This window comes from Bradyrhizobium sp. UFLA05-125, from assembly GCF_059803515.1.
Genome location: NZ_JBANBJ010000021.1, coordinates 57,672 through 113,748, shown reverse-complemented (window position 1 = coordinate 113,748; position 56,077 = coordinate 57,672). Strand labels below are relative to the sequence as shown.

General features: G+C 62.8%; 54 protein-coding genes (2 of these 54 only partly in view). 23 read left to right on the top strand and 31 right to left on the bottom strand.

Going from position 1 to position 56,077, the window contains the following annotated elements; all coding sequences use genetic code 11:
• Positions 1-825, bottom strand: the 5' portion of a protein-coding gene (gene oxlT / locus SO156_RS20260; protein WP_498536015.1) for an oxalate/formate MFS antiporter. The gene continues 462 nt to the left of window position 1, outside the view; only the first 825 of its 1,287 coding nucleotides appear in the window; its start codon is at positions 823-825; its stop codon lies off the left edge, out of view.
• 243 nt (positions 826-1,068) lie between these two features.
• Positions 1,069-1,206 carry a hypothetical protein gene (locus tag SO156_RS20255; RefSeq protein WP_498536014.1) on the bottom strand — a complete coding sequence of 46 codons (138 nt, stop codon included), beginning with the start codon at positions 1,204-1,206 and terminating at the stop codon, positions 1,069-1,071.
• A 202-nt stretch (positions 1,207-1,408) separates the two neighbouring features.
• Between SO156_RS20255 and SO156_RS20250 the strand changes: the two genes are divergently transcribed.
• Positions 1,409-2,740 carry an Hsp70 family protein gene (locus SO156_RS20250; protein WP_458146358.1) on the top strand — a complete coding sequence of 444 codons (1,332 nt, stop codon included), beginning with the start codon at positions 1,409-1,411 and terminating at the stop codon, positions 2,738-2,740.
• A 38-nt stretch (positions 2,741-2,778) separates the two neighbouring features.
• Here SO156_RS20250 and SO156_RS20245 read toward each other — a convergent pair whose 3' ends face one another.
• The 4 genes from SO156_RS20245 to SO156_RS20230 all read right to left on the bottom strand — a co-directional run bounded on the left by SO156_RS20245 (position 2,779) and on the right by SO156_RS20230 (position 6,926).
• The gene (locus tag SO156_RS20245; protein WP_498536013.1) at positions 2,779-4,719 is read right to left on the bottom strand and encodes an AI-2E family transporter; all 1,941 of its coding nucleotides are present in this window, start codon (positions 4,717-4,719) and stop codon (positions 2,779-2,781) included.
• 599 nt (positions 4,720-5,318) lie between these two features.
• On the bottom strand, positions 5,319-5,771 hold the full coding sequence (locus SO156_RS20240) for a universal stress protein (protein WP_458146359.1): 453 nt from the start codon (positions 5,769-5,771) through the stop codon (positions 5,319-5,321).
• 465 nt (positions 5,772-6,236) lie between these two features.
• Complete coding sequence (locus SO156_RS20235; protein WP_498536012.1) at positions 6,237-6,680, bottom strand: SRPBCC family protein; 444 nt, start codon at positions 6,678-6,680, stop codon at positions 6,237-6,239.
• A 99-nt stretch (positions 6,681-6,779) separates the two neighbouring features.
• A complete protein-coding gene (locus tag SO156_RS20230; protein ID WP_498536011.1) occupies positions 6,780-6,926 on the bottom strand; it encodes an exonuclease domain-containing protein in 147 nt (48 codons plus the stop codon).
• Between the two features lie 537 nt (positions 6,927-7,463).
• Here SO156_RS20230 and SO156_RS20225 point away from each other — a divergent pair.
• The 3 genes from SO156_RS20225 to SO156_RS20215 all read left to right on the top strand — a co-directional run bounded on the left by SO156_RS20225 (position 7,464) and on the right by SO156_RS20215 (position 10,512).
• Positions 7,464-8,411 (top strand): LysR family transcriptional regulator, encoded by a 948-nt coding sequence (locus SO156_RS20225; protein ID WP_498536010.1) that lies wholly within the window; start codon positions 7,464-7,466, stop codon positions 8,409-8,411.
• A gap of 10 nt (positions 8,412-8,421) precedes the next feature.
• Complete coding sequence (locus SO156_RS20220; protein WP_498536009.1) at positions 8,422-8,931, top strand: DUF305 domain-containing protein; 510 nt, start codon at positions 8,422-8,424, stop codon at positions 8,929-8,931.
• Positions 8,932-9,003: 72 nt separating this feature from the next.
• Positions 9,004-10,512, top strand: a complete 1,509-nt coding sequence (locus SO156_RS20215) for a YncE family protein (RefSeq protein ID WP_498536008.1) — start codon at positions 9,004-9,006, stop codon at positions 10,510-10,512.
• Positions 10,513-10,691: 179 nt separating this feature from the next.
• On the opposite strand, the gene SO156_RS20210 is transcribed toward SO156_RS20215, so the two are convergent.
• Both SO156_RS20210 and SO156_RS20205 read right to left on the bottom strand, forming a co-directional pair.
• Positions 10,692-11,117 (bottom strand): tetratricopeptide repeat protein, encoded by a 426-nt coding sequence (locus SO156_RS20210; protein ID WP_498536007.1) that lies wholly within the window; start codon positions 11,115-11,117, stop codon positions 10,692-10,694.
• Positions 11,118-11,148: 31 nt separating this feature from the next.
• Positions 11,149-11,631 carry a hypothetical protein gene (locus SO156_RS20205; RefSeq protein WP_498536006.1) on the bottom strand — a complete coding sequence of 161 codons (483 nt, stop codon included), beginning with the start codon at positions 11,629-11,631 and terminating at the stop codon, positions 11,149-11,151.
• 875 nt (positions 11,632-12,506) lie between these two features.
• Here SO156_RS20205 and SO156_RS20200 point away from each other — a divergent pair.
• Positions 12,507-13,094 carry an RlpA-like double-psi beta-barrel domain-containing protein gene (locus tag SO156_RS20200; RefSeq protein ID WP_458146364.1) on the top strand — a complete coding sequence of 196 codons (588 nt, stop codon included), beginning with the start codon at positions 12,507-12,509 and terminating at the stop codon, positions 13,092-13,094.
• Between the two features lie 106 nt (positions 13,095-13,200).
• Here SO156_RS20200 and SO156_RS20195 read toward each other — a convergent pair whose 3' ends face one another.
• On the bottom strand, positions 13,201-13,644 hold the full coding sequence (locus SO156_RS20195; RefSeq protein ID WP_458146365.1) for an SRPBCC family protein: 444 nt from the start codon (positions 13,642-13,644) through the stop codon (positions 13,201-13,203).
• 242 nt (positions 13,645-13,886) lie between these two features.
• On the opposite strand from SO156_RS20195, the gene SO156_RS20190 reads away from it, so the two are divergent.
• Entirely contained in the window at positions 13,887-14,597 is a 711-nt protein-coding gene (locus SO156_RS20190; RefSeq protein ID WP_498536005.1) for an alpha/beta fold hydrolase, read from the top strand.
• 289 nt (positions 14,598-14,886) lie between these two features.
• On the opposite strand, the gene frc is transcribed toward SO156_RS20190, so the two are convergent.
• From frc to SO156_RS20175, 3 genes are all read right to left on the bottom strand, one after another.
• The gene (gene frc / locus SO156_RS20185) at positions 14,887-16,164 is read right to left on the bottom strand and encodes a formyl-CoA transferase (RefSeq protein WP_498536004.1); all 1,278 of its coding nucleotides are present in this window, start codon (positions 16,162-16,164) and stop codon (positions 14,887-14,889) included.
• A gap of 153 nt (positions 16,165-16,317) precedes the next feature.
• Positions 16,318-18,051, bottom strand: coding sequence for an oxalyl-CoA decarboxylase (gene oxc / locus SO156_RS20180; protein ID WP_498536003.1), 1,734 nt, complete (start codon positions 18,049-18,051; stop codon positions 16,318-16,320).
• Positions 18,052-18,137: 86 nt separating this feature from the next.
• The gene (locus SO156_RS20175; RefSeq protein WP_458146466.1) at positions 18,138-18,833 is read right to left on the bottom strand and encodes a GntR family transcriptional regulator; all 696 of its coding nucleotides are present in this window, start codon (positions 18,831-18,833) and stop codon (positions 18,138-18,140) included.
• A 341-nt stretch (positions 18,834-19,174) separates the two neighbouring features.
• Between SO156_RS20175 and SO156_RS20170 the strand changes: the two genes are divergently transcribed.
• From SO156_RS20170 to SO156_RS20140, 7 genes are all read left to right on the top strand, one after another.
• On the top strand, positions 19,175-21,304 hold the full coding sequence (locus SO156_RS20170; RefSeq protein ID WP_498536002.1) for an acetate--CoA ligase family protein: 2,130 nt from the start codon (positions 19,175-19,177) through the stop codon (positions 21,302-21,304).
• 135 nt (positions 21,305-21,439) lie between these two features.
• On the top strand, positions 21,440-22,291 hold the full coding sequence (locus tag SO156_RS20165; protein ID WP_498536001.1) for an IclR family transcriptional regulator: 852 nt from the start codon (positions 21,440-21,442) through the stop codon (positions 22,289-22,291).
• A gap of 115 nt (positions 22,292-22,406) precedes the next feature.
• Positions 22,407-24,209 carry an adenine deaminase gene (locus SO156_RS20160; RefSeq protein WP_498536000.1) on the top strand — a complete coding sequence of 601 codons (1,803 nt, stop codon included), beginning with the start codon at positions 22,407-22,409 and terminating at the stop codon, positions 24,207-24,209.
• A 152-nt stretch (positions 24,210-24,361) separates the two neighbouring features.
• A complete protein-coding gene (gene gcl, locus SO156_RS20155) occupies positions 24,362-26,152 on the top strand; it encodes a glyoxylate carboligase (protein ID WP_458146372.1) in 1,791 nt (596 codons plus the stop codon).
• Positions 26,153-26,165: 13 nt separating this feature from the next.
• Positions 26,166-26,951 carry a hydroxypyruvate isomerase gene (hyi, locus tag SO156_RS20150; protein ID WP_498535999.1) on the top strand — a complete coding sequence of 262 codons (786 nt, stop codon included), beginning with the start codon at positions 26,166-26,168 and terminating at the stop codon, positions 26,949-26,951.
• Between the two features lie 214 nt (positions 26,952-27,165).
• On the top strand, positions 27,166-28,053 hold the full coding sequence (locus SO156_RS20145) for a 2-hydroxy-3-oxopropionate reductase (RefSeq protein WP_498535998.1): 888 nt from the start codon (positions 27,166-27,168) through the stop codon (positions 28,051-28,053).
• Positions 28,054-28,168: 115 nt separating this feature from the next.
• Positions 28,169-28,552, top strand: a complete 384-nt coding sequence (locus tag SO156_RS20140) for a DUF1236 domain-containing protein (RefSeq protein WP_458146375.1) — start codon at positions 28,169-28,171, stop codon at positions 28,550-28,552.
• 33 nt (positions 28,553-28,585) lie between these two features.
• On the opposite strand, the gene SO156_RS20135 is transcribed toward SO156_RS20140, so the two are convergent.
• The 3 genes from SO156_RS20135 to SO156_RS20125 form a co-directional block, all read right to left on the bottom strand.
• Complete coding sequence (locus SO156_RS20135; protein WP_498535997.1) at positions 28,586-28,963, bottom strand: VanZ family protein; 378 nt, start codon at positions 28,961-28,963, stop codon at positions 28,586-28,588.
• Between the two features lie 77 nt (positions 28,964-29,040).
• The gene (locus SO156_RS20130; protein WP_498535996.1) at positions 29,041-29,643 is read right to left on the bottom strand and encodes a thiamine pyrophosphate-dependent enzyme; all 603 of its coding nucleotides are present in this window, start codon (positions 29,641-29,643) and stop codon (positions 29,041-29,043) included.
• An 8-nt stretch (positions 29,644-29,651) separates the two neighbouring features.
• Positions 29,652-30,212: a thiamine pyrophosphate-binding protein gene (locus SO156_RS20125; RefSeq protein ID WP_458146378.1), complete on the bottom strand. Its 561-nt coding sequence runs from the start codon at positions 30,210-30,212 to the stop codon at positions 29,652-29,654.
• Between the two features lie 256 nt (positions 30,213-30,468).
• On the opposite strand from SO156_RS20125, the gene SO156_RS20120 reads away from it, so the two are divergent.
• Both SO156_RS20120 and SO156_RS20115 read left to right on the top strand, forming a co-directional pair.
• A complete protein-coding gene (locus SO156_RS20120) occupies positions 30,469-31,518 on the top strand; it encodes a hydroxyacid dehydrogenase (RefSeq protein WP_498535995.1) in 1,050 nt (349 codons plus the stop codon).
• A gap of 123 nt (positions 31,519-31,641) precedes the next feature.
• Entirely contained in the window at positions 31,642-31,854 is a 213-nt protein-coding gene (locus tag SO156_RS20115) for a hypothetical protein (protein WP_458146380.1), read from the top strand.
• Positions 31,855-31,872: 18 nt separating this feature from the next.
• Here SO156_RS20115 and SO156_RS20110 read toward each other — a convergent pair whose 3' ends face one another.
• From SO156_RS20110 to SO156_RS20095, 4 genes are all read right to left on the bottom strand, one after another.
• Positions 31,873-32,451, bottom strand: coding sequence for a GNAT family N-acetyltransferase (locus tag SO156_RS20110; RefSeq protein ID WP_458146381.1), 579 nt, complete (start codon positions 32,449-32,451; stop codon positions 31,873-31,875).
• 6 nt (positions 32,452-32,457) lie between these two features.
• On the bottom strand, positions 32,458-34,815 hold the full coding sequence (locus tag SO156_RS20105) for an Orn/Lys/Arg family decarboxylase (RefSeq protein ID WP_498535994.1): 2,358 nt from the start codon (positions 34,813-34,815) through the stop codon (positions 32,458-32,460).
• Positions 34,816-35,029: 214 nt separating this feature from the next.
• Entirely contained in the window at positions 35,030-35,365 is a 336-nt protein-coding gene (locus SO156_RS20100; RefSeq protein ID WP_498535993.1) for a GYD domain-containing protein, read from the bottom strand.
• A 359-nt stretch (positions 35,366-35,724) separates the two neighbouring features.
• Complete coding sequence (locus tag SO156_RS20095; protein ID WP_458146384.1) at positions 35,725-36,204, bottom strand: Lrp/AsnC family transcriptional regulator; 480 nt, start codon at positions 36,202-36,204, stop codon at positions 35,725-35,727.
• A gap of 144 nt (positions 36,205-36,348) precedes the next feature.
• Between SO156_RS20095 and ald the strand changes: the two genes are divergently transcribed.
• Both ald and SO156_RS20085 read left to right on the top strand, forming a co-directional pair.
• On the top strand, positions 36,349-37,464 hold the full coding sequence (ald, locus tag SO156_RS20090; protein ID WP_458146385.1) for an alanine dehydrogenase: 1,116 nt from the start codon (positions 36,349-36,351) through the stop codon (positions 37,462-37,464).
• Positions 37,465-37,709: 245 nt separating this feature from the next.
• The gene (locus tag SO156_RS20085; protein ID WP_458146386.1) at positions 37,710-38,024 is read left to right on the top strand and encodes a hypothetical protein; all 315 of its coding nucleotides are present in this window, start codon (positions 37,710-37,712) and stop codon (positions 38,022-38,024) included.
• Here SO156_RS20085 and SO156_RS20080 read toward each other — a convergent pair.
• On the bottom strand, positions 38,003-39,913 hold the full coding sequence (locus tag SO156_RS20080) for a flavin-containing monooxygenase (protein WP_498535992.1): 1,911 nt from the start codon (positions 39,911-39,913) through the stop codon (positions 38,003-38,005). The genes SO156_RS20085 and SO156_RS20080 overlap by 22 nt on opposite strands.
• Between SO156_RS20080 and SO156_RS20075 the strand changes: the two genes are divergently transcribed.
• Together SO156_RS20075 and SO156_RS20070 are read left to right on the top strand one after the other, a co-directional pair.
• On the top strand, positions 39,906-40,358 hold the full coding sequence (locus SO156_RS20075) for a hypothetical protein (protein WP_498535991.1): 453 nt from the start codon (positions 39,906-39,908) through the stop codon (positions 40,356-40,358). The genes SO156_RS20080 and SO156_RS20075 overlap by 8 nt on opposite strands.
• Before the next feature lie 175 nt (positions 40,359-40,533).
• Complete coding sequence (locus tag SO156_RS20070; protein ID WP_458146389.1) at positions 40,534-41,592, top strand: YeiH family protein; 1,059 nt, start codon at positions 40,534-40,536, stop codon at positions 41,590-41,592.
• 48 nt (positions 41,593-41,640) lie between these two features.
• On the opposite strand, the gene SO156_RS20065 is transcribed toward SO156_RS20070, so the two are convergent.
• The 5 genes from SO156_RS20065 to SO156_RS20045 all read right to left on the bottom strand — a co-directional run bounded on the left by SO156_RS20065 (position 41,641) and on the right by SO156_RS20045 (position 46,274).
• Positions 41,641-42,513, bottom strand: coding sequence for an ABC transporter ATP-binding protein (locus SO156_RS20065; RefSeq protein ID WP_498535990.1), 873 nt, complete (start codon positions 42,511-42,513; stop codon positions 41,641-41,643).
• Positions 42,510-43,385 carry an ABC transporter permease gene (locus SO156_RS20060; protein ID WP_498535989.1) on the bottom strand — a complete coding sequence of 292 codons (876 nt, stop codon included), beginning with the start codon at positions 43,383-43,385 and terminating at the stop codon, positions 42,510-42,512. The genes SO156_RS20065 and SO156_RS20060 overlap by 4 nt, the downstream gene beginning before the upstream one ends.
• Before the next feature lie 38 nt (positions 43,386-43,423).
• Positions 43,424-44,845: an ABC transporter substrate-binding protein gene (locus tag SO156_RS20055; RefSeq protein ID WP_498535988.1), complete on the bottom strand. Its 1,422-nt coding sequence runs from the start codon at positions 44,843-44,845 to the stop codon at positions 43,424-43,426.
• Between the two features lie 165 nt (positions 44,846-45,010).
• Positions 45,011-45,784 carry a Crp/Fnr family transcriptional regulator gene (locus tag SO156_RS20050; protein ID WP_458146393.1) on the bottom strand — a complete coding sequence of 258 codons (774 nt, stop codon included), beginning with the start codon at positions 45,782-45,784 and terminating at the stop codon, positions 45,011-45,013.
• Positions 45,785-45,965: 181 nt separating this feature from the next.
• Entirely contained in the window at positions 45,966-46,274 is a 309-nt protein-coding gene (locus SO156_RS20045; protein WP_458146394.1) for a gamma-butyrobetaine hydroxylase-like domain-containing protein, read from the bottom strand.
• A 231-nt stretch (positions 46,275-46,505) separates the two neighbouring features.
• Between SO156_RS20045 and SO156_RS20040 the strand changes: the two genes are divergently transcribed.
• The 4 genes from SO156_RS20040 (at position 46,506) to SO156_RS20025 (ending at position 50,375) form a co-directional block, all read left to right on the top strand.
• Positions 46,506-47,279 (top strand): ferredoxin--NADP reductase, encoded by a 774-nt coding sequence (locus SO156_RS20040; protein WP_498535987.1) that lies wholly within the window; start codon positions 46,506-46,508, stop codon positions 47,277-47,279.
• 105 nt (positions 47,280-47,384) lie between these two features.
• On the top strand, positions 47,385-49,127 hold the full coding sequence (locus SO156_RS20035; protein ID WP_498535986.1) for a fumarate reductase/succinate dehydrogenase flavoprotein subunit: 1,743 nt from the start codon (positions 47,385-47,387) through the stop codon (positions 49,125-49,127).
• 34 nt (positions 49,128-49,161) lie between these two features.
• Positions 49,162-49,395 carry a 4Fe-4S dicluster domain-containing protein gene (locus SO156_RS20030; protein ID WP_008141081.1) on the top strand — a complete coding sequence of 78 codons (234 nt, stop codon included), beginning with the start codon at positions 49,162-49,164 and terminating at the stop codon, positions 49,393-49,395.
• Positions 49,396-49,397: 2 nt separating this feature from the next.
• On the top strand, positions 49,398-50,375 hold the full coding sequence (locus SO156_RS20025; RefSeq protein ID WP_498535985.1) for a HEAT repeat domain-containing protein: 978 nt from the start codon (positions 49,398-49,400) through the stop codon (positions 50,373-50,375).
• Positions 50,376-50,377: 2 nt separating this feature from the next.
• Here the strand turns inward: SO156_RS20025 and SO156_RS20020 are convergent, their stop codons facing one another.
• The 6 genes in view from SO156_RS20020 to SO156_RS19995 are tightly spaced (at most 35 nt apart) and all read right to left on the bottom strand, a layout consistent with a single transcriptional unit that may run on beyond the window.
• Positions 50,378-51,004, bottom strand: a complete 627-nt coding sequence (locus SO156_RS20020) for an FMN-dependent NADH-azoreductase (protein WP_458146398.1) — start codon at positions 51,002-51,004, stop codon at positions 50,378-50,380.
• A 3-nt stretch (positions 51,005-51,007) separates the two neighbouring features.
• A complete protein-coding gene (locus SO156_RS20015) occupies positions 51,008-52,576 on the bottom strand; it encodes an isochorismatase family protein (RefSeq protein ID WP_498535984.1) in 1,569 nt (522 codons plus the stop codon).
• An 18-nt stretch (positions 52,577-52,594) separates the two neighbouring features.
• Positions 52,595-53,443 (bottom strand): MBL fold metallo-hydrolase, encoded by an 849-nt coding sequence (locus SO156_RS20010; protein WP_498535983.1) that lies wholly within the window; start codon positions 53,441-53,443, stop codon positions 52,595-52,597.
• A 35-nt stretch (positions 53,444-53,478) separates the two neighbouring features.
• Positions 53,479-54,369, bottom strand: coding sequence for an amidohydrolase family protein (locus tag SO156_RS20005; protein ID WP_498535982.1), 891 nt, complete (start codon positions 54,367-54,369; stop codon positions 53,479-53,481).
• Positions 54,366-55,487: a vWA domain-containing protein gene (locus SO156_RS20000; protein WP_498535981.1), complete on the bottom strand. Its 1,122-nt coding sequence runs from the start codon at positions 55,485-55,487 to the stop codon at positions 54,366-54,368. The genes SO156_RS20005 and SO156_RS20000 overlap by 4 nt, the downstream gene beginning before the upstream one ends.
• Positions 55,484-56,077: the 3' portion of an AAA family ATPase gene (locus tag SO156_RS19995; protein WP_498535980.1), read on the bottom strand. It continues 288 nt past the right edge of the window; the window shows 594 of its 882 coding nt (coding positions 289-882); the start codon falls outside the window, past its right edge; it ends in the stop codon at positions 55,484-55,486. Before SO156_RS19995 ends, SO156_RS20000 begins: the two co-directional genes overlap by 4 nt.

The following is a 56,077-nucleotide window of genomic DNA, read 5'->3' as shown; positions in this document are numbered from 1 at the left end:
CGTCATGGTCATGCCGACGAGCGTGACCGGAATGGCGTCGACCTTCCAGTCGACCGCGATCGGCTTGAGGTTCGCCGTCACCATCAAGCCGCCGGCGCCGACGATCATGAACATGAAGTACATCAGCCAGAAGATCGGCTGCCGCAGCACTTCGGTAGGCTGATAGTTGCGGCGGCTCTGCACCAGCGCGGCATTCTGCACCACATTCGGCACCTGGCCCGGCTTCGGCGCGAGCAGGAAGAAGGCGAGAATGCAGATGATGATGCCTTGGCCGAGGCCGAAATAGAGGAAGGTGGACTGGAATCCTGAGTCCTTGATCATCGCCTGGATCGGCGCAACCGTGAGCGCGGAGCCGGCGCCGAAACCTGCCGCCGTGAGGCCGGCGGCGAGTCCCCGCTTGTCCGGAAACCATTTCAGCGCGTTGCCGACGCAGGTGCCGTAGACGGCGCCGGCGCCGATGCCCGCGATGATCATGCCGAGATAGTAACCGTTGAGAGTCGTGGCGTGAGCATTGATGATCCAGCCGATGGCGCAAAGCACGCCGCCGACGAGCACGACGATACGCGGACCGTACTTGTCGACGAACCATCCCTCGACCGGCACGAGCCAGGTCTCGAACAGCACGAACAACGTGAAGGCCCACTGGATCGAGGCGCGATCCCAGCCGAATGTTTTCTGGATGTCGGGGACGAAGAACGTCCAGCCGTATTGGTAATTCGCGATCATCACCATCGCGGCGACGCCGATCGCCAGTTGAGCCCAGCGAAAGGTGTCGCTGACGCGAGCGGCCGTTGGGGCCGTTGTTGCGTGCACCATGTCCGTCATGAATCCTCCAGAGGCGCTTCTCTTTTTTTGCGAGCGCTGTGGCGGCATTCTTGTATTCGTTATGCCAAGCATCAAGCGCCCGACGGCTCGCCGTGCGCTTATGCCGCAACCGTCTTGAATCGAGGTCGCGCAACGAGCCGGTGCGCGCAAATAGAAATGGCCCCGCGAAGAGGGGCCATTCACCGAAAGTAGCAATTCGGGAAATTTAAACTCGGGCGCGACAATTCGACGCTGCTGTTGGTCTCAAAGGCCGAAGCGCGGCTGATCGCCATTGCGGATCGAAATCTCGGCGCTCGCCATCAACAGGCGGTCGATCGCGGCGACGAGGCGGCCGATCAGAGAGCTGGAGGGCTGGAGCGTGACAGCGGCGGACTTGGACATCGGAAGTTCCCTTGCTTGAGACAGGCCAACATTGCCGTCTCATCTTCGAAAGGCAATCTAGGTATACCAGATGCCAGGATCAATTGACTTGTTTGCATAGCAGCATTTTGTATCCCGCATCGCAGCAATCTGGATCTTGGCAGGGCAATTCAAAGCCGCTAATGGTCTGCCCCCTTTTCCCGAGCATCTGTCAGAGTGGTTCATGTCGAGCGCCTCGCCCGCCGTCTCGATCGGCATCGATTTTGGAACCAGCAATACGGTCGTCGCGCTCGCGACGGACGACCGTAGGGTCGAGGCCATCCGCTTCGATCATGGCGGGCAACGGCACAGCGTCTACGTGTCGGCCCTGTGCTTCTGGGAGGACCGGCCGGGAAGCGGAGCCCAGGCTGAAGGCGGCCCGTGGGCGATCGAACAGTTTCTCGAAGGGCGCCACATCTACCGTTTTCTCCAGTCGTTCAAGACCTTCGCGGCCAGCAGCAGCTTCAATTCCACCCAGGTGTTCCGGCAGCGCTACAAGTTCGAGGATATTCTCGCGGCGTTCCTGCGGACGCTATCGCGCCATGGCGGCGACAGGTTCGGCTTCGAGGCGGCGAATATCGTGGTCGGCCGTCCGGTGCGCTTTGCCGGTGGCAATCCCGACGAAGCGTTGGCGATGGAGCGCTATCGGGCCGCCTTCGAACGGCTGGGCGCCGGCCACGCACGCTATGTCTACGAGCCCGTGGGAGCAGCGTTCTCCTTCGCCCGCCGCCTGGAGCGCGATGCCACCGTATTGGTTGCTGATTTCGGCGGCGGCACCAGCGATTTCTCCGTGATGCGTTTTTCGCGCACAGCAGGCAACTTGCGCGCCGAGCCGCTCGGCCACGCCGGCATCGGGATTGCCGGCGACACGTTCGATTACCGCATCGTCGACCACGTCGTCTCGCCGCGGCTGGGAAAAGGCTCCAGCTTTCGTTCGTTCGACAAGGTGCTGCCGATCCCCAACAGCCACTACACCAACCTCGCGCGCTGGCATCAACTCGCGATGATGAAGAGCAACGGCGATCTGCGCGAGCTCCGGGAGCTTTCGCGTACCGCGCTGAAGCCGGCTCTGCTCGAGGATTTCATCACCATCGTCGACCTCGACCTCGGCTTTTCGCTGTACCGGGCTGTGTCCGACGCCAAGGTCGCGCTGTCGGCCAACGATCAGGTCGACTTCCGCTTCAATCGCGGCGGAGTCGACATTGGCTCAACCGTCACACGGAAAAACTTCGAAGCCTGGATTGCCGACGACATCGCGCGGTTGGGCGCCACCGTCGACAAGGTGCTGGGCGAGGCCGGCATCACCTCGCGCGAGGTGGAGAAGGTGTTCCTGACCGGCGGGACCTCTTTCGTGCCCGCCGTGCGGCGGCTGTTTGCCGAGCGGTTCGGCAACGAACGGCTGATGTCGGGAGACCAGTTCGAGTCGATCGCCTACGGCCTCGCCCTGATCGGACACAGTCCCGACCCGGACCGCTGGGCCGCGGGTGGTGGGCTCAGGCCGGGGGCTGGTGCGTAGAGCATGATCCGCGTGCTTTCCACAAGACGCGCCGCTGTCTAGCCACGCTGGGGCGGACTTGTGTTAGATCGCGCGATATCCCTGGTGTCATTGGCCGTAAGTTCGCGCTGCTTGGCGGCCGTTTGAATGATTGCTTCCAACGTGGCACCGAATGACCCAACACAAACCGTTGCGCCGACCGTATCCATCGTCGGCGGCGTGGCACCGGTCCCGAAAAGCGCGAGAACAATCCGGGCGTCGGCGTTCTTCCTGTTGAGCCTGCGAACGACATCTTGAACCTTGGCGCTGGACGGTTGGCCGACGTAGCAGAGGCACGCGAGCGAGGTATCCGTCATGTCGAGCGAAAAGAATTTCGCCGTTGATAGCGCATCCGCCTCTTCCGCCATCGCCTCGATACCACGGTGCCTCAGCAAATAGGACAACACCAGCGCCGTCGCTTCGTCGAGCTTGCCGGATCCTGGAATGCAGAGCGCCGAACGCGGCGAACGGCTTTCTCCCTCGATCAACCTGCGTTGCGCCCTTGCTTCCTCAATTGCGATCGCCGCACCGGGGCTCGAGCTCATGTCCAGGGCCGGCGCGTCCAAATCGTAGTGCGCTTCCAGGTCGGCCACCAGCTCGTCGACGGTTGAAGCAATGCGATTTAATCGCTCTTCGTCGAGATGGCCCAATCGGCGGTCGGCTTCCGCGAGCCTCAATCCCTCAAGCAGGATTGTGTCGCAGTATTCCTCAAGCGACGCCCCTTTGAGGAACTCATGCGCTTGCTCGGCGGCTTCAAGAGGATCTCCCGCCAGCATTCGTTGATAAGCCAGCTGAGGTGGGCTCAAAGGAGGCCGGTCGCCCAGCATGATTTCGAGGAACTTGAGCCGCTCGACATGCCGTCCCGCGACAACGAGACATATCGTCAGAGGCGTCGCCATCACCAGGCCGACCGGGCCCCACAGCCACGTCCAGAATGACGCAGACAGGATGATCGCGACGGGAGACAGGCCAGAACTATGGCCATAGATCAATGGTTCAAGAACCTGCCCGGCGAGCAGTTCCAGAACCACGAACAAGAGAGCCGTCAGCACCAACATTTGCCAGCCCGAACCAACGGCAGCGGCGAGAATGAGTGGAAATATGGCCGAGATCAGCGCACCAATATACGGAACGAACCGCAGGATCATCGCCAACAGCCCCCACAACGGAGCGGAGGGCACGCCAATCAATTCGAGACCTAAGCCGATTGCCAGACCGAACGCTGCGTTGAAGATCATCTGGGTCAGGAAGAGTTTGCTCAGGCGCTTGCCCGCATCATCAAGGGCTGCCGTCGTGCGCTGAATGTCGCTCGATCCGGCAAGACGGACGAGACGATTCCTCAGATCCTCCCTTTGCAACAGGATGAAAGTTACGAAAATGACGACGATCCCGGTCGTCGTGAGCGGCGAAAGCAAAGGCTCGATGATTTTGGCGAGCGTCGTCAAGGCACCCGGGTCGGGCTGCTTGACTTCAACGGGTATCGGAAGCGCTCTCTCTGATGATTGTCGCGCGAGCGCATTGTCCGGCCGACCAGTCGTCGCGTCACCGTGTTGCAGCTCTGTCCCCAGTTCCTTGAGAACGGTAGAGGCCTGTTCCAGCGTTCCAGAACCGCCCATCAACCCGCGAAGGCTCTCAATCTTGTCACTCAGCGTTTGCTGATATCCGGGCAGCCTGGCGGCTAGGTACGTTGCCTGCGATACCATAAGCCCGCCCAGACTGAATATGATCGCAAATCCGAAGAAGACGACTATGAGCACAGAAGCCGTGCGCGGAACTCGCCATGAGTAGAGACGTATGACGAAGGGCGCGAGAACGAAGCTCAAGAGAACGGCCAGTGCGACCGGAACGAAAACTTCCCGGCCAAAATAGAGCGCAGCAATAATCAGTGCTGCGACAGCCATATTCGTCAGCGCGCTGCCTCGCCGCTGCGTTAGCCTTATTTGCTCGGGTTTCTCCTGCAACTGCGTGGCCCTCGCCCTTGGCCGAACCGATAGTCGCTGTGCCTTCGATGAAACCCTTCGGTTTCACGGCGCCAAACATCATCCAAGAGCCGATCATAAGACCTGGCGCCAAGCCTGGTGAGCTCAGTTGGACTTGGGTTCTGCAACGCGAACGAACGAATGCCGTCGCGCGCTCCTCTTTCGGCGCGGAGCGACTCTACGCCTCTTTTCCACCTCAGGTAAGAACAAAGTAGGGGATGACGTGCGCGCTTGTTCCGGCGCGCCTGCCGTGTCGGTGAGGTGATCGAATTGGGCTGACTACGCTGCGGCACATGTGAAAACGGCCCGGAGGGTCGGGGAGACTTCCGGGCCGAGCGTTCCCTCCACTTAAGACCCCCTCGTGCGGCGAGGGGGCTACGCTTCCATGGAAACACTACGATGCAACAACCGCAGAACGCGCGCGCCTGCAAATATCTTCTTGGTAAGGCAGATTAACTCGCCGCAAGCTTCATCCGTTTCGGGTTCGAAAGCCGTCGCGCGCTACCGATGACGAGCGCTGCCCGTCCACGCCTAAATCCGAACCTGCGCTCACGCTGTGCGAGCCCAGCGCACCATGCCCGCTAGTGCACGACCAACACCGGCACGCTTCCGTCGGCCAGGACCTCCGATGTTTGGCTCCCCAGGAACAGCTTCCTGAGACCGCGATGCCCGCGAGAGCCCATGACGATCAAGTCGTAGCCTCCAGACTTTGCCGTTTCGATAATTGTAGTGGCCGGGTGCGCATTCGGAACATGCAAGAGTTGCGCGGATAATCCGGCGCGCTCCGCCATGGCGCGAGCTTCGCCGAGCACTTTGCCCGCCCGTTCCTTGCAGGCTGCGTCGAAGCGATCAAACTCTTCCTGCGAGGGAATCCAACCCCCGGCGTATCCACCCCCATAGTCGACCGGCAGAGGTTCCGTTACGGTGATCACCGTCACTTTAGCGTTCAAGGCCTTTGCCAAGGCAATTCCGTGCTCGACGCCTTTTTTCGCGACATCCGATCCATCCGTGCTCAAGAGAAGATTGGCGTACATTTGGGGCTCCCTTGCTCGTCGAACGTTTCCCGAAGAGAAGTGATGCTCGCTTATATGGCCCGATCGTCGCCGTGCGTCCACGCGCGAACATCATCGGCCCGCGCTGTCTCGCTATTCTAGAGCGCGAACCCCATCAGGGCCGCGATCCTCAATGAGTAATGGATCACGATCAGCGCGCCGATGATGAACACGGCGACGCCGATCACGGCCCACCATTTGATCCTTGTGGTCATCTGGCCTTCCTTCTTGCCGATGCTACTGCGCGTTGTGGCCATCGCAAAGGGCCGGTCGCTCTTGCCTCCACATAGGACGGGTTGAGCGAGCGCACGTCCCGATGGTCCCCCACATGAAAATGGGCCGCCTCAACCGGGCGGCCCATTCGTCTGACGTCAAGCGGTTCGACCCACTCCGCGGCCTGCTTCTGCGGTGCGGTTTGCCGCCCGCAGCAAAACCCTCCGCGAGGCGCTACTGATTGATCTCGGGCTCGACGAGCCTTTCCAGGTTCCGCAGCGACTCCTGCCAGCCGAGATAGCAGGCCTCAGGCGGAATGGCGTCCGGTATGCCTGCCTGCGTGATATCCAGCTCGGCGCCGACGGATACTTTCTTCAAGATCACGGTCACCTGGATCTCGCCTGGCAAATTGGGATCGTCGAATTTGTCGGTGTAGCGCAGGCGTTCGCCCTGGATGAGCTCGACATATTCGCCGCCAAACGCGTGGCCATTGCCGGTCGTGAAGTTCCGGAAGGACATTCTGAATGTGCCGCCGACCTTGGGCTCCAGGTGGTGCACGGTGCAGGTAAAGCCATTGGGCGGAAGCCATTTCGCGAGCGCGTCCGCTTCGAGGAAGGCGCGATAGATTTTCTCCGGGGTGGTCGCCAAGACGCGATGCAGGCGTACAGTGCTGGGCATGCTGGTTGATCCTCCTTGAAGTAATGGGTCCGAAATTGACGTCCGTTGCCCATTCATATCCCGAGGACGAACCAGACGTGGTCGGCCCGACACGACATCTCAGATTTTTTGCCGGGTATGGGCCAGGATCCGATTGCCGCGGATCCTGATTGCCGCAATGGTGACAATGTCGGCTGTCCGCACGTTGAGACCCGTGGTCTCGCAATCTGTGACGACAAAGTCGTCGTCCGGAGCTCGATCGAACATGTATCGATACGACTGGACGGACCAGCGTGAACCATCGTCATCCCAACCATAGGTCCGCCCATGGATCATCGATATGATGTTGAGGCTGCAGCCTGAGGGCGCGCGGCGCGGACATGCGGTTCATTCCGTAAGCCTGCACGTGCGAGCGTGCCAGGGGCTGGGCCGCGGCGTGCGTTGGGTGAGCTGCAAGAGCAGGGGAAGAGGCAAGCGCAAAGCCGAGCGCCATCGTTGCAAAGAAGAGAACAGAGTGTCGTGATTTTTCTACGGTCATTTCGATTCTCCATTTGTTGGGTCTGCACCATTGAATGATCAGGCCCCGCGCATCGCGCTATTCGATGTGAGGGAAGATGGCGCATGACCAATCATCGATCCAACGAATAATTTAAGATGTTTCAATCGATAAAATCGATTAATCTGCCGACGCAGCGAGGCCACCGGGCGAGAGTGCCATCGCCGAAAGAGACAGATTGTTCTCGATAGCGAGATCGCGCTTGTTCGAATGAACGGTGGTTTGGGTGACGGAACAGGATTGCCGGCATGACCCTTGAACAGCTTCGCATTTTTGTTGCCGTGGCTGAATGCGAGCACGTCACCCGAGGCGCGCAACAGCTTAATCTGACCCAATCGGCGACGAGCGCCGCGATCGCCGCGCTCGAAGAGCGTTACGCGACCAAGCTGTTCGATCGGATAGGTCGTAGGATTGCGCTGACCGAGGCGGGGCGGCTATTCCTGAAGGAAGCAAAGGCGGTGCTTGCCCGTGCGTCCGACGCCGCGAAGGTGTTGACCGACCTTGCCGACCTCACGCAAGGCTCATTGGCGCTGGCGGCGAGTCAGACCGTAGCGAACTATTGGCTGCCCGTGGCGATCCAGAGCTATCGGTTGCGATATCCTGGCGTCGTCGTCAGCACGACGATTGGCAACTCGGAAAATGTCGCAGTCATGGTTCGCGAAGGCAGCGCCGATCTCGGCTTGGTCGAAGCGGCGATTGATGATCCAACCCTCGTCATGGCTCCCGTTGCGGAAGACGAACTCATTCTTGTTGCGCCGCCAACCCATCCCTGGGCAGCAAGAACGCCGCGATCGGCGCAGGAATATAAGCGCGGACCTTGGGTGTTGCGCGAGCCAGGCTCAGGTACGCGATCGGTCTTCGAGGGTGCGCTGCCCGGCCTTGGTTTAACGAGCAAGGATCTCAACGTCGCGCTCGTGCTCCCATCGAATGAAGCCGTTCGCGCCGCAGCCGAGGCTGGCGCCGGGGTCACCGTGATATCCAGGCTGGTGGTTGCGAATTCGGTCAAGGCAGGCAACCTCGTTCCCGTCAAATTTCCTCTTCTGCATCGCCGCTTCGTCGCCCTTCGACACAAGGAGCGATACGTCAGCCGCGCGGAGCAGGCATTTCTAGACGTGATTTCGAACAACGCTGCTTCGAATCGTCAAAAAAGCAAGGGCAGCACGCGAAGCTTCGGTCTCCCAACCATCGAGAGATAGATTTCATCGATTGCTCATCGGGAGAGGTGGCGACCTATCGGATATTCTTCAGATCGACGACGTGTTACGATTTGGAAATGAACATGATCGGGAGGTCGGGATGAATTCGCTCACTCGCGGTTCGGCCATGCTAGCGGTGGCCACGCTGGCAGTCGTGTGCACCGTTGGAGCCATCTTCTTTGCGTCCGCCCAACCGCTTCCGGCGTCACAACCGGAGATTTGCGCGAGGCCCAGCTCCGATGTTGGTGCAGAAGCTCCCTTCCTGGCCGAGAACGTCACCGCCATGAAAAGAATGATGGGCGACATGGCGGCGGAGCCGACCGGCGACGTTGATGCCGATTTTGTGGCGATGATGGTGCCTCATCATCAGGGTGCGATCGACATGGCGCTTGCCGTGCTTCGCCACGGCCGCAATCCGCAGATCAGGCGGTTGGCCCAGGAGATCATCGTGACCCAGCAACAGGAGATCGCGGTGATGCGCCTCGCTGTCGGTCAGCCCCTGCCGCCGTCTACACCTTAGCGACTGGAAGGGCCGTCAAGGGCGGATCGAGTCGAAATCCAGCCAACAGAGATCGAACGATGGAGCCGTGACATGAAACACGCCGCTTATCTGGGAGGCCTTCTGGTATCGATCGTTCTCGTGAGTGTGCGATATGCCGGTGCCGGACAAGTCCCGGGTGCTGCCTCCAATCCCGACATCCCGATCAGCCACCGCGATCGCGTCTACGCCGCCGAGCAGTTTTCGAACACAGTCTCCGTCACTGATCCCGTCGACAACAAGCTGCTCGGCGTTATTCGGCTCGGAGATCCGCTGCCGGCGAGCTTCAGCCCGCTCTACCGCGGCCAGTTGCTGGTGCACGGCTTGGGTTTTTCGCCCGATCATCGCACCCTTGCCGTGGTTGCGATCGGCTCGAACGCCGTGAATTTCATCGATACCGCGACCAACACCGTCAAGCACGTCACCTATGTCGGGCGCTCGCCGCACGAGGCGTTCTTCACGCCGGACGGCAATGAAGTCTGGGTGGTGGTGCGGGGCGAGAACTATGTCGCCGTGCTCGACGGCACGACCTACCGGGAAAAGACGCGGATCGTTGTGGCTAACGGACCGGGCATGACGATCTTTTCGCCGGACGGGAAGTACGGCTATGTCTGCTCGTCGTTCACGCCCGAGACCGCGATTATCACCGTCGCCGACCACAGGATCGTCGGCAGGGTCCCGCAGGCGAGCCCGTTCTGTCCGAACATTGCTGCCACGCCGGACGGTGCCCAGGTTTGGTTCACGTTGAAAGACACCGGCAAGGTTCAGGTGTTCGATGCCCAGCCGCCATTCGCGCTCCTGAAGACGATCGACACCGGGCCGATCACGAACCATGTCAACATCGTGCGCAACGCCAACGGCATGTTCGCCTATGTCACGATCGGCGGCCTCAACGAGGTCCAGGTTTATCGCACCGACGATTTCTCGAAGGTGGCAACCATTCCGGTCGGCAAGCTGCCCCATGGCATCTGGCCGTCCGGTGACGGCACGCGGGTCTATGTCGGCCTCGAGAACGAAGACCGCATCGCCGCGATCGATACGCTGACGAACAAGGTGATCGCGACGAGCCCGATCGGACAGGCTGCGCAGGCGGTGGTCTACGTGCCGAATGCCAGCTCGGTGATGAGCGTGAACGGCAACGCCGCGATGACGATGATGCCTGCGATCCCCGATCGCGCGGGAACGGAGCACCTGCAGCCACTCGGCGTAGCCGGGATGTCGACGCAGTTGTGGCTCGCGCCGCCCGGGCAGAAAGCGGACAAGGCGCCCACCAGCGTCTCGCTTTCCGACCAAGGCCTGGTGCAAGTGCTCGAGGCTTCGGTCACCGGGCTCGAGCCAGGCAAGCCCTACGTGCTGGCGCTGGCGACCGAGGCGTCGGGCGGCGGCGCGCTGCAGCCCCTGCAGGGCTTCATGACCAATCCGGCGGGCGCGGCGGTAGTCACTGCGATTGGACCAATCCGGCAGCTCGTGCGCGGTGATGACAAGGTCCAGCGCCGCTATCTGGTGATTGCGCCCGGTATGGTCGACGGCCCGGGCACGCCGGTACAGGTGCAGGCGGAATGATCGCGGTTGTGTCCGAGATTGAACGGGCACATTTCGCGTTGCGCAGATTGGCGCGCATTCCACAAGACGCGCCGCTGTCCAGTCACGCCTCAAGCCCATCATTTTGCGTCGGCTTTTCGGATATTGGCAGACATGCGACAGCATGTTGGTCGGCGTCTACTAGCGCACCCGTCTGGACATCACCCTTCGGGTACTCCGGCGATGTACAATCCCTTAATCATGCGCTTGGCTCCTGCAACGAACTTCGCGCCGCCGCGCACTGGAGCCTCTCTGACGCGACGGATAGTAAATGTTGGGTCAAGTGCAAGTCCCGCATTTGCGGCCACTTGCGCCTCGCCCAGTCTCCCAAGAAGCGCGAGCGATGCAGCGTACCCAAAATGCACGAGCGGATAGTTTCGGTTGGCCTCGATTCCTCGAGCAAACCAGGCGGCTGCTTCTGCGTCTGCTGCGATCTGCAGCTTGGCAAAACCCGCCGTATTCGTCCAATGGAAGGTGGAGATATCGCGAGGGGACAGGCGCAGTGCTTCGTTGACGTGGCACTCAGTATCTGCACCGCAACCCATATAAAATTTGGCGATGCCCATCATCACGTGAGCGTCAGCCAAATTGCGATCCAGGGCCAGGGCTCGCTCGCACTCAGCCATGCCTTGGGCCAGCCGATTCGTATTGATGAGTAGGAAGGCTAAGGTGAAATGAGCCCAGGGGGTGGTCCGGTGAAAGGCATAGCGCCTTCAGCACCATTGTCTCTGCTGCTGTCAGATGCTCGTGGGGATGGTCAGTTAAGAACAACACTCCAAGTGCAGTCTCAACCGTTGCCGTCCAGCTCATGGCGTCGACATTTTTGGGATCAATTGCTAGAGCCAGTTCAAAAGAACTGCGAGCTTCTGTCAAATGTTCGGGTGTCAGTCCCTTGCTCAAGGAATGGCGGCCTTGGAAATAGAGATCCATGGCGTCGGGATTCAGCGCTCTTGCCGCACGACGCGCCTCGGCCACGATGAGTTGGTTGTCTAACGTCCGGGCAATCCTGGTTACAATTTCGTCCTGCATATCCAGCAGATCGGCGATGGGCTTGTCGAAGCGGTCGGCCCACAGGTGATTGCCTGTCGTCGCGTCGATCAATTGAACGTTCACCCGGAGACGGTTGTCGCAACGCTGCACCGAGCCTTCAAGCGCGTAGCGAACGTTTAACTCACGACTAATCTGTCTGACATCGACAAATTTGCCTCTTAGGCGCGATCTGCTGTTGGTTGCTAGGTCTTTTCATAGCTGCACTTGCAACTAACTCCGCATACCATGCACAAAGAGAATACACGAAAGCATACCGCCTTCGGCGAAACGGGGAGGAGTTACGGCGAATTTATGAGAGCGGCATAAAGCCGAGGCATCTTGGTATTGAGATCTGCTCAGCGGACGACGCGGAGCAAAAAGCAGACGAAGCGCGAAAGCTTGCCAGCGCTTGGTCGAATGGCGTCCCCAAACTTCGTCTCGTGGCTGTACTTCTTTTCGTCGCAGGCGGTTTTTTAGCTCTGATTGCGCTCCAGCCTTCGTTCGCATCTGCACTTTCTAAATGAGTGTGGCGGCAAACGCGCGACACGCAAAGGCCATACGGCTTTGAATACGTCAGACAAGAGAGATTTCAGCTAATGGCATCAAGCCGAACCGGCCGAGGCGCATTGTCAGGTCTGCTTTCAACGGTCCATCGGACATGGGTCCACGCTCGCGTTCGCAGCGGCTTTTGACCGCAACGCTTGCTCCTACTCACGCACTGTCAAAGAAGCTCTCTTCAGTCATGCTGCTGACGCAATCTCTGTCTTAGTCGGAGAGATCTAAAACACTGCGTGAGGACCACCCCGGTTCCCACAACGGTTCCGTCGCCAAGGTTGGCACGAACCCGCAAACAATTGGCACGAGCTCGCTAACGCCCTCGCGTTTCGCTTGACCATGCTTTGCGGCATCGGGAACCGAACAATCGAAAAAAACTCAATCAAGGAGTTATGATGGTGTTCCACTCGAGCGCCGCAATTTGCGGCGCCGTAGTTGCGCTTGCCATGTCTGTTACCGTTGCTCGAAGTGAAATCGGTGCAGTTCATTCAAGTGCCGTCGTCGATGCCGCTTCTGGGGATGCGATCATCGGCGCAGCATCCATGTATAATCCGTTCCGCCCCGGATGGCGGGAGGGCGGCCCGAACACAGCCTCCGGCGAGCGCTATGATCCCTCTGTCTGGGCGGCTGCCATCAAGACGAGTTTGCGTCAGAAATTCGGTGGGGTCCTATTTGGCGCGAGGCCGAAATATGCCCTCGTCGAGGCCGTGGGCAAGAAGGTCATCGTCAAGATAAATGACGTGGGGCCACTAACGCCTGGCCGCATCATTGACCTGAACGAGCGGACGATGCGCTATTTCGATCCAGGCCTGCAGCTCGGAGTAATTACTGGCGTGAGTGTCAGGCCGCTTGCGGGGGACTATTGGATCCCCGGACCAGTCCTCGACGGTCTCCTGGCCGCTGATCTTTGCGGCGATGCCACCTCTGGCGGCAAGACGACGGCCGACGCAACTTGCGTTGCCAACAGTTCTGCAATGTAGAGAAGAGCCTGACCCTTGAGTCGACATGGCTGGATGGCGCCGGTCTACGTCCGTATTTGGCGAGGATCACTCCGGCGCTCGTCCCGCGAAATCTGCCGCGATGCCGCTACTGATTGATCTCGGGCTCGACGAGCCTTGCGAGGTTTCGCAGCGACTCCTGCCAGCCGAGATAGCAGGCTTCGGGCGGAATGACGTCCGGGATTCCTGCCTGTGTAATTTCCAGCTCGGTGCCGACAGATACTTTCTTCAAGATCACGGTCACCTGGATCTCGCCCGGCAAAATGGGATCGTCGAACCTGTCGGTGTAGCGCAGGCGTTCGTCCGGGACGAGTTCGACATATTCGCCGCCAAACGCGTGGCTGTTGCCGGTCGTGAAGTTCCGGAAGGACATTCTGAATGTGCCGCCGACCTTCGGCTCCAAATGATGCACGGTGCAGGTAAAGCCGTTGGGCGGAAGCCATTTCGCCAGCGCGTCCGCCTCGAGGAAGGCGCGATAGATTTTCTCGGGGCTGGTCGTCAGGACGCGGTGGAGGCGTACAGTGCTAGGCATGATTGTCATCCTCGCAAATTGATGGGTACGACACGGACGTCCGTTGCCCGTTCATGCCCCGAGGACGAACGAGACGTCACGGATCCGACACGTCATCCCAAATCTTGTTCCTGCGTTAGGTCGAGAACGCTTGCTGCGGATCGTCTGGCGGGAACTGCTAAACTGCGCCTCTCGTTGTAGACTCGATAGCAATATTGGTTTGCGCCCGCTATAGATCTGCACGTTTAGCCGCGGGGGAAGCCTTGAATACAGATGTCGTCCTCATCGCAGGCCCCTTGGTTCGGGCCTCGAGCTGGGAGCCTACGGCCGAAAAGCTGCGTGACTCAGGATGGCGCGTACAAGTCCCGGACATTCTGGCGCATCATGCCTCTCCCCCGGCATGGAGCGCGTGGAGCCGCAGTCTTGTCAATCAAATTGCTTCCGCAAATGGGCTGGTGTTGATTGGCCACAGCTCTGCCAGCGCTCTAGCCGCCGATCTGGCGACCAAGTTGCCCACGAAGGCCGTTGTCATCCTCGATGGTGACATCCCGCCGATAGAAGGCGCGGCATACCCTGTTAGGCCAGCTTTGCGCGCTTTCATTCAAAATCTTGCGGAAGCGGATGGATCCCTCCCGGTGTGGTCAAAATGGTTCGACGGTGACGCACACCGCGCATCGCTGGTTGGCATCGACATCCTGAAAAGCGATCACAACGCGTTCGTTCGGTTCGAAAGCGGCCTGCCGAAGATGAATATCAGTTGGTTTGACGAGACTGTCGACCTTGCCAGGTGGGATCACATTCCCGCCGGGTTCATCCAGGCGTCAAAGCTCTACGATCACGCAACAGTGGAGGCGCGCCGTCGCGGATGGCCAGTCATCAACTCGGAAGGGACCCACCTCGATCCAACTCTACGTCCTGCCGAAACCGCGAGTGCCATTGCTGCTATCGCGCGCACCCTTGGAGCGATCCGTTAATCGGCCTCCGGCACAACCCGCACCAGAGCGATGTCCGTGCTTGCGCGGATGTCGGGGCGATAGCGGACATCAGGCGGGGTACTCTGCGATGATCGACTTTTACCCCTGATTTGCCCGATGTGTCAAATCATTTCGTAAAAGCCGCAAGCCACGTGCGAACGATCCTCGGCTACTTTGCATGGGGTTGTTTTTCAGATTTTGGTGGAAGCCGGCGATCGGGAGAGTTAGCGCTCGCAAAAAGGGCCACCTGAACAGGCGGCCCTTTCGTCTTGGGTCGAAGTCGGTCCGCTTACTCCGCGGCCTGCTTCTGCGGCGGATCGAGCGCGCCGGACTTGTGGATGTCGGCGACCTGGTGATCCGAGAAGCCGAGCACCTGGCGCAGGATCTCGTCGGTGTGCTCGCCGAGCAGGGGCGAGCGCTGCACGTCGCTTGGTGAGTCCGACAGCTTGATCGGGTTGCCGACCGAGATGTACTTGCCGCGGGTCGGATGATCGACCTCGACCACGGTGCCGGTCGCGCGCAGCGACTGGTCTTCGGCGATCTCCTTCATCGACAGGATCGGACCGCAGGGGATGTCGTCCTTGTTGAGGATCTCCATCGCCTCGAACTTCGTCTTCGTCATCGTCCACTGCTCGATGCGGGCGAAGATCTCGTTCAGCCGCGGCAGGCGGGCCTGGGGCTTGGCGTAGTTCGGATCGGTCTTCCAGGTCGGCTCGCCGATCACGTCGCAGATCTTCTCCCAGACCGGCGCCTGGGTGATGAAGTAGATGTAGGCGTTGGGATCGGTCTCCCAGCCCTTGCACTTCAGGATGCGGCCGGGCTGGCCGCCACCGGAATCGTTGCCGGCGCGCGGCACGGCATCGCCGAACGGAATGCCTTCGCCGAACTGGCTGTATTCCTTGAGCGGACCGTGGGCGAGGCGCTGCTGGTCGCGCAGCTTGACGCGCGCGAGGTTGAGCACGCCGTCCTGCATCGCAGCGGTGACGCGCTGGCCCTTGCCCGAATGCGTGCGCTGATAGAGCGCGGTGACGATGCCGAGCGCCAGGTGCAGGCCGGTGCCGCTATCGCCGATCTGCGCGCCGGTGACGAGCGGCAGGCCGTCGCGGAAGCCGGTGGTCGAGGCGGCGCCGCCGGTGCACTGCGCGACATTCTCATAGACCTTGCAATCCTCGTACGGTCCGGGACCAAAGCCCTTGATCGATGCGACGATCATCTTCGGGTTGATCGCCTGGATCTTCTCCCAGGGGAAGCCCATGCGGTCGAGCACGCCGGGGCCGAAGTTCTCGACCAGCACGTCGCACTTCTTGATCAGCTCGGTGAGAACCTCCTTGCCCTTGGGGTTCTTGGTGTCGAGCGTGATCGAGCGCTTGTTGTGGTTCAGCATGGTGAAATACAGGCTGTCCACGTTCGGGATGTCCTGGAGCTGGCCGCGGGTGATGTCACCGACACCGGGACGCTCCACCTTGATCACGTCGGCGCCGAACCATGCCAGCAACTGCGTGCAGGTCGGCCCCGACTGGACGTGGGTGAAGTCGAGAATGCGAACGCCCGTGAGCGCCTTGGTCATCGTGTTTGCTCCTTTTACTATCTGTTGCCGTCATGCCCGCGAAGGCGGGCATCCAGTATTCGCCGGAGATTCAGTCGGGCTCAGTGTTCGCCATCAAGGATGGTCCGGCGATTACTGGATTCCCCGCCTGCGCGGGGAATGACCCGGTGCGTGTTACTTCTTCTTCTGCAGAACGCTCTGCGGATTGAGGTTGCCGATGCGGCCGCTTTCCGAGCCCGCGGCCGGATCGATCACCGCGTTGATCAGCGTCGGCTTGCCGCTACTGATCGCCTCGTTGACGGCGCGCTTCAACTCGTCCGGCGAGGTGGCGTTCACGCCGATGCCGCCGAAGGCTTCCATCATCTTGTCGTAGCGCGCACCCTTGACGAACACGGTGGTCGCGGGATCGGAGTTGGCGCTGTTGACGTCGGTGCCGCGATAGATGCCGTCATTGTTGAAGATGACGACGCAGATCGGAAGGTTGTAGCGGCAGATGGTCTCGACCTCCATGCCAGAGAAGCCGAAGGCCGAGTCGCCTTCCACCGCGAGCACGGGGTTGCCGGTCTCGAGCGCGGCGGCGATCGCCTGGCCCATGCCGATGCCCATCACGCCCCAGGTGCCGACGTCGAGACGCTTGCGTGGGCGGTACATGTCGATGACGCCGCGGGCGAGGTCGAGCGTGTTGGCGCCTTCGTTGACGAGGATCGCCTCGGGATGCTCCTTGATGACGTTCTTCAGCACGCCGAGCGCGCCGTGATAGTCCATCGGCGACTTGTTGTTCATGAGCTTCGGCGCCATCTTCGCGACGTTCTCTTCACGCTTGGTCACGACAGACTTGGTCCATTCGGCCGGCGGCATGGTCCAGCCCGCACCCATCGCCTGGTTGAAGGCGGACACGACGGAGCCGATGTCGCCGACGACGGGCGCGACGATCTCGACGTTGGAGTCCATCTCCCTCGGCTCGATGTCGACCTGGATGAACTTCTTCGGCGCTTCACCCCAGCTCTTGCCCTTGCCATGCGAAAGCAGCCAGTTGAGCCGGGCGCCGATCAGCAGGACGACGTCGGACTCCTTCAGCACCGTCGAGCGGGCTGCGCCGGCGCACTGCGGATGCGTGTCGGGGAGGAGGCCCTTGGCCATGCTCATCGGCAGGAAGGGGACACCGCTCTTCTCGACGAAGGTCTTGATCTCCTCGTCGGCCTGCGCATAGGCCGCGCCTTTGCCGAGGATGATGAGGGGACGCTTTGCGCTCTTCAAAACGTCGAGCGCGCGCTTCACCGAAGCAGGCGAGGGGATCTGCGCGGGGGCGGCATCGATCACCTTGACCAGCGACTTCTGGCCGGCATCGGCGTTCATCACCTGGCCGAACAGCTTTGCCGGCAGATCGAGATAGACGCCGCCGGGACGGCCGGAGACCGCGGCGCGGATCGCGCGGGCAAGACCAATGCCGATGTCCTGGGCGTGCAGCACGCGATAGGCGGCCTTGCACAGCGGCTTTGCGATCGCGAGCTGGTCCATCTCCTCGTAGTCGCCCTGCTGGAGGTCGACGATCTCCCGCTCGGAGGAGCCCGAGATCAGGATCATCGGGTAGCAGTTGGTGGTGGCATGGGCCAGCGCAGTGAGGCCGTTGAGGAAGCCGGGCGCGGAAACCGTGAGACAGACGCCAGGCTTCTTGGTGAGGAACCCCGCGATGCCTGCGGCGTAGCCGGCGTTCTGCTCGTGACGGAAGGAGATCACGCGAATGCCGGCAGCCTGCGCCATGCGGCCCAAATCCGTGATCGGGATGCCCGGCACATTATAGATCGTGTTGATGCCGTTCAGCTTGAGCGCGTCGATGACGAGATGAAAACCATCCGTCAATTCCTGCTCGGTGCCCGGTGCTTCGGACTTGGTCGCGGTATTCAGCATGGGCCTTGTCTCCCTGGTCTCAAGGTGCCGTTTTAGGCTTTGCGGGCGAATTACTCGCCCTTCTGGTGAAGTTGCTGGCTAAACAGCTACGTGAATAGTTCCTGGCCATGCGCTTCGACGTAAGCCGCAAGGCCAAGGGTGTGATCGCGGGCGCGCTTCTCGGCGAGTTCGGTGTCGCGCGCTTCCAGCGCTTCGATGATGCCAAGATGCTCGGGCAGCGAGGTCGCGGTGCGATCCTTCCGTCCGATCGTCAGTTGCCGGTAGCCGCGCACATGCAGCAGAAGATCGTTGGTGAGGTCGACGAGGATCGGCGATTCCGACAGCGAGATCAGCGCCTGGTGAAAGGCGATGTTGGCGCGCGAATACTCCTCGATGTGATCCTCGGGCAGGCGATCCTTGCTGAAATCCTTGAAGTAGTCGCGCAGCGCCGAAATGTCCTTCTTGCGCGCCGTGGTGGTGATCAGGCGTGCCGCCATGCTCTCGAGCGCCGCCCAGGCGCGGATCATGTCGACGATCTCGCTCTTGGTCCTGCGCACGACCATGATGCCCCGGCGCGGCACGGTCTTCACGAAACCGTCCTGCTCGAGCATCGCGATCGCTTCGCGGATCGGTGTGCGGCTGACACCCAGGCGCTCGGACAGCGCGCGCTCGTCCAGCATCACCGGCTCGGGCGTCGAATAGATGTCCATCTTGAGGATCGCTTCCTTCAAGGCGTCATACGCCTTGTTCTTGAAGCTGCTCTCCGGGGCAATACGGACGATTGCGAGATCTGCCTCGGCCATGTTGGGCGATGCCTTGATTTGCTTCACGACGATTCTCCTCCTCAGGGGGAGTCGTCTTTTACAGGAATATTTACCGAAATGTTTTTGGCATACCACATGCCAGAATGTCAAGCTGCCTATTTTTTTGCGGCCTTCGGACCCATCACCCGCCTTGACAAGTTGGCTTCTGGCATACCAAATGCCATCGTCAGCCATTTCTGATCCAAGCTGGCGGAGTAAACTCGGGCTTTCTGCCCCTCCGTTCCGCCGCATGGAACAAAAGGCGCGGCGAATGGCAAGCATCACGGGCAGCCGCAATACGCGCCTTGCAAAGCAAGATCTGAGGTCAAGGGAGAAACCACATGTCGAATTCAAAAGATGCCGTCCGCGGGGTGCTTGACCAGGTCAAGGCGGACAACCGCACCAGCTTGACGGCCCCCGAAGGAAAGCTCGTCTGCGATGCCTACGGCATTGCGGTGCCGAAGGAGGGGGTCGCGAAGTCGGCGGGCGAGGCCGGCAAAATGGCCTCCTCCATGGGGTTCCCGGTGGTGATGAAGATCGTCTCGCCCGACATTCTCCACAAGACCGAGGCCGGCGGCGTCATCGTTGGTCTCAAGACGGCTGAGGATGCCGAAAAGGCCTATGAGACCATTCTCTCCAACGCCAAGAAGTACAAGGCCGATGCCAAGATCGAGGGCGTCCAGGTGCAGCAGATGCTGGCTGGCGGCACCGAGGTCATTGTGGGCTCGATCACCGATGGTTCCTTCGGCAAGCTGGTCGCCTTCGGCCTCGGCGGTGTGCTGGTCGAAGTCCTGAAGGACATCACCTTCCGCCTCGCGCCCGCGACCAAGGAGGATGCGCTGTCGATGCTCGACGGTATCCAGGCGCATGAGATCCTGAAAGGCGTTCGCGGCGGCGAGCCGGTGAACCGGAACGCCCTTGCCGACGTCATCGTCAAGGTCTCGCAGCTCGTCACCGATTTCCCTGAAATCGTCGAACTCGACCTCAACCCGGTGTTCGCGACCCCAAAGGATGCGACCGCCGCCGACGTGCGTATCGTCGTCGACTTCGCCTACAAGCCCAAGCCGAAGCCGCGCCCGACCGAAGAGATCGTCGCGGCCATGAACCGCATCATGCAGCCGAAGGCGGTGGCCGTGATCGGCGCCTCTGTGGAGGACGGCAAGATCGGCAACTCCGTGATGAAGAACCTCATCAACGGCGGCTACAAGGGCGAGATCATTCCGATCCATCCCAAGGCCGCCGAGATCCTCGGTTACAAGGCCTATAAGAGCGTCAAGGATGTGCCTGGCGTCGTCGACGTCGCGGTGTTCGCCATCCCCGCAAAGTTCGTCGCAGGCGCGCTGACCGAGTGCGGCGAGAAGAAGATCCCCGGCGCCGTGCTGATTCCGTCGGGCTTCGCGGAAGCGGGTGCGCCGGAGCTCCAGGCCGAAATCGTCGAGGTCGGCAAGAAGTACGACATCCGCCTGATGGGGCCAAACATCTACGGCTTCTATTATACGCCCGCGAATCTCTGCGCGACCTTCTGCACGGCCTACGACGTGAAGGGCCATGCGGCGCTGTCGTCGCAGTCGGGCGGCATCGGCATGGCCATCATCGGCTTCTCGCGGTCGGCGAAGATGGGGGTGTCGGCGATCGTCGGCCTCGGCAACAAGTCCGATATCGACGAGGACGATCTGCTCGCCTTCTTCGAGCAGGATCCGAACACCAACCTGATCGCGCAGCACTGCGAAGATCTGAAGGATGGTCGCGCCTTTGCGGAGGCCGCCAAACGCGTCTCCAAGAAGAAGCCGGTGGTCGTGCTCAAGGCTGGCCGCACCTCGGCTGGCGCCAAGGCGGCGTCTTCGCACACCGGAGCGCTCGCCGGCAACGACAGGATCTATGAGGACGTGTTCAAGCAGTCCGGCGTGATCCGCGCCCGGTCGCTGCGTCAGCTGCTCGAATTCGCCCGTGGCGTGCCCGTGCTGCCAACGCCGAAGGGCGAGAACGTGCTGATCATCACCGGTGCCGGTGGTTCAGGCGTGCTGCTGTCGGACTCCTGTGTCGATAACGGCCTGTCGCTGATGTCGATGCCGCCGGATCTCGATGCGGCCTTCCGCAAGTTCATCCCGCCGTTCGGCGCGGCCGGAAATCCTGTGGATATCACCGGCGGCGAGCCGCCGATCACCTACGTCAACACGGTGAAGCTCGGACTCTCCGACGATCGCATCCACGCGCTGATCCTCGGCTACTGGCACACGATCGTCACCCCGCCGATGGTGTTTGCCCGCAACATGGTCGAGGTGAAGAAGGAAATGGAGGCCAAGGGTTTTGTGAAGCCGATGGTCGCCTCGCTCGCCGGCGACGTCGAGGTCGAGGAAGCCGCCGAATATCTCTACCAGCACGGCATCCCGGCCTATGCGTACTCGACCGAGCTGCCGGTCGAAGTTTTGGGCGCCAAGTACAAGTGGGCGCGCGGGGCAGGTCTGCTCTGAGCGGTATCTCTCTTGTCATCCCGGGGCGATGCGACCGGACCGCGCGGCCCGGTCGCATCGAACCCGGGATCTCGAGATTCCGGGCTCGCGTTCACGCGCGCCCAGGGATGACGGTAACCAAAGCGGCAGGTCGCGATGAGCAAGAACGTGATCCGGCGCAAATCGCTCGAACCCCGATCGTCCGCCGAGGTTGATAACGAAAGCCGCGACGGCGGCGTGCAATCCGTCGACCGGGCGCTGTCGATTCTGGAGACGCTGGCCGAGGACGACGAAGGCTATCGCCTCAGCGATCTCGCCGTTCGCACCGGGCTGTCGGCCTCGACCGTGCATCGCCTTCTCGCGACGTTGGAAAGCCGCCGCTTCGTGCAGTTCGATCGCGCCGAATCCAAATGGCACGTCGGCGTGCGCAGCTTTACCGTCGGCGCCAGCTTCGCGCGGCGGCGCAATTTTACGGCGCAGGCCATTCCCTATCTTCGGAAGCTGCGGGATCTTACCCGCGAGACCGCCAACCTCGCCGTCGTTGACGATGAGTTCATCATCGTGCTGACTCGCATGGAGAGCCGCGAGATCATGCGCTCGCTGACCAAGGTCGGCGGCCGCGTCGCGATGGTGACCTCAGGTGTTGGCAAGGCGGTGCTGGCGACCTATTCCGACGAAGATGTCGGCGCGGTCATCCGGCATCACGGCATGCCGAGGCTCACCGAGAAGTCGATCGTGCGACCGAGTGACCTGTTCAGGGAGCTCGCGACGATCCGCAAGCAGGGTTTTGCGGTGGATGATGAGGAGGCACAGACGGGTCTCCGCTGCGTGGCGGCCGTGGTCTACAATGGGCTCGCCGAGCCGCTTGCTGCGATCTCCGTCTCGGGCATGACCAGCCGCATCACCGACGGCCGGCTGCCCGAGATCGGCCGCGTAGTCCGGGAAGTGGCAGCGGAACTCACCGCTGCACTTGGCGGCGTAATGCCCGTCGCTGCCGAGAAAGCCTGAACATCGGGCCGGCAGCGTGCCCATTGCGTAAGCAGCGGTGCCGCTTTATTTGAGTTGCCCCTTCTGGCCGAGGGCGCAACCATCGCCGGGCCATTCACGCCCCGCGAGAGTCCTGATGACCAAACTGACCCGCTTCACCGTTGCGCCGCTGCACTCAATGACGCGCCGCCTGGCCGACGTCGCCTCGGCGCGCGTTGCGCCCGACCTCGTCATTACGGGCGCGCGGGTGCTGTCGACCTATTCGGAGCGTGTCCATTCCGGGCGCGAGGTCTGGATCACGGGCGGCCGGATTGCGGCGGTGAAGCCGGCGGGCACGGCCAAAAGGGCCTGGAGCGGCGTGACTGTTTATGACGCGGCCGGCGGCATCATCGCGCCAGGGCTCGTCGATCCGCATATCCACATCGAATCCTCGATGGTCACGGCCTGCGCCTACGCCGAGGCGGCGCTCCTCAATGGCACCACCACGATCTTCTGCGACAGTCATGAGATCGGCAACGTCATGGACGTCGCCGGTGTCGAGGCGATGCTTCAGGACGCGCGCGAGGCGCCGCTGTCGATCTTCCTGACGGTGCCGTCGACGGTGCCTGCGACCTCGCCCGAGCTGGAGACTGCCGGCGGTGACCTCACGCCCGACAAGATCGCCGGCCTGTTCGATCGCTGGCCAGAGGCTGTCGCCCTCGGCGAGAAGATGGATTTCGTGCCGGTGACCATGGGCGATGAGCGCAGCCATGCGATCCTTGCCGCGGCCCTCAAGCGCGGGCGTCCGGTGTCGGGGCATGTCTATGGGCGCGAATTCGTTGCGGCGTATGCTGCATCCGGCGTCACTGACACGCACGAGGCGATCGATCGCGACATCGCCGATGATCTGCTCGATGCCGGCGTGTGGGTCTTCCTGCGCGGCGGGCCGCCGACCACGCCCTGGCACTCGCTGCCGCAGGCGATCCGCACCATCACCGAGCTCGGAGCCTCGCACAAGCGCACGGCGGTCTGCACCGATGACCGCGACGCCGACGATCTCTTCCTGTTTGGGCTTGATTGGGTGGTGCGCGAAGCCGTGAAGGCCGGGATGTCGCTGGAGCAAGCCTGGTCGATGGGCTCGCTGCATGGCGCGACACGCTTCAACATGGAGGGCGAGATCGGCGGCCTCGGCGGTGGCCGCCGCGCCGATCTCGTGCTGATGGACGACAATCTGAAGCCGCAATGCACCTGGTATGGCGGCGAGCTGGTGGTCGAGAAGGGCAGGACCACAGAGCGCCTCGATCAGGCGCTGTCGCAGCGTTATCAATATCCCAAGGCTGCCTATGCGACCGTGAAGCTGCCGGACCAGCTCAAGCTGACGCCGGAGCTTCCGGCGAGGGCTTGCACCGTCAACGCGATCAAGACCGCGCTGCCCGGTATCACGCTGATCCACGAGAAGGTCAGAATCGAGCCGGCGAACGATTGGCCGGCCTTGTTTGCGCGCCATGGCCTGTGCTTCGTGACGGTGGTCGAGCGCCATGGCAAATCGACCGGCAACGTCGCCTATGGCCTGCTGAAGGACTTTGGGCTCCAGCGCGGCGCAGTTGCCTCCAGCGTCGGGCATGACAGCCACAACATCATCGTGGCCGGAACCAACGAAGCCGACATGCAGGTGGCGATATCAGCCATCAAGCAGCAACAAGGCGGCGTCTGCGTCGTCGCTGATGGCAAGGTGAAGGCGCTGGTTCCGTTGCCGATCGCAGGGTTGCTCTCGGACAAGCGCATCACCGAAGTGGCCGAGGAGGTGCGGGCCCTGAAGAAAGAATGGTCGGAGGCTGGCTGCACCATCCCCTACATGGGCTTCAATCTGATTCCGCTATCGGTCATTCCGGAGATCCGTATCACCGACAGAGGGCTCGTCCTTGTGCCGCAGATGGAGCTCGTGCCCCTGTTTGAGTAGCCGCTTTCACGCGTCTCTCGACCTAACCGATTGAGACAGCCCCGATTTTTCTGCGGCTGCCGCATCGTGGAAAATAAAATCGATCTCGTTGAGCGCAGCCCACGCACAATCGATGATCACGCTCGAAGCAAGGCAACCGAGCGAGGTCCGATATGGCGAAGATGCGAGCCGTCGATGCAGCCGTGCGTATCCTGGAGAAGGAAGGTATCTCGACCGCCTTCGGCGTTCCCGGGGCCGCGATCAATCCGCTCTACTCGGCGCTGAAGAAGCGCGGCTCGATCCGCCACATCCTGGCACGCCACGTCGAGGGCGCCTCCCATATGGCGGAGGGTTTTACGCGGGCGAAGGCCGGCAATATCGGCGTCTGCATCGGCACGTCGGGACCGGCCGGCACCGACATGATCACCGGGCTGTATTCGGCGATCGCCGATTCCATTCCGATCCTCTGCATCACCGGGCAGGCGCCACGCGCGCGGCTTTACAAGGAGGACTTTCAAGCGGTCGATATCGAATCCATCGCAAAGCCCGTGACCAAATGGGCCGTCACCGTGCGCGAGCCGGCGCTGGTGCCGCGCGTGTTCAGCCAGGCCTTCCACGTGATGCGCTCGGGCCGGCCGGGGCCGGTGCTGATCGACATGCCGCTCGACGTGCAACTCGCCGAGATCGAATTCGACGACGAGACCTATGAGCCGTTACCGGTCTACAGGCCGACCGCGACGCGCAAGCAGGTCGAGAAGGCGCTGGAGATGCTCAACGCCGCCGAACGGCCGTTGATCGTGGCGGGTGGCGGTATCATCAACGCCGATGCCTCCGACCTGCTCGTCGAATTCGCCGAGACCGTGAACGTGCCTGTCGTGCCGACGCTGATGGGGTGGGGCGCGATCCCCGACGATCATGTGCTGATGGCTGGCATGGTGGGCCTGCAGACCAGCCATCGTTACGGCAATGCCACCATGCTCGAATCCGATTTCGTGCTCGGGATCGGCAATCGCTGGGCCAACCGGCACACCGGCTCGATCGAGACCTACACCAAGGGCCGCAGATTCGTGCATGTCGACATCGAACCGACGCAGATCGGGCGCGTCTTCAATCCCGATCTCGGCATCGTCTCGGATGCGAAGGCTGCGCTGGAGTTGTTCGTCACCGTCGCCAGGGAGTGGCGCCGGTCTGGCAGGTTGCGCGAGCGCCAGGCGTGGCCCGCGGCCTGCCGCGATCGCAAGCGATCGATGCTGCGCAAGAGCCATTTCGACAACGTGCCGATCAAGCCGCAGCGCGTCTACGAGGAGATGACCAAAGCATTCGGACGCGACACCTGCTATGTCACCGTGATCGGCCTGTCGCAGATCGCCGGCGCGCAGTTTTTGGGCGTCTACAAGCCGCGCAACTGGATCAATGCCGGGCAGGCCGGACCGCTCGGCTGGACGCTGCCCGCAGCGCTTGGCGTGCGCGCGGCGTGCCCGGATCGCGATATCGTTGCGCTATCGGGCGATTACGATTTCCAGTTCCTGATCGAGGAGCTCGCGGTCGGCGCGCAGTTTAATCTGCCCTATGTCCACGTCGTCGTGAACAATTCCTATCTCGGCCTGATCCGTCAGGCGCAGCGCGGCTTCGACATGGACTATCACGTCCAGCTTTCCTTCGAGAACATCAATGCGCCCGAACTCGGCGTTTACGGCGTCGACCATGTTGCAGTCGCCGAAGGCCTTGGCTGCAAGGCGATCCGCGTCACCGACCCCAAGGACGCGCAGGCCGCGTTCGCGACCGCGCGGGAGCTGATGGCGAAGCACTGCGTCCCCGTGGTGGTCGAGTTCATCCTCGAACGCGTCACCAATATCGCGATGGGAACGGAGATCGACAACATCGTCGAGTTCGAGGAGGTCCTTGACCTGCCGCTCGACGATGTCGAGATCACGCGCCCGGGCGTGTTGCAGCCGGCGGAATAGGGAGAACAGCATCATGCCAAAGTTCGCCGCCAACCTCACCATGCTCTTCAACGAGATGCCGTTTCCGGATCGTTTTGCCGCGGCGAAGTCGGCTGGATTCAGCGGGGTCGAATATCTGTTTCCGTATGTTTTCGACAAGGCGCTGTTGCGCGAGCAGCTTGAGAGCCACGGGCTCACGCAGGTGCTGCACAATCTCCCCGCCGGCAACTGGGCGGGCGGCGAGCGCGGCATCGCGATCTTTCCCGATCGCGTCGCCGAATTCCGCGACGGTGTGTTTCGCGCCATCGACTATGCCAAGGCGCTCGACTGCGACCGGCTCAACTGCCTCGTCGGCATCGCGCCGGCGGATGCCGATCCGCGCGAGCTGAACGAGACGCTGATCGGAAACCTGCGCTTCGCTGCCGCTGCGCTGGCGCGTGAGAATATCGAGTTGCTGGTCGAGCCGATCAACACGCTCGACATTCCCGGCTTCTTTCTCAATGGCACCGAGCAGGCGGCGCAGCTCATCACCGAGGTACGTTCGAGCAACCTGTTCATCCAGTACGACGTCTATCACATGCAGATCATGGAGGGCGACCTCGCCCGCACCATGCAAAAATATCTCGACCGCATCTCGCATATCCAGCTTGCCGACAATCCCGGCCGGCACGAACCGGGCACGGGCGAGATCAACTATCCCTTCCTGTTCCGCCATCTCGACGCGATCGGCTATCGCGGTTGGATCGGCTGCGAGTACAAGCCGCGCACCACGACGCTGGAAGGCCTGTCCTGGCACGCGGCGCAGACCTTCGAGACCTGAGAGTGCAGCCACAGCGACGGTGCGCTCCCTCTCCCGGTTGCGGGAGAGGGCTGGGGTGAGGGTGTCTCCACGACGGGGTTCGTTGAGGCGTGCTGCAATAATCCCAACGCGGAGAGAACCCTCACCCGGCACTGCGTGCCGACCTCTCCCGCAAGCGGGAGAGGTGAGGGAGCCCGTGGATCGGACTTACCAAAATCGAGAGGAAACGACTGACATGATCGACATTGGCTTTATCGGGCTTGGCACCATGGGACGGCCGATGGCTGGCCATCTTTTGGCGGCGGGCCATCGCCTCTTCCTGCACGACGTCGCGCCGATTCCGCCCGACCTGATCGCGGCCGGCGGTGTCGCCTGCAAGTCGGCGAAGGAGGTCGCGGAGGAGGCGGATGCCGTCATCATCATGGTGCCGGATACGCCGCATGTGGAGGCAGTGCTGTTTGGCAAGGACGGTGTCGCGAGCGGCATCTCGAAGGGCAAGATTGTGGTCGACATGAGCTCGATCTCGCCGCTGGCCACGAAGGAATTTGCCAAGAAGATCGAGGCGCTCGGCGCCGATTATCTCGACGCGCCAGTATCGGGCGGCGAGGTCGGCGCCAAGGCGGCGAGCCTCACCATCATGATCGGCGGCCCGGAGCGCGCCTTCAACACCATGAAGGGTGTCTTCGACAAGATAGGCAAAAACGTCACTCGCGTCGGCGCCAATGGGGACGGGCAGACGACCAAGGTCGCGAACCAGATCATCGTCGCGTTGACGATCGAGGCGGTGAGCGAGGCTCTGCTGTTCGCATCGAAGGCTGGCGCCGATCCTGCGCTGGTGCGGCAGGCGCTGATGGGCGGCTTTGCCTCGTCACGGATCCTTGAGGTCCATGGCGAGCGCATGGTGAAGCGCAATTTCGAACCGGGTTTCCGTATCGAGCTGCACCAGAAGGATCTCAACCTCGCGCTCGAAGGCGCGCGCTCGCTGGGGCTCTCGCTGCCGAGCACGGCGGTGGCGCAGCAATTGTTCTCAGCCTGCACAGCGCATGGCGGCAAGGCCTGGGATCATTCTGCGATGGTGCGCGCGCTCGAATTGATGGCGGGTCATGAGATCGCCGCGGCGTAAGACTGTTACGCGGTAACACTCTCTGGATTGGTCTTGCTTGAGCGGTTCGGGAACCCGGAACTATCACCGGGGTCCGCGGTTGATGGCGCACGAACAAACAATCTGGAGAGAGGACATGAAGACCCGTCTTGTGATCTCGTTGGCTGCCATTTCGCTGCTGGCGTCAAGCGCAGCCTTTGCGCAGTCGACCACAGCCGAGGGTGCCGCGAATGGTGCGCGGGCCGGCGGCGAGATTGGTGGTCCGGTCGGTGCGATGGTGGGCGGCACCGTCGGCGCGGCCGTTGGCGCTGGCCTCGAAATTCCGAACGCCGTGCTGGGCGGCATTCCGCGCGACAACTCGGTTGTGGTTCACGAGCACGTCGTGGTCGGCGAGCCGCTACCGCCGACAGTGGTGTTGCACCCTGTGCCGAACTACAGGGAATACGACTATGCGGTCGTCAACGACCGCCGTGTGATCGTCGAGCCGCGGACCCGCAGGGTCGTCAAGATCATCGACTGATCATCCTGGACAGGGACGGGGCCCTGCGGAGGCTTACTCCGCGGGGCCTTCGTTTGCGACGCCGGCAGCGCCGCGGGAGCGGGCGACGGCCCGGTCGATCGCAGCGGAGAGCGCGAATCCCATGCAGGCGGCGAATGCATCGACGATGAAGTCCTCGAACCGTGCATGGCGACCCGGTGCCCAGAGCTGCAATACCTCTAGCAGGCCGATCAGCACGACGGCGATGGCCGTGACGCTGAGGCGGCGCTGCGAATAGGCGAACCCGAAAGCGAGTCCGACCAGAACGAAGGCGAGCGCATGCTCGCCGTCCTGGCCGAGGTCAGCATGCGGGCGCAGGCCTGGTGGCCCCAGGGTCGCGAAGGTGACGGCGGCGGCAAGCAGCCAGGCAAAGAGACGCAACAAAACTGACATCCGATCCGCTTAGCACGGCCGGCGCCGGATCGGTCATTGCACCGGGATCAGATCGCCGTGTAGTTAATGACGAAATATTACAGTGGCTGCCGGACGCCGAGGCCATTCATGAAGCGCTCGCGGATTTGTACGGGATCGCGGCGCGTTGTGCCGACGCCGGGCTTGTCGTCGATGCGCACCGCAATGAGGCTCGGTTCCGAGGCCGTTAGCGAAGCCTCGACCAGTCGCTCGAAATCCTCCTCGTCCGCGGCCCAGGCACTGTTGGCGAGACCCGAACCGGTCGCGATTGCCACGACGTCGGCCACGCCGGCGGCCGGCGTCGGCTGCGAACCTGTGATCTGGTAGATGCCGTTGTCCATCACGATCATGGTGAGGTTTTTCGGCTTGAGGGTCGCGATCGTCGTCAGCGCGCCGAGCTGCATCAGCAGCGAGCCGTCGCCTTCGAGCGCAATAACCCGGCGATTGGGCTGCGCCAGCGCCACCCCGAGCGCGATCGGAAAGGCGAGGCCCATGCTGCCGAGCATGTAGAAGTTTTGCGGGCGGTGGCCCGCGGCCCACAGGTCGAAATTGGTGTTGCCGATGCCGCCGATCACGGCCTCCTCATTCTTCAGTTTCGTGATCAGGCGCGAGGTGACGTCGAAGCGGTTCATCACCTTGGTGTTGCGGGCGGTCGCGTTCATGGCTGACCTCACTTGTCAAAGACCTTGCCGCCGGTAAGCAGCGGGTTGAGGATCAGCGCCACCGGCGCCTGTGTGGTGACGGCCTGCTTGATCGAGCGGTCGGCGATGAATTCGAGCTCGTCGAGCCGGGTGATGGTGTGATGCTCGAGCGCCAGCGAGTCCAGCACCGGGCGCATGGTGCGGCAGACCAGCGCCTGGCCGTAGTTGAACTCGCCGAGCGTGCCGCGCTCGGACACGAACATGATCAGTGGGATCTGATAGGGCACCGCGAGCGAGGCCAGCACATTGGCGAGCGTTGCAAAGCCCGAGGTCTGCATCAGCACGGCGCCCCGCCGTCCGCCCATCCAGGCACCGGAAACGATGCCGACGGCTTCCTCCTCGCGCGCGGTCGCAAAGGTCATGAAGAAGGGATCGGCGTGCAGGGCCCTGATCAGCGGCGTCAGCACGCGATCGGGTACGTAAGGGACGAGGCTGACATCGTTCCGCTTGAGCGTTTGCAGCACGATGCCGTGCCAGCTTTGTTCGGTGGGAGACATCTGGGGCGGGGTGCGTTGCTCCGCGATCGTCATCTTGTCCTCCCTTCCGCCGCATCTTTCTTGATCTGTGCGCGGTGCCGCTTCGTGGGCGGTTTCAGCCCGAACTTGACGCCGCGGGCGGGATTGTCAACATGTCCGGGTTGCCACGGTGGTCTGCGCTCCGCGCGCTGCCGTGGCTGGCGCTACCATGCCATAAGCAACCATAATGAGAGCAATGGGAGGAAAGCAGGGAAGGGGCGCATGCTGCGCGGGTCCTGCCTGGCCTTCCCGAGAGGTCGGAAGCACTTCGATGCCCGTCAACACCAAGCGCGTATTCTACGTCAAATATCTCGCACATCCAATCTATGTCGACATCCTGAAGGCACGGAGCGACGTCCGGCTCGATCGCATCGAGAATGAAAGCCCCGAAGAATTCTACGCGCCGATCCTGGAGGCCGCGCACGTCTATCAGATCGGCGCTGCGCGCGACGAGCTCGCCTCGCATTTCCACGTCCAGGCCGAGCTGTTGAAGCGCGCGCCGAATCTGCTGATCGTCTCGTCCAATGGCGCAGGCTTCGATCCGGTCGATGTCGAGGCCTGCACGGCGGCGGGCGTGCTCGTCGTCAACCAATCCGGCGGCAATGCTCATTCGGTCGCCGAGCATGCGCTCGCGATGATGCTCACGCTGTCGAAGCGCATCATCCAGTCGGACCGTCGTCTGCGGCGCGAGCGCGACGTGAACCGCAACGATCTCATCGGCAATGAGGTTGGGGGCAAGACAATCGGCATCGTCGGGCTCGGCAATGTCGGCCGTCGCATAGCCGCGCTCTGCAACACCCTGCTGGGCATGAAAGTGCTGGCTTACGATCCGTACCTTTCGGCAGACGTGATGGCCGGGCGGGGCGGGGAGAAGGTCGAGCTCGACGAGCTCCTGCGCCAGTCCGACTTCGTCTCGATCTCCTGTCCGCTCACCAAGGAGAGCCGCGGCATGATCGGCGTGCGCGAATTTTCGCTGATGCAGCCGCACGCCTATTTCATCACCACCGCGCGCGGCTTCGTCCACGACGAGGACGCGCTGCTCCAGACCCTTCGCGACGGGCGCATCGCCGGCGCCGGCCTCGACGTCTGGTCCAAGGAGCCGCCACCGCCGGAGCATCCGCTCCTTCAGTTCGACAACGTGTTGGCGAGCCCGCACACTGCGGGCGTGACCCGTGAGGCCCGCGAGAACATGGGGCGCATCGCCGCCGAGCAGGTCCTCGATGCGCTCGACGGCAGGCGGCCGCCGCGCATCATCAACCCCGAGGTCTGGCCGCATTACGCCGAGCGCTTCCGGAAGACGTTCGGGATCACGCCAGGATAGGGCGGGGCGACTTACGGATCGGATGGGGCCTGGAGACGACGATCAGTTTGATCCCGCTCAAAATCTCCTTCCCTCCGCGGAGCTAAAAGGGATTAGAGTGCTGCCGGGGCAGCAGGAGGTCCCATGTCACGCTATGTCGTCAGGTTCATGAAGGACGTGCTCGGTGAGTACGGCCGGCAGAGTGAGGTCTGCCAGGGAACCCTGGAAATCGACGCTTCCTGTGAAAGCGAGGCGACCGAGCAGGCCAAGCTGAGATTCTGCAAGGACCAGGCGTTGCATCACTGGTCCCTGCATGCGGATCGTATCCATGTGAAGGCGGCCGATTTTCCGTCCTGAGGCGGAGGTTCGGCGCGTTTAGCGGCTGATGATAGACGCAGGCGGCGCCGCGGTCGCGCCGGCGCCGAGTGATCGCTGGACCATGACGGTATCGGACCAACGGCCATAGCGGTAGGCGACCCCGCACAACAACCCGACCCGCGCAAAGCCAAATTTTTCGTGCAGCGCCAGCGAAGGCGCATTGTCGGCGTCGATATAGCCGATCATCTGGCGGAAGCCGGCTGCCGCGCAGGCGTCGACCAACTCCTGTAGCAGCAGGCGTCCGACACCACGGCCGAGGTGGTCGTGATGCACGTAGATCGAATGCTTGGCGGTGTAGCGATAGGCCGGACGCTTGCGAAACAGCACGGCATAGGCATAGCCGATCACCTCGCCGCGCCAGGTCGCCACCAGATGAGGCAGGCGCGTATGCCTCAGGTTCTTGCGCCGGTCGCGCAGATCGTCGGGCTCGGGCGCTCCGGTGCCCTCGACGTCCCTCGCCACGCCATGGCGGACGTGATGGCGGTAGATCGCCAGCATCGCCTCGACGTCGCTGTCGCGTGAGGGCCGGACCAGGATCGGATCGTCATCCTCGCGCATCAGACCTGTTCCGTTCATCGATCGCTACTCGGCCACCACGTAGGTGTAGAGCCCGATCCGGCCGGCGGCGTCGACCTCCTTGTAGACGCCCTGGATCTCGACGTCGAAGCCCGGAAACGTGTTGAAGCAGGTCTCGAACATCTTGAGATAATCGATCATGGGCTTCGCGCGTTCCGTGAGCCGCTCGCCGGGAACGATGGTGGCGATGCCGGGCGGATAGACCACGAAAGGCGTGGTCGCGATCCGGCCGGTGATGGCCTCGATCGGCAGATAGTCGACGTCGTTGCGGATCAGGCAGCGTGCGGCGTCGCGTGGCGATAGCGCGATCTCGGGCAGATGCTCGGGCAGGAACTGCCGCGCCTGGAGCGCACTGACGTCGGCCTTGCGGAAGAAGCGGTGCATCTCCGCGCAGAGGTCGCGCAGGCGCACGCCTGCATAGCGCGCCTGCCGGCGCTGATAGAATTCGGGGATGGCATCCGCCAGCAGCGCATTGTCGTCGTGTAGCTTCTTGAACGCGACGAGCCCCGAGATCAGCGTGCCGGCCTTGCTCGCCTCGACCCCCGGCGTGAGGAGGAAGAGCAGGGAGTTGAGGTCGTTCTTCTCGGCAACGATACGGTTCTCGCGCAAGTACTGCGCAACGACGGGGGCGGGGATGCCGTGCTCTGCATAGGCGCCGGTGGCGCGGTCGAAGCCGGGCGTGAGCAGCGTCAGCTTGTTCGGGTCGGTCATGGCAAAGCCTTCGGTCACATCGGGGAAGCCATGCCAGTTGCTGTCGGGACCGAGCTGCCAAAGCGCGGGATTGGTCGCAAGCTCGTCGGTCGAGAGCGTTTCCCAGGCGACGTTATGCGCCGCGCCCGGCCGGCTCACGTCGGCGATGGCGACGCGGTCGGGAACGAACGGCTCGAAGAACCAGCGCCGCTCGACGTTCTGCTCCTTTTCCTCGAACTCGCGGCGCATGGCCCGGATCTTCTTGCGCAGTTCGATGCCGAGGCGGATCGTGTCGTCCCACAGCACTTCGCCCGAGCGCCCCTTCATCATCTGCGCGCCGACGTCGAGGGAAGCAAACAACGGATAGAACGGCGAGGTCGAGGCGTGCTGCATGAAGCTCTCGTTGAAGCGGCGGTGCTCGACGCGCCGCTTCTGGCCGCGGATGTGACGATCCCTGATGTGGATCTGGGATGCCTGCGAGAAGCTCGCAAGCTGCTTGTGGGTCGACTGCGTCGCGATGATGCCGGGTGCGTCCGGTGTCAGCCCCGACAAGCCCATGGCGAAGCGCCCGGCATAGAGCGGGTGGAATTTCATGAAGCCGGCCCAGGCTTCGTCGAACAGGATGTAGTCGCAGAGGTGGCCGATGCGCTTCAAAATCATCTCGGCACTGTGAATCGTCCCGTCGTAGGTGCACTGTTCGACGACCGCGACGCGGAACGGACGCTCCTTGTGCCAGGCGTCGCGATCGCTGACCAGCGGATGGTTGCGGATCGCCTCGCGTAACGCCTTCTCGTCGAGCGCCTCCCAGCGCATCGGGCCGATCAGGCCCCAGGCATTGCGGATGGTCGGCACATAAACAGGGATACCGCCATTGATCATCAGCGCGCCGTGATGGGCAGCCTTGTGGTTGTTCCGATCGAACAGCACCAGGTCGCCGTCGGTGACGAGCGCGCCGAGCGCGACCTTGTTGGAGGTCGAGGTGCCGTTGAGTACGAAATAGGTCTTTTCCGCGCCGAAGATTTGGGCTGCTTCCTTCTGCGCTTTGAGTGCCGGTCCTTCGTGGGTCAGGAGATCGCCGAGATCGAGCACGGAATTGTCGAGGTCGTCGCGGAATACGGACTCGCCGAGATGCTCGACGAAGACCCGGCCGATCGGGCTGCGGCTATAGAACATGCCGCCATTGTGGCCCGGGCAGGTCCAGAGTTGGTTGCCTTCCTCGGCATAGTCGACCAGCGCGCCGAAGAACGGCGTTTTCAGCGTCTCGGCATATTGCTTGAGCCGGCTGATCAGATTTTTTGCGATGAAGGGCGGCGTCTCCTCAGAGAGGAAGACATAGCCGTCGATGAAATCGAGCACCTCGACCGGGAGATCTTCGAACCGCTTGCGCCGGATCAGCAGGATGATTGGGAAGTCCAGGCCGCGGCGCCGCATGAGGTTGATCAGGGCGGCGGTCTTGCCCTCCAGCCCCTTCTTGCCCCAGTCGACCACCATGCAGCCGATGGCGGCGTCCGTCTGCACCGCGATCTCGGCGTCCTCCAGCTTGCGGGCCCTCACGACCTCGAAGCCGGAGCGCTGGATCTCCTCGATGATCTGGTTGAAGCGGATGCCCTCGAGATCGTCGGCATCGAACACCGGGGCGGCGAACAGAAAGTTGAAGCGCTTGAAATAGTCCATGGTGGGTCCCGAATCTGCGAGGCCAACAGGTCTCGGCACATTCGATGACAATTAGATGACAGGGGCGTTTGGATGACAGAGGCCTGGTGCGGACGACGTGATGCTCCCCGTCTTTCATTCAAAGGGAGGCGGGCCGGGCCGCGTCGGCACGTGAACGCGCCGCCGCTCGCAACGGTAGAGCGGCGGCGGCATCGCATCTGGAGCGGTTCAGATTCTAGCTGCCCGGGGGGCTATAGGAGGAGCGCAGCTTGGCTGCGTTCTGCCGCACCTGCTTGATCTCGTCGTGCGTGAACAGTCGAGTGAGCTTTACGTTCTGCAGGGTGCCGGCGGTGACGGTCAGGCCGGATATGGCCGGAGCCGCACTCGGATCGGGTACATCGAATATAACCAGAACGCCGGGACCGTCGGCCGCAACGCTGTACATCGAGATCAGCTTTCCGCCGGCTGCTTCGATGAGTTTACTCGCCGCCTCCTGGCGATTGGTCGCGGGGTTTTCCAAAATGGCGTTGAGAGCGCGTGGCGTATATTGTCCGGTGAGGCAAAAATGCATGGGATGTCCTCCTTCCGAGGTTATGGAAACAATTATTCATGCCGTTTCGAGCTAGTCGTCACAGCCGCAGTATCTGAAATGATGAAAGTTGCGATGCCCGCCGTAGGCACAAAGGCCGCAAGTAATTGCCGTGATTTCGGCACATCCCGGTAGCGGCTCTCCCGCACGTTACATCAGCTACCAAGGGGTCGAAAGAGGATTCGCGCGATTGCGCGATGTGGCGCACAAGCCGAATTGCCGCGCCCTCGTCGCAGTTTTCGTTGGTGCCGCGCAAGGAGGTATCGCGGTCCTGCATGCATGCAGCCCGCAGCGCCTTGAGATCATTCGAAACAAAGGAGGCGAGGAGCCAGAGGCCCGCGCTAGCGTCTCATCTCGCCGAACACCACTGTCGGCACGGCGCGGTTGACGACTTCGCGCAGCGCGAAGCTCGATTGCACCCGGGCGACACGAGGCAGGCGCGACAGCTCGGTGCGGTGGATGCGCTCGAAATCCTGGATGTCGCGCGCGAGCACGATCAGGATGTAGTCGTCGGTGCCCGACATCAAGAAGCAGCGCACGACGGAGGGGCATTTCACGACCTCGGCCTCGAAGGCCTTCAGCGCCTCCTCGCTCTGGCTCTCCAGCGCGATCCGTACCAACACCGTCGTGGTGAGCCCGAATTGCCCGAGATCGAGCGCGGCCTGATAGCTGTGGATATAGCCGTCATCCTCCAGCGCCTTCTGCCGCCGCGCCAGCGCCGTACTCGACAGGCCGACCTTGTTGGCGAGCTCGGTGTGACTGGCTCGCGCATTGGTGGTGAGTTCCGCGAGGATGGCGAGATCTTTTCGGTCAAGGGCCAAGGTTTCGTTTCCAGCGTGGAAGGGCCAATCAGCGCCGGAAACCGGCGTCCGGGAGCCGAAACTAGCTGATATTTGCACGAAACCAAACCGCGGCGGCCGCTAACATGGAGAGAAGAATCAAGACGTTACGGCAAGGAGCTCGCCATGCGCGTTGGTGTTCCCAAGGAAATCAAGGTGCAGGAATATCGCGTCGGGCTCACCCCGGGCGCCGTTCGCGAATATGTCGCAGCCGGGCATGAGGTCTGGGTCGAGACCGGCGCAGGCGAGGGCATCGGCGCCTCCGACGAAATCTACCGCAAGGCGGGCGCTGCGGTTGCCGGCAGCGCGCGAGAGATCTTTGCCAAGTCAGAGATGATCGTGAAGGTGAAAGAACCGCAGCAGAGCGAGTGGACGCAGCTTTGCGAGAATCAGATCCTCTTCACTTATCTTCACCTCGCGCCGGATCCCGCGCAGACCAAGGGGCTGCTCGCCTCTGGCTGCACCGCCATTGCTTATGAGACGGTCACTGACGCGGGCGGCCACCTCCCTCTGCTCGCGCCGATGAGCGAAGTCGCCGGCCGTCTCGCGATCGAGGCGGCCGGCGCCGCACTCAAGCGTTCGGCAGGCGGACGCGGCGTGTTGCTTGGCGGCGTCCCCGGCGTGCAGCCGGCGCGGGTCGTCGTGCTCGGCGGCGGGGTCGTCGGAACCCAGGCGGCACGCATGGCGGCGGGGCTCGGTGCAGAGGTCACCGTCATCGATCGTTCCATCCCGCGCCTGCGCGAGCTGGACGACGTGTTTCTGGGGCGCGTACGCACGCGCTTCTCCACGATCGAGTCCGTCGAGGACGAGGTGTTTTCTGCCGATGTCGTGATCGGCGCGGTGCTGGTGCCCGGTGCGAGCGCTCCGAAACTTGTAACGCGCGCGATGCTCAAGTCGATGCGGCCCGGCGCCGTGCTGGTCGATGTTGCGATCGACCAGGGCGGCTGTTTCGAGACCTCGCGCCCGACGACCCATGCCGAGCCGACCTACGAGGTCGACGGCGTCGTGCACTACTGTGTTGCGAACATGCCAGGCGCGGTGCCGGTGACATCGAGCCAGGCGCTGAACAATGCCACGCTGCCGTTCGGCCTGACGCTCGCGGCCAAGGGCTTTGCCGCCGTGCTCGAGAATCCGCATTTGCGCAACGGCCTCAACGTCTATCGCGGCCGCATCACCAACAAGGCGGTGGCGGAGAGTCTCGGTCTGCCGTTCTCGCCAGTCGAGGGCAGCCTTGCGGCATGAACGGTGCCGTCGCATCGGGTTTGATGATCGCGCACCGGGTCGATACGCGTACTGCGTTGTCGCTCCATAGTTGTAGATCTCTAAATGTGCCCGTTTCGCATCTCGCGCAAAAGTTCCGCGCGGCGCGAAAAACAGGGATCACGCTTCAGTTCACGTCGTCTCTAAATTTCCTCGAAATGGTCACATCGGGGTTAGGTTGCTGGCATTGATAGAAACGATCCGAATCTTCGTACGGAACGGTCCGAATGCTTGGCGTTCTCATCCTTGTCCTGGTCGCCGCGATCTCGTTTGCAGCGGGCTATGTCACGCGCGATCGCATTTCGCGACAGCGCCGCGCCAGGTATCTGAAATGGGAACCCTACATCCGATCGGGCAAACCACCGGCACAGCCGCCGGCGTTTCTGGTTCGCACGCCGAAGGCTCAGGCGCCACGCATCCGTGCGGTCGATAGCGCCGGTTCGGCGCCGTCTCTTGCGCAACCTTCGGTCTCGCAAGCGCCCGTCGCGCAGCCACCGGCCGACGCCGGGCGCCGCCAGGTTCACACCTTCGTCAGGCGGTAGTCGCTGAGATCCGGATCGTGCGTCATCCGCCAGTAGTCCACGAAGCGCCACGGCATCGCTGAGAACACCCGTCCGCAAGCGTTGCGGTAGTAGGTGGTCATGCCCGGATGGGTCCAGATCATCGCCTCGTGCTCGGTGTCGACCTTCCGGATGTAATCGTCGTGCACATCCTGGCGGACGTCGATGGCGGCGACACCGTTCTGCATCATCTCGACGAGACAAGCCGAGATGTAGCGGCTCTGGCATTCCGACTGGAAGATCACGCTGCCGCCATGCGCCGGGCCGGAGTTCGGGCCGAGCATGCAGAAGAAGCTCGGGAAGCCCGGGACGGTGAGGCCGAGAAACGCGGTTGGATTGTCACCCGCCCAGGCGTCGCGGAGATTCTTGCCGTCGCGGCCGGTGATATCGAGGCGCGCCGCCATCTCGGTGACCTTGAAGCCGGTCGCGACCACGATGATGTCGGCCGCGCGGTTCTGGCCGTCGGATGTCACGATGCCATCGCAATCGACATGATCGATCGCCCCGGTGACCAGATCTACATTGCCGCGCGTCAGCGTCTTGAACCAGCCGTTGTCGAGCAGGATGCGCTTGCCGTAAGGCGGGTAGGTCGGCACGCATTTGGCGATCAGGTCAGGGCGGTCCTTCAGCTCGGAGAGGATGAAGTCCGTCAACTCCTGGCGATGCCGGTCATTGCCCTTGTTGACCGCGCGTTCCGGATGCGGCCAGGCTGGATCCTTGCGCAGGAACGGCAACAGGCCGTCGCCATAGCGCCAGAACATGTTGAAGCGGTACCACTGCACATAGAGCGGCAGATGCGCGAGCAGCCAGCGCGCACCCGCGGTAATTGGATCGGAATAGCCCTTCACCGGCCGCGCCCATTGCGCGGAGCGCTGGTAGACGGTGACGGAAGCAACGCGAGGTGCGATCGACGGTACGAGTTGCATCGCGGTCGCGCCGGTGCCGATCACGGCGATATGCTTGCCATCGATCTTGATGTCATCCGACCACAGCGCCGAATGGAGGATCTGGCCCTTGAAATCCTCCTCGCCTTTGAAGCGGGCGCGCGAGGGATCGTTGAGCTGGCCTATCGCGCTGACGAGTGCCGTGGACTCGAACATTTCTTCGCCGCGGCTCGTTCTCAGCGTCGAGAACCAGCGGCGCTTGCTCTCATCCCATCGCGACGAGGTCAGCTGCGTGTTCAGCCGCAGATGCTTGCGCAGGCCAAATTCGTCCGCGACCTTCTTGAGGTAATCGAGCAACTCCTCGCGCTGGCAAAAATAACGCGTCCATTCGTTGCGCGCGCCGAAGGAGTAGGAATAGGAATGGTTCGGCGTGTCGACGCCGCAGCCGGGATAGCGGTTGATCCACCAGGTGCCGCCGAGCTCGGCGTTTTTCTCGACGATAGTGTAGGGGATGCCGAGATGACCGAGCGCCACGCCAAGCGCAATGGCGCAGACGCCGGCGCCGACGATCAGCACATGCTGCCGCGCCAATTGCGCGTCGGACGGACGTCTGCTCCAGCGCGCCTCGCGCGGCACAAAGCCCATCTCCTCGCGCATCAGCGGCGCATATTCCGGCGCGACATTCTCGCCGAGGCAGGCACGCATCATCTTCAGAAGCAGCTCCTCGCCGGGATCGGTGATCACAGGTGTTGGATGGCCATGGGCAAAAAGTTCGACCACGGCGGCGCGGATTTCGTCCTGCACGTCTCTCGGCACGCCGGCCTCGGGATCCGGGATGAGGCGGATATCGCGCTTCGGCAAATAGGGCGGGGCGAGCCAGCGCTCGTCGCCGGTCATGTGAACGAGCACCATCAGGAGGCAGCGGATGTCGCCCTCGGCGATCACCGAGGCGAGGTCGAGCTGCTGGCGCGGCAATTCGATGTTCATGGATGGTCTCAAGTCCGGCGAAAGCGGCTGGCGCGATCGTCGCACTTTACCGCCGACCCGCGCGGGGGGCTTGGGCCCAGACGCCACCAAAGAAGAAAGCTATCGTTGTAGTCTGTCCCGGCGGAAGAAATTTCCCGCGCAGCGCCAAAAAAAGCCAATCAGTTCCATTGCCGTGAGAGACGGAAACGACGACATTCCGTTAAGAATTCAGTGGATTGGCTTCGCGATGGAACGCGCAAATTTTGAGCCTTTTGGTGAGCGACTGGCCCCGGGAAGGGATGACCGGCCGCAGTCGCGCGCCTCCAAATATCTGCTGTGGACCGGCACCGGTCTGTTCTGGTCGCTGGTCGGTGCCATCGTGCTCGCCCGGGCCGCCTTCTTCGAGCCCGGCGTTTTCGACGGCTTTAGCCGCGTCGCCTCCCTCGCGAAGGGCCTGATCTTCTAGGCCATCGACCAGCCGCTCCTTTTTGCCTGCAATGTGTTCCAACGCCGCCCTTTGGGCCGAGGCGCGCAGGAGAATTGTCTTTAGGGACATTACTTGCTTCCGTCGGCCCGGATAGAAAATATATTGCCCTCTTGCGCCCTCTCGCGCATAAAATCTTCTCCTTCGGGAGATTTGAGTGGCCCAGAACGAAGCATCCTCTTCAGCCGGCGCAAGACCGGTGACCACCGCCGGCCGGATTGTGGCGCTGATTCCAGGCGTTCTCCTCTGCATCGGCATTGCCGGCATCTCAGCTGTTCTTGAAGCTACGGAACGGCACGCCCTCGCACATCCCTATGTGGAGGCGCTGGTGATGGCGATCCTGCTCGGCATGGCCGTGCGCAGTTTCTGGAAACCATCCGAGCGCTGGCAGGCCGGCGTCGCCTTCAGCGCCAAGCAGCTCCTCGAAGTCGCAGTGATGCTGCTCGGGGCCTCCATCAGCTTTGCCGCAATCGCCGCGTCCGGCGTGACGCTCCTCGCTTCGATCGCCGCCGTGGTCGTGGTCGCGCTCTGCGTCTCGTTTGGCTTAAGCCGCATGCTCGGCCTGTCCACACGGCTGTCGATCCTGATCGCCTGCGGCAATTCCATCTGCGGCAACTCGGCGATTGCCGCCGTGGCGCCGATCATCGGCGCCAACAATGAGGAGATCGCGTCCTCGATCTCCTTCACCGCGATACTCGGCGTGATGATGGTGCTGGGCCTGCCGCTGCTGATCCCACTCCTGCAACTGACGGCTACGCAGTATGGCATTCTCGCAGGGTTGACCGTCTACGCCGTGCCGCAGGTTCTCGCGGCGACCGTGCCGGCCGGGCTGGTCAGCACGCAGATCGGAACGCTCGTGAAGCTGATGCGCGTGCTGATGCTGGGGCCGGTCGTCGTCGGCCTCTCGCTCATTGCCTCGCGTCGGCAGGGCGGGGCGAAGAAGACCAGCGTCGGGTTCTTCCGGCTCGTGCCCTGGTTCATCCTCGGCTTCCTCGCGCTCGCCACGCTCCGTTCGCTCGAGATCGTTCCCTCAACGGTGGTCGGTCCGGTGACGAAGATCACCACATTCCTCACCATCGTCTCCATGGCCGCACTTGGCCTTGGCGTCGACGTGCGCGTGCTCGCCAATGTCGGGGGACGGGTGACGGCCGCGGTGACGCTGTCGCTGATGCTGCTGCTCGGGATCAGCATCGGCCTGGTGCATTGGTTCAAGTGAGGGACGAAGGCTCGCGCACACCTCTTCCCGCAAGCAGGATGCGGTGAACTACAACACGTCCGCCAGCGAATGGCCACGCAGCTCGATGTTCAATCCTTGCATGCCCAAATCGTTGATCTCGCCGCCCATCGCCTTCAGGCTCTCCTCGCGGATCAGGGACATCAGGCCGCGGCGCAGCGCCAGGAATTCCGAGGACATCATCATCGATTGCTGCCGCGGCCGCTCCAGCGGAATCGGGATCTCCGCCTTGATCGAGCCGGGCCGCGCGGTCATGCAGTAGACGCGGTCGGAGAGGAAGATCGCCTCGTCGATGTCGTGGGTGACGAACAGCACCGAGATCTTCAGCCGCTGCCACATGTTGGTGAGGATCTGCTGCATGATCACGCGGGTCTGCGCGTCGAGCGCGCCGAACGGTTCATCCAGCAGCAGCACCTTCGGCCCCGTCGCGAGCGCTCGTACGATGCCGACCCGCTGCTTCATGCCGCCGGAGAGCTTTTCCGGATAATGCTTCTCGAAGGCTTCGAGGCCCGCGAGCCCCAGCAGCGTGCGCGCTGCGCGCTCGCGCTGCGAGCGCGGCATGCCACGCATCTTCAGGCCGAACTCGACGTTCTCGCGCACCGTCTTCCAGGGAAATAGCGAATATTGCTGGAACACCATGCCGCGCTCGGCGCTCGGCCCGCTCACGCGTTCGCCGTCGACCGTGATGGTGCCGGTGGTGGGTTTGAGAAACCCGGCCACCGCATTCAAAAAGGTCGACTTGCCGCAACCGGAGGGTCCGACGATCGAGACGAACTCGCCCGGCTTCACATGGATATGCGTATTGGTGACGGCCTCGACCGACCCGTCGATGGTCTCGTAGATCAGCGAAAAATTCTTGACCTCGATATGCCCCTGCGGGCTGGCGGTCGCGATCTCGCTCATTTCGCCCTCCATGGCATCACCAGTTGTCCGGCGCCTCGGATCAAGAGGCTCGATCCGAGGCCGAGCACGCCGATCGCGATCATGCCGAGCGCGATGTCGGCGTATTGGACCAGCGAATAGGCCTCCCAGGTGAAGTAGCCGATGCCGTATTGTCCGGAGATCATCTCGGCCGCGATCAGCGACACCCAGGCAACCCCCATGCCGATGGTGAGGCCGGTGAAGATGTGCGGGAGCGAGGCCGGAAAATACACCTCGCGGAAGATCGAGCGCTCGCGAGCCCCCAGGCATTGCGCGGCGCGCACCAGCACGGGATCGACCAGCGACATGCCGTGTAGCGTGTTGACTAGGATCGGGAAGAACGAGCCGAGGAAGGTGATGAAGACAATGCTCTGCTCGTTGGTCGGCCACAGCATGATCGCCATCGGCACCCAGGCGATCGCCGGTATCGGCCGCAGCACTTCCGCAACCGGGAACACCACCTCATGGACCAGCTTGAAGCGGCCCATGATCAGCCCGAGCGGCACGCCGACGATGGCCGCCAGCGAGAAGCCGAAGAAGATGCGCCGGCAGCTCAAGAGGATATGCAGCAGAAATTTGGGATCGTGGATCGCCTTGGTGAAGCTCGCATAGACCGCCAGCGGCGAGGGCACGTTGGTGAAGCGCACGAAGAACACGACGCGGTAGGTCGTAAGCAGATGCCAGACGAGCAGGAAGGCCGCGAGCGAGACGACGCCGATGGCGGTCGCACGCAACCTGTTTTGGTTGAGCCGGTACCAGCGCCCTGCCAAGGCGCCGAATGACGGCGGAGCGGGGGTCGGCACCGTGACGGGCGCAGGGTCAGCTTCGGTGACGGCGGCTGCAGCTGCCGGCATTGCGGCCTCTTGATGGCGCAAGATGGCGGGACTGCTGCTCACGTCTTGCCTCCGGTGACCGCCGATTTCACGGCATCGTCGAAGCCGAGAACCTTGCCGTTGATCTTGGCTGCATAGGCTTCCGCGTCCTTCTTCAGGAGGAACGGCGCGACGTCGCCGTCGCCGACCGCATAGAAGGCCTGGTCGGCGAACAGCTTGATGCCGCGGGTGGTGTCGAAGACGTAGGCGACGTTGATCTTCTTGCCCTTGGCCTTGAAGTCGGCGTAGGCACCGAGCGTGCAGGACGCGCTCGCGAAGGGCAGGATGCCCGCCTCATCCACCCAGACCTCACCGGCCTTGCGCGGAGCTAGGATCGGCTTCTTGCAGAAGCTATCCTCGCCGGAGATCTCGTAGTTCTTGGTGCTCGCAAGCTGCGCGTCATAGTCGAGCTTCATCTCGGCATAAGCCTTGCGGATGTAGCTGTCATCGACCCACTTCTTCGGATCGAACTCCTTCATGCGGCCGAGGTTTTGCAGCACCTTGACGTCTGTGGTGGCCGCCTCGATCAGCGCCGCTTTGATCGTGGGATCGGTGGTCATGTTGCCGCTGGGGCCTAAGAAGATGTAGACGACCTCCTTGCTGATGCCGGTCCACTCCTGGATCTTCTCGGCCGCGAGCTTGGGATTGTCGCGCAGCCACTGGTTGGCGGCGATGATCGCCTTCATGTAGGCGACGACGACCTCCGGATATTTCTCGGCGAAATCGGTGCGTACGACGATGCCGTGAAAGGTCGGAAGGTTGGTCTCGACGCCGTCAAAGATCTTGCGGGCGAAGCCGCGGAATGGCAGCAGCTCCGCGAAGGGCACGAAGTCGGCATGGGCGTCGATCTTTTTCTCCTGCAGGTTGGTCGAGCCGACCTCGGGGCTCTGGCTCACGAGCTGGAAGAAGTCGGACGCATAGCCGCGGTCCTGCATTGCCTTCAGCACCATGCCGTGCGCGGCGGAGCCGAAGGGCACGCTGACGAGCTTGCCCTTGAGATCGGCGAGATCGTAGTAGGGCGAATCCTTGTGGACAACGATGCCGTTGCCGGAGCCGGAGAGGCTATAGGCGGCGACGCCGATCAGCCGGCTCTTGCTCTCGGGATTGCTCTCGAAGGTGAAGCCGTTCACGATCAGCGGGTAGTCACCCATCATGCCGATCTGAAGCTTGTTCGCCATCATCGCATTGGTGACGGGCGGGCCGGACGTGAAATTCTGCCATTCCAGCTCGAACTTGATGCTGGCGTATTTGCCGTCGGTTGGCAGATACTTTTCGAGGAGATGTAGCTGCCGGATGACGACGCCAGCGGTGACCGTATTGGTCGTGGTGTCCTGCGTGCCGATACCGAGGGTGACTGTCTCCGCCGTCGCGGGCTGCGCCAGGAGGAGCGCCAGCGACGTCACCGACATCGCGATCGAGAGTGTGGGAAGATGGCGGACCATTCTCATCCTCATTCGGTTGGATGTGCTGTGGTTGCCATGATTGGGTGAGGGGGCGGACAGGGCAAATCCGGATTTACCGCCGCAGTCGATTAGTTGCCGGGAAAGACCGGTTGCATACTCCTTGGGCAGTTTTGCAGTTGAAAGCCAATAGCATGTGCACCGGTCTCAATCGGACGCCAGCCCGCGCATCTCCTCCAGGATGTCGGGGCGGCAGACCACGATCTGGGAGCGCTTCGTCTGAACGATTCCCTTCTCCTGCATGCGCTTCAGGCTGATCGTGACCCATTGCCGGGTCGCGCCGACCATGTGGGCAATGTCGGCATGGGTGAATGCGGCCGCGATCACCCTGCCGTCGGCGTCTTCCACGCCATAGAGCTCGACGAGGTGGAGCATCAGATGGGCGAGGCGCTGGGTGATCGAGCGCGTCCCCAGCATCTGCGCCAGCGCCGAATAGCATTTGCCCTTGAAGGTCAGCCCTTCGATCAGGCCGATGGCCAGGTTGGGGATCTCGGCCGCGAGCGTTCGCAGCTCCTTTCCGGGAAGGTGCACGACGCTGCAATTGCTGGATGCGACGCCTGACCATTGATGCACGGTGCCTTCGAAGACTTCGGGCCCGCCGACGAAATTGCCGACATGCCAGTAGGCGAGCGTGATCTCGCGACCCAGCGGCGAGGTGTAGAAGACGCGGATGCGGCCGCTTTCGATCAGCCAAATGCCGTCATGTTTGCCGCCCTGGCTGAACAGCGTCTGGCCGCGGTTGAGCACCTTGCGGCGTCCCTGCTTCAGCACCAATTCGCGCTCGCGCGGCGTGAGCTTGTCCATCAGCGGCGGCGGCCCACCGATCCACTGCTGGTTCTCGGTGAGCAGCAGCGAAGAGCTTCCGGCAGACCGGACCATTGCGGGAACAGTCCCGCGAACCGCATTGGCCGCCTGCAACATCACCTGCCTCCGGATTGTTCAAACCGTTCTAAAGAGGAGCAATGTCCGTGCCAGACGGGGGGAGGAAGGGGCGTTCCCGCAAAATCTCGAAAACAACCCCATGCAAAGTAGCGTGGCGCAGCCAAGGGACACCGTCCCGGCGTACGCCTGCGGGGGGCATGAAAGCGGAGGGTGGGGCTATCTAACCGTCCGGGCGCTCGGCCAAACTCAGCAAATACGGTTTCGGGTAAATCCCGCGATTGTGGCCGTCCGAGAACGAGATGTTCAGCCCATAGCCGAGGTCGCCGATCTCGGTGATGGCGATGCCCGGAAACTCCTGGGGGAAGCGGCCGTCGAAGCGGGCGCGGGTGCAGTGGGCGCATTTGCAGGAGAGGCGGAGCTGCTCGGCGGTGAGCATGACCTCGCCTTCGCCCGTGGTGCGCACGACGAGCGTCGCGAGATCGGCGCTTGCTGCATAGTCGGTCACCGTTGGTGCGGTCAGAGCAGTCATGGTCGTGGCAAGCCTCCGGTCTCCTTCTAGCCAGCCAAGAAAGCGTCGCGATAGCAACTAATTGCCGGACAAGAGCGGACGCGACGGTCACGGGGAAAGCGCGGCTGCCTCCTCTTCGGTCATTGCCCGCGAAATGTGAAACTAATCGACCGGGAACGCCAGTTCGCCGTTGCGGCAATAGCGCCTCTCCGAAACTTTCCCCGGCGTCGGGCAAGCAAGGAGAGACGAACGATGAGCGCTTTTCAGAAGGAGACGGTCCTCTCGGTCAAGCACTGGACCGAATCCCTGTTCAGCTTCACCGCGACGCGCGATCCCGGCTTCCGCTTCCAGAACGGCCAGTTCGCCATGATCGGGCTCGAGGTCGACGGCCGGCCTTTGATGCGCGCCTACAGCATGGCGAGCGCCAATCACGAGGAGACGCTCGAGTTCTTCTCGATCAAGGTGCCGGACGGTCCGCTCACCTCGCGGCTTCAGAAGATCAGGGAGGGCGACATCATCCTGGTCGGCCGCAAGCCCACGGGCACGCTGATCACCGGCAATCTCATTCCGGGCAAGCGGCTGTTGCTGCTGTCCACCGGCACGGGGCTCGCGCCCTTCGCAAGCCTGATCAAGGACCCCGACGTCTACGAGAATTACGAGAGCATCGTACTCGCCCATGGCTGCCGCCAGGTTTCCGAGCTCACTTATGGCGAGCACCTGGTCGAGAGTCTGCTGGCCCACGAATTCTTCGGTCCCCTGATCAGGGACAAGCTGATCTATTACCCGACCGTCACGCGCGAGCCGTTCCGCAATCGCGGCCGCATCACCGACCTGATCGCCTCGAACCAGCTCTTCGACGACATCGGCCAGCCCGGCCTCGACCGCGACACGGATCGCATCATGCTCTGCGGCAGCCCGGCGATGCTGGAAGAGCTCCACATGATGTTCAGGGACCGCGGCTTTGCCGAAGGCAATCACAGCCAGCCCGGCCACTTCGTGATCGAGAAAGCGTTCGTGGAGCGGTGAGAGGGCAAATCTCTCTCCGGCGACAACTAATTGCTATCGCCGGTAAGCCACCTGAACAAATCTGATGCAAAGGCGCCGGACGTGCCGGCGAACCAGGAGCAAGCGATGGCACTAGATCAGATTGTCGACGGACTTTCGGAGGTTTCCTGCGACGTGCTCGTCATCGGCGGCGGAACGGCCGGTCCGATGGCGGCGCTAAAAGCGAAACTGAAGAACCCGAAGGCCAACGTCGTCCTGCTCGAAAAGGCCAACGTCAAGCGCTCCGGCGCGATCTCGATGGGCATGGATGGGCTGAACAACGCCGTCATTCCCGGCTACGCGACGCCAGAGCAGTACACCAAGGAGATCACCATCGCGAACGACGGAATTGTCGATCAGAAGGCGGTCTATAAATACGCTCAAAACTGCTACAAGATCATCGAGGAGCTCGACAGCTTCGGCATCCGCTTCCTGAAGAACGAGAACGGCGACTATGCCGTCAAGAAGGTGCACCACATCGGCACTTACGTCCTGCCGATGCCGAACGGCGAGACCGTGAAGAAGGCACTCTACCGTCAGCTCCGCCGCGCCCGCATCCTGATCTCCAACCGCTACATGGCGACGCGGTTGCTCAAATCCGCCGACGGCCGCATCGCCGGTGCGATCAGCGTCAATACGCGCACCGCCGAAATGCTCATCATCAAGGCCAAGGCGGTGATCCTGTGCATGGGCGCCGCCGGCCGGCTCGGGCTGCCAACCTCCGGCTACATGTTCGGCACCTACGAGAACGCCGCCAATTCCGGCGACGGCTACGCCATGGCCTATCACGCCGGCGCGGCGCTCGCGAACCTCGAATGTTTCCAGATCAATCCGCTGATCAAGGACTATAACGGCCCGGCCTGTGCCTATGTCGCGGGGCCCTTCGGCGCCTACACCGCCAACAACGAAGGCTCGCGCTTCATCGAATGTGACTACTGGTCGGGCCAGATGATGCTCGAGTTCTACAACGAGCTGTTGTCCGGCAAGGGGCCGGTGTTCCTCCAGCTCAAGCATCTGCATGCCGACACCATCTCGGAGATCGAGTCCACGTTGCACAAGGTAGAGCGGCCGACGCGCGGCTTGTTCCAGCAGGGGCGCGGTGTCGACTATCGAAGTGAATCGATCGAGATGCACATCTCCGAGATCGGATTCTGCTCTGGCCACAGCGCCTCTGGCGTCTTCGTCGACGACAATGCGCGCACCACCGTGCCGGGACTCTATGCCGCCGGCGACATGGCGAGCGTGCCGCACAACTACATGCTGGGCGCCTTCACCAACGGCTCGGTCGCCGGCATCGACGCGATGGAGTTCGCTGACGGCCACGACTTTGCGGAAATCGATCCGAGCGAGGTGGCGAAAGAGCGCGAGCGCGTGATGGCGCCGACCACGCGCGAGGACGGCATTCCACCGAACCAGATCGAGTACAAGACGCGGCGTCTCGTGAACGACTACCTCCAGCCGCCGAAGGTGACCCGCAAATACGAGCTTGGCATGCGCCGCCTCGCCGAGGCACGCGAGGACATGCAGGACCGCATGATCGCGCGCAACGCGCATGAATTGCTCCGCGCGCTGGAGGTGCAGTCGATCATGGATTGCGCGGATATGGCGGCTCACGCCTCGCTGTACCGCGAGGAGAGCCGCTGGGGCCTCTACCACTGGCGCACGGATTTCCCGGAGAAAGACAACGAGAACTGGTTCTGCCACACGCTGCTCAGCAAGAAGGACGACAAGATGACCAGCGAGAAGCGCGCGGTCGAACCCTATGTCGTGCCGATCGCCGACGACGAGAAGGACCTCTACGACAAGCAGCGCATCCGGGCGAGCGCCTGAGCCGCCGAACAGCAACGCAACAGGAGATCTCGAAATGCCTCTCGCTTCCTATCAGACCTCGGTCCCGGTGGTGGTCGACGATGCCAAATGCATCGCGGACAAGGGCTGCACGGTGTGCGTCGACGTCTGCCCGCTCGACGTGCTCCGCATCAGCGACATGACCGGCAAGGCCTACATGGCCTATGACGAATGCTGGTACTGCATGCCCTGCGAGGCCGATTGCCCGACCGGCGCGGTCACCGTCAACATTCCCTATCTCCTGAGGTGAGCATGTCGAGCCCGTTCGAATCCTACGACGATCTCGACGACGCCGACGAGCGGCTTCAGGCCGCGGACCCCGCCGAACGCCGCGTCGCCATCATCGCGCTCGGTCATTCCGGCGATCCCGCCGCGATCGGCCATCTCGCCAGCATGGTGTCCGATCCCGACGCCGGCGTGCGCCAGCAGGTTGCGATGGCGCTCGGAGAGTTCGACGGGCCGGAGGCGGCGGGTGCGCTCGTCAAGCTGCTCGTCGACCCCGAACGGATCGTGGCATCGGCCGCAGCCGACAGCATGGCCGAGTTCAAGGATCCCGCCTGCGCCGACATCATTCTGCCGCTGGTCAGGCATGCCCACGCCTTCGTCCGCATGGGCGCGCTGCGTGCACTGAAGGAGCTGCGCTGCAAGGACACGCTGAAGCCTGCGCTGGAAGCGCTCCAGGATGGTGATGCGGCCGTGCGCGTGCAGGCGATTGGCGTCATCGGCTTCCTGAAGCTCGAAGAGTCGATTCCAGCGCTGACCGCGCTGATCCACGATCCCGACGCCCACGTACGCCGCGCCGCGGTAAGCGCGCTCGCCTTCTCGCAGATGAGGCCGGCTGCCGAGACGATCACGCGCGCGCTGAAGGACGCCGACTGGATGGTCCGGGAGATGGCTGCCGAAACGCTGGGGCTCAACGTCAACGGTTCGCTCGCCGCCGATCAGCTCATCGCCACGCTTGCCGACGAGTTCTGGCAAGTGCGGCTCAAGGCCATCCGCAGCCTCGGCAAGATGAAGATCGAACGCGCGGTGCGCCCGATCGGTAATGGCATCAACCACGAGCAGGCGAATTTGCGTAAGGAGGCAGCCGCGGCGCTTGGAGAGATCGCCGATCCCGAGGGCGAGGCTTACCTTGCCGTGGTCGCCAACGACCCCGATCCTGACGTGCGCAAGAACGCGCGTTGGGCGCTTCAGCAGATCGCTGCGCGGAAGGCGCGGGCCGGCTCGTAAGGTCAGAATCGCTTCGCCAGGTCAGCGAGGCGGCGATGAGCGCTGTCGCGGGCGGCGCGGATCGGATCGGCCGGTCCGGCCGTCGGGCCGATCGGCACGAAGCGGACGTCGTTCACGCCGATGAAGCGCAGCGCTTCGCGCAAATAGGGCGTCGCCATATCGATGCGGCCGCGGTTCATCCCGGTCGCAAAATCGCTGCCGCTTGCCAGGATCACCAGCGTCGGTCGGTCCTTCAGCAGAGGAAAATAGCCCTGCAACGGATCGAAGCGGAAGGTCAGGCCGGGCTGGATGATGACGTCGAACCACTGTTTCAGCTTGTAGGGGATGCCGAAATTCCACATCGGCGTCGAGATCAGGACGCGGTCGGCGAGCGAAAAGCGCAGCGCCATCCGCTCGGCTTCGGCAAAGCTGTCGCGCTGTGCGTCGTTGAATGCCTGCGCCTTCATGCGCGCATACTTCGCCTCGACGATCGGGCCGACGAATTCCGGCATGCGCTCGCGCCAGAGATCCATCACATCGACGTCCCAGTCCGGGTGCGCCTCACGAAAGCCGTCAAGAAAGACGCGCGCACCGGCACTCGACTCGGAGTCGGCACGCGGCGAGCATGACAGGTGCAGGAGTTTTGCCACCGCTCATCCCAGCGCTCTGATGACGGTCTCGGCCTTCGTGACGACGGCGACGTTCTGCATGGCGAAGTTGACCGAGGCGTTGTGCCAGTCGGCGTTCATGGTCGAGCAGCAATCCTCCGGCACGATCATGAAATAGCCCTTGTCGGCGCCGGTTCGCGCGGTGTGCTCGACCGACATGTTGGTCCAGGCGCCGGTGTTGATGATCATGTCGCGCCCCGTCGCCTTGAGGATCGTCTCGAGCTTCGTACCTTCCCATGCGCTCATGCGCATCTTCTCGACCACGAAATCGCCGGGCCGTGGCTCGAGGCCGGACACGGGCGCCGCACCCCAGCTCCCCCGCACCATCGCCTTGTTGTCGACCAGCCCCTCGAACAACGGCGCGTTCAGCGTGACGCCGGGTGCGCCGGGCTCGACGACGAACCAGACATGGATGATGGCAACGCCGCGCCCGCGCGCAGCTTCCGCAAGCCGGCGTACGTTCTCGATCACGTTCTGTTGGCGCGCATGCACGGGGGCACCGGACTCGGCAAAGGCCCCGCCGTCCATGACGACGTCGTTTTGCAGATCCTGGATGATCATGGCGCAGCGCTGTGGATCGAGCCGCAGCTCGCCGCCGGTGAGGATCGGTGCTGCTGCCGAAGAGCTGGTGCCCGCGCCGCCACGCTTGCCGCTCATATAGGGCTCGTGCCGCGGCCCCGTTCGGGTCGGGATCGCGTAGACCGAATGCGTCGCGGTGAGATAGAGAGTGCGGAAATCCGGTCCGCCCCAGGCGAGATTGGCGACGAGCTCGGGCACCCGCACCTTGCCGAGCAACTCGCCGCGCGGCGAATAGACCCAGACGCCGCCGGGTGCGGTGACCCAGACATTGCCATGCTGGTCGCACTTCATGCCGTCGGGCAGGCCAGGTTCGAGCTCCGACTTGATCCCGCTTGCAAATACGCGGGCGTTCGACAGGGTACCGTCTGCGTTGACATCGAACACGCGGATCAGGGCCTGTACGGTGTCATTGACATAGAGCAGTTTCTCGTCGGGCGAAAAGCAGAGCCCGTTCGGCTGATCGAACAGATTGCGCTCGACCACGAGCTGCGGCTCGCCGCCCGGCATGACGCGATAGACGCCCTGGAAGCCAAGCTGCCGCGGCCGCTCGACGCCATAGACGGGCATGCGTCCATACCAGGGATCGGAGAAATAGATCGCGCCGGAGGAATGGACGCAGACGTCGTTTGGGCTGTTGAGCTCCTGACCCTGGAAATGCGAGGCCAGCACCTCGCGCCGGCCGTCGGGCCGTTCGCGGATCAGTGACGAGGTCGCATGCTCGCAAACGATCAGGTTCACCTCGGCATCATAAGTCATGCCGTTGCATTTGTTCGCGGGGCGCTTGACCTCGACGACACCGCGCCGCGCATCCCAGCGCCGGCGCACGTCGCCCGGCATGTCGGAGAACAGGAGGTATTGATCAATCGGATGCCAAATCGGCCCTTCCGTGAATTCAAAGCCGGTGCCGACCTGGCCGACCGGCGCGTAGGGATCGATCAGGGTTTCGAATTCCGAACGCAGGGTGACGTGCGTCATCGCTCGATCCTCGTTTCATCAGGCAGGGAACCAGTTGCGCTCCGGCAGCGACTGCACGATCGGTCCGGGCACCTGGTCATGCAACCGCCCCACGACATTGCCGCCTTCGATCTTGGCGGGCCGGTCGTGCACTGGCAGCAGATAGCGCGAATTGCTGAGGAGCTTCTTGATGGCGGCCTTCTCGGCGCGCTTGGTGGTGCCGTGATTGCCGGTCGTGCGCGGCTCCCAGTCGTGGATCTCGTGGAAGGGCGTGACGATCTGGTCGTTGAAATCGTAGATCACGTCGCCGCAGATCGTCGCGATGCCGTCGGCGGTGTGGACGATGATGTTCATCGAGCCTTCGGTGTGCGCGTTCGCAGCGTCGCAATAGACGCCGGGCATCAGCTCGATGGGACCGGTGATTTCGAGGTCAAGGAAGCGCAGCGCGCTCTTGGTGTGCAGGCGGTCGACCAGGTGCTTGATGTCGGGCGCGGGATATTGCGGGTGCATCAGGCCGGAGACCGAATATTCGAGCTCGCGGCGGTTGACGACGACCGTCGTGTTCATCGGGAACAGATCGTCCTTGCCAGCGTGGTCGATGTGCAGATGAGTGTGGCAGACGAAGCGGACGTCGCCCATGCGTACGCCGTGGCGCGCGAGTTGGTTCTCGATCATGTTCTCGTGGTATTGCAAGCCCCGCATGCCCAGCGTCTCCATGATCTGGTTGGAGCGGTAGCCAGTGTCGACGACGACCGGGTAGGGGCCGCCGAGGATCAGGAAGCCGAGGGTAAGGACGCGCCGGGTGCGGCCGCAGTCGCGGCCCAGAACCAGAAAGCTCGATTCCAGCTCGATATCGCCATAGTCCAGGATCTTGATCTCCAGCGGCATTCTTTCCCCTCCCTGTCTCGTTTTCCTTGATGCCTCTACGGTCCGAGCCGGTAGACGCTCGTCGCGGTTGTCCTGAAAATGGCCTGGCGCTGCGCTTCGCTCAGTGGCGCAGCGGCAGCGCGGAACGCGTCCACCAGCTCGCGATAGCTGGTCCACAATTTCTCAATCGGGAAGTTCGAGCCGAACAGACAGCGTTCTGCGCCGAACATCATGACGGTGTCGGCAACGATGGTGGCAATATGCGCGGCATCGTTGCGGTGGATAAACGTGCCGAGCCCTGAAAGCTTGGCGTAGACGTTCGGGGACGCTGCAAGACGGCCCATGCCGACGCGCCAGGCGGCGCGGCCCGCGGGCGATAAATCCACGGGCATGCCCGCATGTTGCAGGATAAAGGTCACGTCGGGGCAGGCGTCGGCGAGATCCGCCGCATCCGGCATCTGCGGCGTGAAGACCTGCAGATCAAAGCTCCAGCCGTAATCCGCGAGCCGCGCGATGTTGCGGCGGATCATGAGATTGCGGCAGAGATCTGGCCGCGCCGCAAAGCGATAGAGCGGGTTCTCGTGCCAGTGGAGTTGCATGCGCACGCCGCGCATCAGCGGATAGCGCTCCAGACGGTCGAGCTGCGGACGGACGTCCGCGGCGGCGAAGTTGGCATAGGCGACGATGGCATGCGGCCAGCCGTGCTCATCGGCGGTCTGCTGCACCCAGGCGGCCTCGTCCTCGAAACGATCGTTGGCCCAGTTGGTCTGGACGTAGACAGAGCGGGCGACGCCACTGTCTTTGATATCTTCGAGATATTCATGAATAGGATAGTCGCGGCGGATGGGCTCGTACGCGCCGAAGATGCGCGGCTGCATGGGGCCGATCAGCCAGGGCAGGTCAGCCTGACGCCAGATGTGGTGATGGCCGTCGACGATACCGGTCACGCCGCTCTCCTTCGTCCGAGCGCCAGCACGTGTGCGACGATCGACGCGCTCGATCCACCATCGACGAGATCGTCGACGTAGCGTTCGATCGCGACCAGCGCCTCAGTCTGCGGGCGAAAGCCGGGGCTTGTTGCGAGGGGCGTCAGCCAGCTCACGCGCCAGGCGCGCCGCGACAGTTTTGCGACGGCGTCGCGCAAGCTGTCGGGCTCGCCGCGCTCGAGGCCGTCGGAGACCACGACCACCACTGCCCCGCGCGCATAGCCGCCGAAGCGTGGCACGGCGAGGAAGGCTTGCAGCGCGTCGCCGATGCGGGTGCCACCGTCCCAGTCGCTCACGAGATGTGCGGCGGCATTGAGCGCCTGCTCACGGCGCTTGATGCGCAATGCGCGGGTCACGCGGGTCAGACGCGTGCCGAAGGTGAAAACCTCGATCGTTGGCGCGGCCTGCACCAGCGCGTGCGCAAGCTTCATGTTCTCCTCGGTACGGGCTTTCATCGAGCCGGAGACGTCGATCAGCAGCAGGAATTTGCGCGGGCGCTGCCGTCGCTTCAGGTGTCCGAGCCGTAAAATCTCGCCATCGCTGCGGACGGTATCGCGGAGGGTTCGGCGCAAATCGGCGAAGGGCCCGCGGCGCGCACGCATGCGACGATGGCCGCGCCGCTTGGGCAGGCGGCGCGGAGCCTCGCGTGCCAGGCGGCGCAGCGCGTCGCTGCTTGAGGTGGCCGCGAACCGCCGCTCGACCAGAGCCTCGGCGCGTGTGGCTGTCAGCCCGGACTCGCTGGCTTCATCCGACAGCAGCGGCTCCTCGTCGCCGCGGCCTTCCTCTTGCAGCCGCACGGTCTCGTCGTCCTCACCCTCATCGGTCCGCTCGATCGCCTCGCTGCCGCGGAAGTGCAGATCGAATATCCGGTCGAAGGTGGCGCGGCGTTCCGGCGGCGGTGCCAGCGTTGCGAGGGCAGCCTGCCGGATGTCGTCGAGGCTGCGCGGTCCGAGCAACTCGATCGCGGCCAGGAAGGACGTCGTTTGTTCCGGCGCAACGGCAAAACCGTTGGCGCGCAACAGCGCGACGAAGGAGACGAAGACGCGCACGGCGCGCGGCAACTGCGGTTCGGTGCTCATGCGGAAGCCTCCGCAAGCAGGGCGTCGAGCCGCGGCGAGATGAAGTGCAGGTCCTCCTCATCCTTGAGCGCAACGCCGATCGAGCGCTTGAACGCGTCCGGCCAGCGCGCACCGCCCTTGTGCAGCAGCGTCGCGGCCTCGGCCCAGTCCACGGCCTCGGCGATTCCCGGCGCCTTGCTCAGCGGCTCGCGCCGAAGCTTGCCGACAGCGGTAACGACCGCACGGGCCGTTGCCTCGGCGACGCTGGAGGCCCGCATCATCACGATGCGCGCCTCGCGCTCGGCGGTCGGATAATCGATCCAGTGATAGACGCAGCGTCGGCGCAGGGCTTCGTGCAGGTCGCGCGTGCGGTTGGAAGTCAGCACCACGACGGGCCGTTCGGCCGCGCGCACGGTGCCGCGCTCGGGAATGGAGATCTGGAAGTCGGACAGGAATTCGAGCAGGAAGGCCTCGAACTCCTGATCGGCGCGATCGATCTCGTCGATCAGCAGCACCGTGGAATCAGGCGTGCGGAGCGCAGCGAGCATCGGACGCTCGATCAAGAACGTCTCGCCATAGATGTCGATGCTCTCGTCGCCAGCCTGGCGGAT

What these genes read in the sequence shown, in the direction of transcription:
- hyi (WP_498535999.1), top strand. Translation starts at nt 26,166, where the DNA reads ATGCCAAAGTTCGCCGCCAACCTCACCATGCTCTTCAACGAGATGCCG.
- SO156_RS20120 (WP_498535995.1), top strand. Translation starts at nt 30,469, where the DNA reads ATGCCCGTCAACACCAAGCGCGTATTCTACGTCAAATATCTCGCACAT.
- SO156_RS20240 (WP_458146359.1), bottom strand. Translation starts at nt 5,771, where the DNA reads ATGTACGCCAATCTTCTCTTGAGCACGGATGGATCGGATGTCGCGAAA.
- SO156_RS20015 (WP_498535984.1), bottom strand. Translation starts at nt 52,576, where the DNA reads ATGACGCACGTCACCCTGCGTTCGGAATTCGAAACCCTGATCGATCCC.
- SO156_RS20065 (WP_498535990.1), bottom strand. Translation starts at nt 42,513, where the DNA reads ATGAGCGAGATCGCGACCGCCAGCCCGCAGGGGCATATCGAGGTCAAG.
- SO156_RS20140 (WP_458146375.1), top strand. Translation starts at nt 28,169, where the DNA reads ATGAAGACCCGTCTTGTGATCTCGTTGGCTGCCATTTCGCTGCTGGCG.
- SO156_RS20215 (WP_498536008.1), top strand. Translation starts at nt 9,004, where the DNA reads ATGAAACACGCCGCTTATCTGGGAGGCCTTCTGGTATCGATCGTTCTC.
- SO156_RS20250 (WP_458146358.1), top strand. Translation starts at nt 1,409, where the DNA reads ATGTCGAGCGCCTCGCCCGCCGTCTCGATCGGCATCGATTTTGGAACC.
- SO156_RS20255 (WP_498536014.1), bottom strand. Translation starts at nt 1,206, where the DNA reads ATGTCCAAGTCCGCCGCTGTCACGCTCCAGCCCTCCAGCTCTCTGATC.
- SO156_RS20145 (WP_498535998.1), top strand. Translation starts at nt 27,166, where the DNA reads ATGATCGACATTGGCTTTATCGGGCTTGGCACCATGGGACGGCCGATG.
- SO156_RS20130 (WP_498535996.1), bottom strand. Translation starts at nt 29,643, where the DNA reads ATGAACGCGACCGCCCGCAACACCAAGGTGATGAACCGCTTCGACGTC.
- SO156_RS20225 (WP_498536010.1), top strand. Translation starts at nt 7,464, where the DNA reads ATGACCCTTGAACAGCTTCGCATTTTTGTTGCCGTGGCTGAATGCGAG.
- SO156_RS20200 (WP_458146364.1), top strand. Translation starts at nt 12,507, where the DNA reads ATGATGGTGTTCCACTCGAGCGCCGCAATTTGCGGCGCCGTAGTTGCG.
- oxc (WP_498536003.1), bottom strand. Translation starts at nt 18,051, where the DNA reads ATGCTGAATACCGCGACCAAGTCCGAAGCACCGGGCACCGAGCAGGAA.
- SO156_RS20030 (WP_008141081.1), top strand. Translation starts at nt 49,162, where the DNA reads ATGCCTCTCGCTTCCTATCAGACCTCGGTCCCGGTGGTGGTCGACGAT.
- ald (WP_458146385.1), top strand. Translation starts at nt 36,349, where the DNA reads ATGCGCGTTGGTGTTCCCAAGGAAATCAAGGTGCAGGAATATCGCGTC.
- SO156_RS20080 (WP_498535992.1), bottom strand. Translation starts at nt 39,913, where the DNA reads ATGAACATCGAATTGCCGCGCCAGCAGCTCGACCTCGCCTCGGTGATC.
- SO156_RS20100 (WP_498535993.1), bottom strand. Translation starts at nt 35,365, where the DNA reads ATGCATTTTTGCCTCACCGGACAATATACGCCACGCGCTCTCAACGCC.
- SO156_RS20000 (WP_498535981.1), bottom strand. Translation starts at nt 55,487, where the DNA reads ATGAGCACCGAACCGCAGTTGCCGCGCGCCGTGCGCGTCTTCGTCTCC.
- frc (WP_498536004.1), bottom strand. Translation starts at nt 16,164, where the DNA reads ATGACCAAGGCGCTCACGGGCGTTCGCATTCTCGACTTCACCCACGTC.
- SO156_RS20170 (WP_498536002.1), top strand. Translation starts at nt 19,175, where the DNA reads ATGTCGAATTCAAAAGATGCCGTCCGCGGGGTGCTTGACCAGGTCAAG.
- SO156_RS20060 (WP_498535989.1), bottom strand. Translation starts at nt 43,385, where the DNA reads ATGCCGGCAGCTGCAGCCGCCGTCACCGAAGCTGACCCTGCGCCCGTC.
- SO156_RS20085 (WP_458146386.1), top strand. Translation starts at nt 37,710, where the DNA reads ATGCTTGGCGTTCTCATCCTTGTCCTGGTCGCCGCGATCTCGTTTGCA.
- SO156_RS20035 (WP_498535986.1), top strand. Translation starts at nt 47,385, where the DNA reads ATGGCACTAGATCAGATTGTCGACGGACTTTCGGAGGTTTCCTGCGAC.
- SO156_RS20125 (WP_458146378.1), bottom strand. Translation starts at nt 30,212, where the DNA reads ATGACGATCGCGGAGCAACGCACCCCGCCCCAGATGTCTCCCACCGAA.
- SO156_RS20165 (WP_498536001.1), top strand. Translation starts at nt 21,440, where the DNA reads ATGAGCAAGAACGTGATCCGGCGCAAATCGCTCGAACCCCGATCGTCC.
- SO156_RS20160 (WP_498536000.1), top strand. Translation starts at nt 22,407, where the DNA reads ATGACCAAACTGACCCGCTTCACCGTTGCGCCGCTGCACTCAATGACG.
- SO156_RS20195 (WP_458146365.1), bottom strand. Translation starts at nt 13,644, where the DNA reads ATGCCTAGCACTGTACGCCTCCACCGCGTCCTGACGACCAGCCCCGAG.
- SO156_RS20075 (WP_498535991.1), top strand. Translation starts at nt 39,906, where the DNA reads ATGTTCATGGATGGTCTCAAGTCCGGCGAAAGCGGCTGGCGCGATCGT.
- SO156_RS20040 (WP_498535987.1), top strand. Translation starts at nt 46,506, where the DNA reads ATGAGCGCTTTTCAGAAGGAGACGGTCCTCTCGGTCAAGCACTGGACC.
- SO156_RS20025 (WP_498535985.1), top strand. Translation starts at nt 49,398, where the DNA reads ATGTCGAGCCCGTTCGAATCCTACGACGATCTCGACGACGCCGACGAG.
- SO156_RS20115 (WP_458146380.1), top strand. Translation starts at nt 31,642, where the DNA reads ATGTCACGCTATGTCGTCAGGTTCATGAAGGACGTGCTCGGTGAGTAC.
- SO156_RS20045 (WP_458146394.1), bottom strand. Translation starts at nt 46,274, where the DNA reads ATGACTGCTCTGACCGCACCAACGGTGACCGACTATGCAGCAAGCGCC.
- SO156_RS20010 (WP_498535983.1), bottom strand. Translation starts at nt 53,443, where the DNA reads ATGCCGCTGGAGATCAAGATCCTGGACTATGGCGATATCGAGCTGGAA.
- SO156_RS20110 (WP_458146381.1), bottom strand. Translation starts at nt 32,451, where the DNA reads ATGAACGGAACAGGTCTGATGCGCGAGGATGACGATCCGATCCTGGTC.
- SO156_RS20175 (WP_458146466.1), bottom strand. Translation starts at nt 18,833, where the DNA reads ATGGCCGAGGCAGATCTCGCAATCGTCCGTATTGCCCCGGAGAGCAGC.
- SO156_RS20055 (WP_498535988.1), bottom strand. Translation starts at nt 44,845, where the DNA reads ATGGTCCGCCATCTTCCCACACTCTCGATCGCGATGTCGGTGACGTCG.
- SO156_RS20235 (WP_498536012.1), bottom strand. Translation starts at nt 6,680, where the DNA reads ATGCCCAGCACTGTACGCCTGCATCGCGTCTTGGCGACCACCCCGGAG.
- SO156_RS20135 (WP_498535997.1), bottom strand. Translation starts at nt 28,963, where the DNA reads ATGTCAGTTTTGTTGCGTCTCTTTGCCTGGCTGCTTGCCGCCGCCGTC.
- SO156_RS20230 (WP_498536011.1), bottom strand. Translation starts at nt 6,926, where the DNA reads ATGTTCGATCGAGCTCCGGACGACGACTTTGTCGTCACAGATTGCGAG.
- SO156_RS20105 (WP_498535994.1), bottom strand. Translation starts at nt 34,815, where the DNA reads ATGGACTATTTCAAGCGCTTCAACTTTCTGTTCGCCGCCCCGGTGTTC.
- SO156_RS20050 (WP_458146393.1), bottom strand. Translation starts at nt 45,784, where the DNA reads ATGTTGCAGGCGGCCAATGCGGTTCGCGGGACTGTTCCCGCAATGGTC.
- gcl (WP_458146372.1), top strand. Translation starts at nt 24,362, where the DNA reads ATGGCGAAGATGCGAGCCGTCGATGCAGCCGTGCGTATCCTGGAGAAG.